The sequence below is a fragment of the Nakamurella lactea DSM 19367 genome (assembly GCF_000426645.1).
GTDB classification, from domain to species: domain Bacteria; phylum Actinomycetota; class Actinomycetes; order Mycobacteriales; family Nakamurellaceae; genus Nakamurella; species Nakamurella lactea.
The window spans coordinates 471740-526785 of the sequence record NZ_KE384549.1 but is presented as its reverse complement, the minus strand read 5'-3'; the positions used below and the strand labels follow the sequence as shown (position 1 = coordinate 526785).

At 69.3% G+C, this 55046-nt stretch carries 62 protein-coding genes and 1 pseudogene (1 of these 63 cut by a window edge); 23 read left to right on the top strand and 40 right to left on the bottom strand.

The genetic code is table 11. The annotated features are described in order from the left end of the window. The 4 genes from K340_RS32755 to K340_RS32750 all read left to right on the top strand — a co-directional run. Positions 1-443, top strand: partial view of a helix-turn-helix domain-containing protein gene (locus tag K340_RS32755; protein WP_084614810.1) — the 3' portion only. The gene continues 337 nt to the left of window position 1, outside the view; 443 of the gene's 780 nt are visible here — the last part of the coding sequence; the start codon falls outside the window, past its left edge; the stop codon is at positions 441-443. 45 nt (positions 444-488) lie between these two features. Next, entirely contained in the window at positions 489-920 is a 432-nt protein-coding gene (locus K340_RS0123330; protein ID WP_029138463.1) for a PaaI family thioesterase, read from the top strand. Continuing rightward, positions 917-1411: a RidA family protein gene (locus K340_RS0123320; protein WP_211229598.1), complete on the top strand. Its 495-nt coding sequence runs from the start codon at positions 917-919 to the stop codon at positions 1409-1411. Before K340_RS0123330 ends, K340_RS0123320 begins: the two co-directional genes overlap by 4 nt. A 263-nt stretch (positions 1412-1674) precedes the next feature. Beyond that, complete coding sequence (locus K340_RS32750) at positions 1675-2316, top strand: DUF1707 SHOCT-like domain-containing protein (protein WP_051267338.1); 642 nt, start codon at positions 1675-1677, stop codon at positions 2314-2316. A 61-nt stretch (positions 2317-2377) separates the two neighbouring features. Here the strand turns inward: K340_RS32750 and K340_RS0123305 are convergent, their stop codons facing one another. From K340_RS0123305 to K340_RS32745, 5 genes are all read right to left on the bottom strand, one after another. Further along, a complete protein-coding gene (locus K340_RS0123305) occupies positions 2378-2968 on the bottom strand; it encodes a hypothetical protein (protein WP_029138460.1) in 591 nt (196 codons plus the stop codon). 47 nt (positions 2969-3015) lie between these two features. Then, entirely contained in the window at positions 3016-4179 is a 1164-nt protein-coding gene (locus K340_RS0123300; protein WP_029138459.1) for a globin domain-containing protein, read from the bottom strand. Continuing rightward, positions 4179-4559 carry a group I truncated hemoglobin gene (locus K340_RS0123295; RefSeq protein ID WP_029138458.1) on the bottom strand — a complete coding sequence of 127 codons (381 nt, stop codon included), beginning with the start codon at positions 4557-4559 and terminating at the stop codon, positions 4179-4181. The genes K340_RS0123300 and K340_RS0123295 overlap by 1 nt, the downstream gene beginning before the upstream one ends. Positions 4560-4729: 170 nt before the next feature. Continuing rightward, on the bottom strand, positions 4730-5857 hold the full coding sequence (locus K340_RS0123290; protein ID WP_037366537.1) for an MFS transporter: 1128 nt from the start codon (positions 5855-5857) through the stop codon (positions 4730-4732). A gap of 95 nt (positions 5858-5952) precedes the next feature. Then, positions 5953-6390 (bottom strand): VOC family protein, encoded by a 438-nt coding sequence (locus K340_RS32745; RefSeq protein ID WP_211229597.1) that lies wholly within the window; start codon positions 6388-6390, stop codon positions 5953-5955. Between the two features lie 137 nt (positions 6391-6527). Here K340_RS32745 and K340_RS0123280 point away from each other — a divergent pair, with 137 nt between their 5' ends. Continuing rightward, the gene (locus K340_RS0123280) at positions 6528-6953 is read left to right on the top strand and encodes an iron chaperone (RefSeq protein ID WP_407662254.1); all 426 of its coding nucleotides are present in this window, start codon (positions 6528-6530) and stop codon (positions 6951-6953) included. A gap of 99 nt (positions 6954-7052) precedes the next feature. Here K340_RS0123280 and infA read toward each other — a convergent pair whose 3' ends face one another. From infA to K340_RS0123255, 5 genes are all read right to left on the bottom strand, one after another. After that, on the bottom strand, positions 7053-7277 hold the full coding sequence (gene infA, locus K340_RS0123275) for a translation initiation factor IF-1 (protein WP_029138455.1): 225 nt from the start codon (positions 7275-7277) through the stop codon (positions 7053-7055). A gap of 38 nt (positions 7278-7315) precedes the next feature. Continuing rightward, the gene (locus K340_RS0123270) at positions 7316-8065 is read right to left on the bottom strand and encodes a GNAT family N-acetyltransferase (protein WP_029138454.1); all 750 of its coding nucleotides are present in this window, start codon (positions 8063-8065) and stop codon (positions 7316-7318) included. A gap of 393 nt (positions 8066-8458) precedes the next feature. Next, positions 8459-9040, bottom strand: coding sequence for a TetR/AcrR family transcriptional regulator (locus K340_RS32740; protein WP_037366197.1), 582 nt, complete (start codon positions 9038-9040; stop codon positions 8459-8461). 109 nt (positions 9041-9149) lie between these two features. Further along, a complete protein-coding gene (locus K340_RS0123260; protein WP_029138453.1) occupies positions 9150-9770 on the bottom strand; it encodes an FMN-binding negative transcriptional regulator in 621 nt (206 codons plus the stop codon). Between the two features lie 21 nt (positions 9771-9791). Continuing rightward, positions 9792-10694 carry a LysR family transcriptional regulator gene (locus tag K340_RS0123255; protein WP_029138452.1) on the bottom strand — a complete coding sequence of 301 codons (903 nt, stop codon included), beginning with the start codon at positions 10692-10694 and terminating at the stop codon, positions 9792-9794. A gap of 73 nt (positions 10695-10767) precedes the next feature. On the opposite strand from K340_RS0123255, the gene K340_RS0123250 reads away from it, so the two are divergent. Both K340_RS0123250 and K340_RS0123245 read left to right on the top strand, forming a co-directional pair. After that, positions 10768-12135 (top strand): MFS transporter, encoded by a 1368-nt coding sequence (locus K340_RS0123250; RefSeq protein ID WP_037366194.1) that lies wholly within the window; start codon positions 10768-10770, stop codon positions 12133-12135. A gap of 24 nt (positions 12136-12159) precedes the next feature. After that, complete coding sequence (locus K340_RS0123245; protein ID WP_037366192.1) at positions 12160-13911, top strand: DEAD/DEAH box helicase; 1752 nt, start codon at positions 12160-12162, stop codon at positions 13909-13911. Between the two features lie 35 nt (positions 13912-13946). Here the strand turns inward: K340_RS0123245 and K340_RS0123240 are convergent, their stop codons facing one another. After that, positions 13947-15248: an SAM-dependent methyltransferase gene (locus tag K340_RS0123240; protein ID WP_211229596.1), complete on the bottom strand. Its 1302-nt coding sequence runs from the start codon at positions 15246-15248 to the stop codon at positions 13947-13949. Between the two features lie 167 nt (positions 15249-15415). Between K340_RS0123240 and K340_RS0123235 the strand changes: the two genes are divergently transcribed. After that, on the top strand, positions 15416-15823 hold the full coding sequence (locus K340_RS0123235; RefSeq protein WP_029138448.1) for a YciI family protein: 408 nt from the start codon (positions 15416-15418) through the stop codon (positions 15821-15823). Further along, positions 15820-16983 (top strand): RNA polymerase sigma factor, encoded by a 1164-nt coding sequence (locus tag K340_RS0123230; protein WP_029138447.1) that lies wholly within the window; start codon positions 15820-15822, stop codon positions 16981-16983. The genes K340_RS0123235 and K340_RS0123230 overlap by 4 nt, the downstream gene beginning before the upstream one ends. Before the next feature lies 1 nt (position 16984). On the opposite strand, the gene K340_RS0123225 is transcribed toward K340_RS0123230, so the two are convergent. After that, positions 16985-17206, bottom strand: a complete 222-nt coding sequence (locus K340_RS0123225; RefSeq protein ID WP_037366533.1) for a hypothetical protein — start codon at positions 17204-17206, stop codon at positions 16985-16987. A 26-nt stretch (positions 17207-17232) separates the two neighbouring features. Here K340_RS0123225 and K340_RS0123220 point away from each other — a divergent pair, with 26 nt between their 5' ends. Beyond that, entirely contained in the window at positions 17233-17766 is a 534-nt protein-coding gene (locus K340_RS0123220; RefSeq protein ID WP_029138445.1) for a CGNR zinc finger domain-containing protein, read from the top strand. A 129-nt stretch (positions 17767-17895) separates the two neighbouring features. Further along, a complete protein-coding gene (locus K340_RS0123215; protein WP_029138444.1) occupies positions 17896-19767 on the top strand; it encodes an ABC transporter ATP-binding protein in 1872 nt (623 codons plus the stop codon). A gap of 81 nt (positions 19768-19848) precedes the next feature. Here the strand turns inward: K340_RS0123215 and K340_RS0123210 are convergent, their stop codons facing one another. The 4 genes from K340_RS0123210 to K340_RS0123195 all read right to left on the bottom strand — a co-directional run bounded on the left by K340_RS0123210 (position 19849) and on the right by K340_RS0123195 (position 22751). Further along, entirely contained in the window at positions 19849-20754 is a 906-nt protein-coding gene (locus K340_RS0123210; protein WP_029138443.1) for an alpha/beta hydrolase, read from the bottom strand. A gap of 65 nt (positions 20755-20819) precedes the next feature. Beyond that, complete coding sequence (locus K340_RS0123205) at positions 20820-21419, bottom strand: hypothetical protein (RefSeq protein ID WP_211229595.1); 600 nt, start codon at positions 21417-21419, stop codon at positions 20820-20822. Between the two features lie 141 nt (positions 21420-21560). Beyond that, positions 21561-22148: a dihydrofolate reductase family protein gene (locus K340_RS0123200; RefSeq protein WP_029138441.1), complete on the bottom strand. Its 588-nt coding sequence runs from the start codon at positions 22146-22148 to the stop codon at positions 21561-21563. A 3-nt stretch (positions 22149-22151) separates the two neighbouring features. Further along, the gene (locus tag K340_RS0123195) at positions 22152-22751 is read right to left on the bottom strand and encodes a dihydrofolate reductase family protein (RefSeq protein ID WP_029138440.1); all 600 of its coding nucleotides are present in this window, start codon (positions 22749-22751) and stop codon (positions 22152-22154) included. Positions 22752-23299: 548 nt separating this feature from the next. Between K340_RS0123195 and K340_RS0123190 the strand changes: the two genes are divergently transcribed. Then, on the top strand, positions 23300-24325 hold the full coding sequence (locus K340_RS0123190; protein ID WP_407662252.1) for a YncE family protein: 1026 nt from the start codon (positions 23300-23302) through the stop codon (positions 24323-24325). A 30-nt stretch (positions 24326-24355) separates the two neighbouring features. Here the strand turns inward: K340_RS0123190 and K340_RS37165 are convergent, their stop codons facing one another. Continuing rightward, positions 24356-24877 carry a polysaccharide deacetylase family protein gene (locus K340_RS37165; protein ID WP_245599703.1) on the bottom strand — a complete coding sequence of 174 codons (522 nt, stop codon included), beginning with the start codon at positions 24875-24877 and terminating at the stop codon, positions 24356-24358. Between K340_RS37165 and K340_RS37160 the strand changes: the two genes are divergently transcribed. Then, a complete protein-coding gene (locus tag K340_RS37160) occupies positions 24831-25334 on the top strand; it encodes a hypothetical protein (RefSeq protein WP_051267323.1) in 504 nt (167 codons plus the stop codon). The genes K340_RS37165 and K340_RS37160 overlap by 47 nt on opposite strands. A gap of 1 nt (position 25335) precedes the next feature. On the opposite strand, the gene K340_RS0123180 is transcribed toward K340_RS37160, so the two are convergent. Genes K340_RS0123180 through K340_RS0123170 form a run of 3 tightly spaced genes read right to left on the bottom strand, consistent with a single transcriptional unit; the run spans position 25336 to position 27653 of the window. Then, positions 25336-26187, bottom strand: coding sequence for a DMT family transporter (locus K340_RS0123180; protein ID WP_029138437.1), 852 nt, complete (start codon positions 26185-26187; stop codon positions 25336-25338). A gap of 56 nt (positions 26188-26243) precedes the next feature. Then, positions 26244-27236: a M56 family metallopeptidase gene (locus K340_RS32735; RefSeq protein WP_051267321.1), complete on the bottom strand. Its 993-nt coding sequence runs from the start codon at positions 27234-27236 to the stop codon at positions 26244-26246. 3 nt (positions 27237-27239) lie between these two features. Next, on the bottom strand, positions 27240-27653 hold the full coding sequence (locus K340_RS0123170; protein ID WP_029138436.1) for a BlaI/MecI/CopY family transcriptional regulator: 414 nt from the start codon (positions 27651-27653) through the stop codon (positions 27240-27242). Between the two features lie 114 nt (positions 27654-27767). Here K340_RS0123170 and K340_RS32730 point away from each other — a divergent pair, with 114 nt between their 5' ends. Further along, on the top strand, positions 27768-28949 hold the full coding sequence (locus K340_RS32730; protein WP_051267319.1) for a glycosyltransferase: 1182 nt from the start codon (positions 27768-27770) through the stop codon (positions 28947-28949). A gap of 8 nt (positions 28950-28957) precedes the next feature. Next, complete coding sequence (locus tag K340_RS0123160) at positions 28958-29650, top strand: polysaccharide deacetylase family protein (protein WP_051267317.1); 693 nt, start codon at positions 28958-28960, stop codon at positions 29648-29650. A gap of 28 nt (positions 29651-29678) precedes the next feature. Here the strand turns inward: K340_RS0123160 and K340_RS0123155 are convergent, their stop codons facing one another. Continuing rightward, positions 29679-30659 (bottom strand): TrmB family transcriptional regulator, encoded by a 981-nt coding sequence (locus K340_RS0123155; protein WP_051267315.1) that lies wholly within the window; start codon positions 30657-30659, stop codon positions 29679-29681. Between the two features lie 143 nt (positions 30660-30802). On the opposite strand from K340_RS0123155, the gene K340_RS0123145 reads away from it, so the two are divergent. Then, a complete protein-coding gene (locus K340_RS0123145) occupies positions 30803-34594 on the top strand; it encodes a S8 family serine peptidase (protein ID WP_084614804.1) in 3792 nt (1263 codons plus the stop codon). Positions 34595-34743: 149 nt separating this feature from the next. Beyond that, on the top strand, positions 34744-35337 hold the full coding sequence (locus K340_RS0123140; protein WP_029138432.1) for a carboxymuconolactone decarboxylase family protein: 594 nt from the start codon (positions 34744-34746) through the stop codon (positions 35335-35337). Here the strand turns inward: K340_RS0123140 and K340_RS0123135 are convergent. Then, the gene (locus tag K340_RS0123135) at positions 35329-36378 is read right to left on the bottom strand and encodes a tellurite resistance/C4-dicarboxylate transporter family protein (RefSeq protein ID WP_211229593.1); all 1050 of its coding nucleotides are present in this window, start codon (positions 36376-36378) and stop codon (positions 35329-35331) included. The genes K340_RS0123140 and K340_RS0123135 overlap by 9 nt on opposite strands. Then, on the bottom strand, positions 36375-36677 hold the full coding sequence (locus tag K340_RS0123130) for an MDR/zinc-dependent alcohol dehydrogenase-like family protein (protein WP_029138430.1): 303 nt from the start codon (positions 36675-36677) through the stop codon (positions 36375-36377). Before K340_RS0123130 ends, K340_RS0123135 begins: the two co-directional genes overlap by 4 nt. A 43-nt stretch (positions 36678-36720) precedes the next feature. On the opposite strand from K340_RS0123130, the gene K340_RS0123125 reads away from it, so the two are divergent. Both K340_RS0123125 and tnpB read left to right on the top strand, forming a co-directional pair. Continuing rightward, entirely contained in the window at positions 36721-37308 is a 588-nt protein-coding gene (locus K340_RS0123125) for an IS607 family transposase (RefSeq protein WP_029138429.1), read from the top strand. A gap of 2 nt (positions 37309-37310) precedes the next feature. Next, positions 37311-38996 carry an IS607 family element RNA-guided endonuclease TnpB gene (gene tnpB / locus K340_RS32725; protein ID WP_211229592.1) on the top strand — a complete coding sequence of 562 codons (1686 nt, stop codon included), beginning with the start codon at positions 37311-37313 and terminating at the stop codon, positions 38994-38996. A gap of 244 nt (positions 38997-39240) precedes the next feature. Here the strand turns inward: tnpB and K340_RS0123110 are convergent, their stop codons facing one another. The 12 genes and pseudogenes from K340_RS0123110 to K340_RS34735 all read right to left on the bottom strand — a co-directional run bounded on the left by K340_RS0123110 (position 39241) and on the right by K340_RS34735 (position 47402). Then, complete coding sequence (locus tag K340_RS0123110; protein ID WP_051267309.1) at positions 39241-39810, bottom strand: anthrone oxygenase family protein; 570 nt, start codon at positions 39808-39810, stop codon at positions 39241-39243. Continuing rightward, positions 39810-40673 (bottom strand): SDR family oxidoreductase, encoded by an 864-nt coding sequence (locus tag K340_RS0123105; RefSeq protein WP_029138427.1) that lies wholly within the window; start codon positions 40671-40673, stop codon positions 39810-39812. The genes K340_RS0123110 and K340_RS0123105 overlap by 1 nt, the downstream gene beginning before the upstream one ends. Positions 40674-40731: 58 nt before the next feature. Beyond that, positions 40732-41154: a hypothetical protein gene (locus tag K340_RS34740; protein WP_154674436.1), complete on the bottom strand. Its 423-nt coding sequence runs from the start codon at positions 41152-41154 to the stop codon at positions 40732-40734. Positions 41155-41226: 72 nt separating this feature from the next. Continuing rightward, positions 41227-42279 carry an alpha/beta fold hydrolase gene (locus K340_RS0123095; protein ID WP_029138426.1) on the bottom strand — a complete coding sequence of 351 codons (1053 nt, stop codon included), beginning with the start codon at positions 42277-42279 and terminating at the stop codon, positions 41227-41229. Positions 42280-42344: 65 nt separating this feature from the next. Further along, positions 42345-43169, bottom strand: a complete 825-nt coding sequence (locus tag K340_RS0123090) for a DUF427 domain-containing protein (protein ID WP_029138425.1) — start codon at positions 43167-43169, stop codon at positions 42345-42347. 58 nt (positions 43170-43227) lie between these two features. Then, positions 43228-43383: pseudogene (locus K340_RS37690) on the bottom strand (GyrI-like domain-containing protein); the annotation flags it as partial. Between the two features lie 125 nt (positions 43384-43508). Then, entirely contained in the window at positions 43509-43952 is a 444-nt protein-coding gene (locus K340_RS0123080; protein ID WP_029138424.1) for a VOC family protein, read from the bottom strand. Positions 43953-43998: 46 nt separating this feature from the next. Continuing rightward, complete coding sequence (locus K340_RS0123075) at positions 43999-44490, bottom strand: pyridoxamine 5'-phosphate oxidase family protein (RefSeq protein WP_029138423.1); 492 nt, start codon at positions 44488-44490, stop codon at positions 43999-44001. 138 nt (positions 44491-44628) lie between these two features. Then, on the bottom strand, positions 44629-44925 hold the full coding sequence (locus tag K340_RS0123070) for a ribbon-helix-helix protein, CopG family (RefSeq protein ID WP_154674435.1): 297 nt from the start codon (positions 44923-44925) through the stop codon (positions 44629-44631). Positions 44926-45060: 135 nt separating this feature from the next. After that, entirely contained in the window at positions 45061-45780 is a 720-nt protein-coding gene (gene pyrH / locus K340_RS0123065) for a UMP kinase (protein ID WP_029138421.1), read from the bottom strand. A 198-nt stretch (positions 45781-45978) separates the two neighbouring features. Beyond that, a complete protein-coding gene (locus K340_RS0123060; protein ID WP_037366188.1) occupies positions 45979-46491 on the bottom strand; it encodes a DUF1707 SHOCT-like domain-containing protein in 513 nt (170 codons plus the stop codon). Continuing rightward, on the bottom strand, positions 46488-47402 hold the full coding sequence (locus K340_RS34735) for a PadR family transcriptional regulator (RefSeq protein WP_051267305.1): 915 nt from the start codon (positions 47400-47402) through the stop codon (positions 46488-46490). The genes K340_RS0123060 and K340_RS34735 overlap by 4 nt, the downstream gene beginning before the upstream one ends. Before the next feature lie 181 nt (positions 47403-47583). On the opposite strand from K340_RS34735, the gene K340_RS32710 reads away from it, so the two are divergent. Beyond that, positions 47584-48786 (top strand): hypothetical protein, encoded by a 1203-nt coding sequence (locus tag K340_RS32710; protein WP_037366186.1) that lies wholly within the window; start codon positions 47584-47586, stop codon positions 48784-48786. Positions 48787-48837: 51 nt separating this feature from the next. Here the strand turns inward: K340_RS32710 and K340_RS0123045 are convergent, their stop codons facing one another. After that, positions 48838-49281 (bottom strand): VOC family protein, encoded by a 444-nt coding sequence (locus tag K340_RS0123045; RefSeq protein WP_029138419.1) that lies wholly within the window; start codon positions 49279-49281, stop codon positions 48838-48840. A gap of 70 nt (positions 49282-49351) precedes the next feature. Further along, complete coding sequence (locus K340_RS0123040; protein ID WP_029138418.1) at positions 49352-49807, bottom strand: carboxymuconolactone decarboxylase family protein; 456 nt, start codon at positions 49805-49807, stop codon at positions 49352-49354. 146 nt (positions 49808-49953) lie between these two features. Between K340_RS0123040 and K340_RS0123035 the strand changes: the two genes are divergently transcribed. Continuing rightward, positions 49954-50862: a sigma-70 family RNA polymerase sigma factor gene (locus tag K340_RS0123035; RefSeq protein WP_029138417.1), complete on the top strand. Its 909-nt coding sequence runs from the start codon at positions 49954-49956 to the stop codon at positions 50860-50862. A 110-nt stretch (positions 50863-50972) separates the two neighbouring features. Here the strand turns inward: K340_RS0123035 and K340_RS0123030 are convergent, their stop codons facing one another. The 3 genes from K340_RS0123030 to K340_RS0123020 form a co-directional block, all read right to left on the bottom strand. After that, positions 50973-51488: a hypothetical protein gene (locus K340_RS0123030; protein WP_029138416.1), complete on the bottom strand. Its 516-nt coding sequence runs from the start codon at positions 51486-51488 to the stop codon at positions 50973-50975. Positions 51489-51655: 167 nt separating this feature from the next. Continuing rightward, positions 51656-53095 carry a MocR-like pyridoxine biosynthesis transcription factor PdxR gene (gene pdxR, locus K340_RS0123025; protein ID WP_029138415.1) on the bottom strand — a complete coding sequence of 480 codons (1440 nt, stop codon included), beginning with the start codon at positions 53093-53095 and terminating at the stop codon, positions 51656-51658. A 68-nt stretch (positions 53096-53163) separates the two neighbouring features. After that, complete coding sequence (locus tag K340_RS0123020; RefSeq protein WP_037366185.1) at positions 53164-53355, bottom strand: S1 RNA-binding domain-containing protein; 192 nt, start codon at positions 53353-53355, stop codon at positions 53164-53166. 266 nt (positions 53356-53621) lie between these two features. Here K340_RS0123020 and K340_RS32705 point away from each other — a divergent pair, with 266 nt between their 5' ends. Together K340_RS32705 and K340_RS37355 are read left to right on the top strand one after the other, a co-directional pair. Continuing rightward, entirely contained in the window at positions 53622-54203 is a 582-nt protein-coding gene (locus K340_RS32705) for a nitroreductase family deazaflavin-dependent oxidoreductase (protein ID WP_051267303.1), read from the top strand. A 96-nt stretch (positions 54204-54299) separates the two neighbouring features. After that, the coding region (locus tag K340_RS37355) for a DUF3662 domain-containing protein (RefSeq protein WP_037366516.1) at positions 54300-55046 on the top strand (747 nt) is incomplete at its 3' end.

Here is a 55046-nt window from a genome sequence, read left to right as displayed (position 1 = left end):
AGGTGCTCGGCCCGGCGGGCCGCCGGCTGGGTGACGCGGTACGGGACGCGGCGACCTGGCGCGGCCGGTTCGGCGCGGTCGACCGATTCCTGCTGGGCCGGGTGGAGTCGGCTCCGGCCATCACCGGTGACGTTGCGTTCGCCTGGCGGGAACTCGAGCGCAGCGGCGGCGCTGTGCCGATCCAGGTCATCTGCCGGCAGGTCGGCTGGAGCCACAAGCACCTCATCACCCGGTTCCGCGAGCAGATCGGGCTCACCCCGAAACGCGCGGCCCGGGTGATCCGCTTCGAGCGGGTGCTCCGCCGGTTGGACGAGGCACCGCGACCGGACTGGGCGCGGCTGGCGGCCGAGTGCGGCTACGCGGACCAGGCGCATCTGATCCGTGACTTCGCCGAGTTCGCCGGCACCACGCCGGCTGCGGCCACCGGCCGTGCGTGGAGGTGAATTCTGTTCAATCGGGCGGGATCTCCCTCCCGTTACCGTCGGCCGATGCGTATCCAGCGGAGAACGGGCCCGTTCTGGGACGGCGTGACGGGACGCGCGCCGATGCCGCCCGCCGCTGCCACGCTGGGCTTCGAATTCCTTGACGCCGATCCGGACGCCGGCTGGATCGAGGTCGCGTTCGCGGCGACCGACGCCTTCACCAATCCGATGGGTGAGGTGCTCGGCGGATTCCTCGCCGCGATGCTGTTCGACACCGTCGGGCCGGCCCTGCTCGCCACCCTGGACCCGGACGAGTTCCAGACCACTCTGGAGTTCAAGAGCAGTTTCCTGCGTCCGGCCCGGCCGGGCCGCCTGATCGGGCACGGCCGCGTCGTCCACCGCGACGGTCAACTCGCGTTCCTGGACGCGACTTTGGCAGACGTCGCGGGCATCCTGGCCACCGCCACCGCGACGGCCAGGGTCACGAGGAACCCTTGACGGACCCGTCGGCCGCCGGCGGTGCCGCGCTGACGGCGTCCGTGCTGCCGAGAGCCGACGGGACACCCTTCGCCTTCGACACCAACACTCAAGGAGTAGCCATGGAACGGATCGCGATCAATCCCACGTCATTCTCGGTCGGCCTGGGGTTCGACCAGGCGCTCTTGATCACCGGGCGCCGACGTGAACTGATCTGCAGCGCACAGGATTCCGTCGACGAAACCGGAACCCCGGTGCATCCGGGAGACCTGGCCGCGCAGCTCGCGAAGTCGTTGGACAACCTCGAGGCGGTGCTGGCCGAAGCGCAGATGGCACTGTCGGATGTCGTGCGGCTCAACATCTTCACCACCGAACTCAGCACCTTGTTCCGGCATTTCTCGGCGATCACGGACCGGTTCAACGGGTCACGCTTTGCCACAACGGTGCTCGGGGTCCCTTCGCTGGCCGGACCCGATCTCATGGTCGCTCTGGAAGCAACGGCGATGGACTGACGGGTGCCAACTGCTCCGGCCCACCGCCCCGACGGTGCGGGTGCAGAAAGGGTTGACAGCCAAGGGATACAGCACCACTGTCGACGGTTGGTACGGCACCGGCACTACCAACACCTGTGCCAGGAGGCGGCGCCATCCCGGCTACTCGGGCATCGACGCGAGCCGGATGCCGGTACCGGGACTTCGCGGCGGATCGGCGGCCGCACCACCGGAAACCCGGAAATTGACCTGACCGCACGGCCGGCGCTGGCTACCGTGGGTCGATGAACTTGGCAAAACTCCCGGATGACGACAGCGACGACAACAGGCCGGCTCACCCACACAACGAGCCGGCCCTGCCGGACGGCGAACGCCAGCTGGTCGCCGACCGGTTGCAGCAGGCCGTCGGGCTCGGCGCGCTGACGCTGCAGGAGTACATCGAGCGGATCGACGTGGTGTACGCCTCCCGGAGCAGGACCGAACTGGCGACCGCGATCGACGGGCTGCCGACGGCTCCGGCGGTCGGCACCGGCAACCGCACGAAGTGGGTGGTCAACGTCGTCGGTGACGAAACCCGTTCCGGCGCTTGGCGGGCGGACTCGGTGGTGACGGCGGTGAACGTGTTCGGCGACACCGTGCTGGACCTGCGCGGCGCCTACACCGACACCGACGAGGTGGTGATCAAGTACTGGGGCGTCTTCGGCGACATCGACGTGCTGGTGCCGGAGGGCGTCGAGGTGGAACTGACCGGAGTGTGCCTGTTCGGCGACCGCAAGATCGAGGTGGCGCCGGTACCGCGGGTGCCGGGCACACCGCGGATCCGCCTGGTGGCCGTCTCGTTGTTCGGCGACGCCTCGATGCGCTCCGAGCCGAAGCGCCCGCGCAGGCGGTCTCGGCTCCTGCACGGTGGCCTTCGCGACCGCTGAGCCCGGAAGCTGTCGCGCCGCAACAGCAACCGACCGGATCCGGCGCCGGCTGCGCCCGGCCCTACCAGGCCGGGTCGAGCACGGTCGGACCGTCGAACTCCGATCCGCGTGGGGCGGGCAGTCCGGCCATCCCGGCACCGAGCTCGGGAAGCCGCCCGAGCTTGTCCACCTCGGCGGTCAGCGCCTCGAGGACCGCCCGCAACTGCGCCTCGGCGACCTTGGCATACGTCCGCACGTACTCGACCTGCGGCACCGAAGTGCTGCTCCCGACCGGGTACCGATCCGCGGACACCGCTGTCCTGGGTGCGCCACCGCCGTCGGCCGGCTTCCCGGCCACCATCTGCTCGGCTCGCTTGAGTATCTCGTGGTACTGGTCGCGCGCGGTTTCGACCAGGTCCCGGGAATACTGCTCCGCCTCCGCGATGGTCTGATCGGCGACCAATTGTGCCTGGCTGAGCAGGTTCACCGAGTCCGGGACGATGCTGACCGGCCCGCTCCCTGCCCCACCGGCATTCGCCAGCTGGCCGCGGAGCCGGGCAATTTCGGCCTCGTCGGCCTCGATGTCGTCGGCGAGAACGGCCAGGATCTCGCGGACCTCGTTCTCGTTGACGCCGCCGCCCGGTTGCTGGGTGAAGCTCACCCTGCGGATCATCGCGGCGCTGATCCTTGGCGGTGTCACGCGGTCAGGCGGGTCTGGATTCACTGGTGCTCCTGGATCTGCGGGTGTGGTGAATGGCTGGTCTCATCGACGGCGCCGAACTGCTCGTACCGGATGTCTGATTCGTCGAACCCCGCCGATCGCAGTGCCGCGGCGGTGGAACCGACCATCGGTGGGGATCCACAGACCATCGCCAGGCGACCGACCCATCGAGGATCCGCTGCCACCTCGCCCACCATTCCCCGATGCCCGTGGTACGTCGGGTCGTCGGACACCACGGGGGTGTAGTCGAACCACGGGTGCTCGGCCAGCGCCGTCAGCCGGTTGTGCTCGTAAAGGTTCCACGGGTAGCGGGCACCGTGGAACAACTGCACCGACGGGCCGCCACCTTGCTCCCGCCGGCGTTGCCACAGACCGTCCACCAGCGACAGCATCGGCGCCAGGCCGGTGCCACCGGCGATCATTACCAAGTCCCTCGGTTCGGTGTCCGGTAGCACGAGTTGCTCGCCGATCGGGGCGCCGACCTTGACCGTGTCGCCGGGCTTGACCGCGCGCACCAGCGCCCCGCTGACCTGGCCACCGGGGACGATCTGGGCATGCAGCTCGATGGTGTTGTCCGGTCGCGGCGCATTGGCCGGGCTCAGGTATCGCCATTGACGTTGGCGCTGAGGGATTTCCACCGCGAGCGACTGGCCGGGTAGGTAGTCGAGCGGCGGGTCCGGCAGGACCTGCAGGACCGCGAGATCCAACGTCCGCCGCTCCTTGGAGATCACCTCGGCATCCCACCAGGCCGGTGACGTCTCTTCGGATTCCTCTGCAGCGATCACCATCGTTCTGGCGATGATGCCGTACGCCTGGGCCCAGTCGGCGGCCAGTTGCGGGGTCCACTCCGGGCCGAGGAATCGTTCCAGCGTGGCCAGCAACGAGGCACCGACGGCATCGTAGTGCTGGGCGACAACGGCGAAGCGTCGATGGTCACGACCCAGCTGCTCGATGAATCCGATCTCGTGGTCGAGCTCGTCAACGCTGGAGACGATCCGCCCCAGCGCTCCGACCAGGCGGTCCCGTTGCGCGGCCATCGAAATCGGGAACAACTCCCGTAGCTCGGGATGGGACAGGAACAGGTGCGAGTAGAAGTACAGCGGCACCTGATCTCCGAGCGCGCCGGCGGCCGCCCAGGTGCGCTTCAGCGCGGCGACATCCATCAGGCGCAGGCCGTGACGATCTCGCTCCGGCTGGCCGACAACGCCTCACCGACCCGACCGATGATGTCGTCCGGCACGTCGGCCTCCTGCAGGGCGGTGACCAGATGCCCGACCACCCGGTCGAAATCCGCCTGGCCGATGCCCAGGTCACGGTGAGCGGCAGCCAGCTCCCGGCCCTCGTAGCCCGCCGGTCCGCCGAGGACCTGGATCACCAGCGCGGCCTGGTGCCGCTTCAACCTGACCATGTCGACATCCGCGAAGAACGGGGCGAGCCGTCGGTCCGCCTGCACCAACTCGTAGAACCGGGCGACCACCGTCGTCACTGCCCTGCCACCGCCGACCCGTTCGTAGTCGCTGGTGACCTCGGAAACCTCGCTCATTGCTCTCCAATGCGTCAAGGCGGGCCGAACGGACCGCGCGGCATTCGTACCACCACCTCGGCCTCTGAGCCAAGCAAACTCCCTGCCACAGCACCCGTTTGGATCAATGTCGGTCTCACAACTCGGTGTGCTATGGAGCGCGACCCGGTGCTCTGACCGGTAAGGTGACCTCATCGGTCGCGGCCGGCGACCAGCGTGACGATGGCGGCGATCGCGACGAGAATTGCCGCGGTGACGACGGCCGTCGACCAGCCGAGCCCGTCGGCTGCGGTTGCGCCAAAAGCGGCTCCGAGGCTCCCGCCGACGAAGTAGACCAGCATGTAAGCACTGTTGTATCGGGCCGGGCCGGCCGGGTCGATTGCCAGGACGGTGCTCTGATTGGCCACCTGCGCGGCGAACAGACCGGCGTCGAACAGCGCCAGGCAGATCAGGGTGACGACGGTGTGCCCAACCGTGAACCCAGCGACTGCCGCGGCGGCGCCGGCCACGACGAGACCGACCAGGATCACCGTGCGCGCCCCGACCCGGTCCGTCCAACTACCGGCGACGCGGGTCGCCGCAATGCCCGACAGCCCCGCCACCGCGAACAGGCCGATCTGGTCGGCAGAATACGAGTAGGGAGGCTCGGACAGGGTCACCGCCAGGGCCGCCCACACCGCGCAGAAGGCGAAGAACCACAGCCCACCGCGGATGGCCGCCACGCGCATCGCCGGGTGCCGGACGAGCAGCACTGGCAGCGAGCGGAGGGTGGCGAGATAACCCCGCTCGGCCGTCCCGCGCGTGGACGGCAGTAGCAACAGCGAACCTGAGGCGATCAGCCCGCAAGCCCCGGCGAACACCAGAATCATCGCGCGCCAGCCGATCTGGTCGGCCAACCAGCCCCCGACGACCCGGCCGGCAAGGATTCCGGCGGCTATCCCGGAGGTGACGATGCCCAACGCCGTTGCCCGCCGCCGGGCGGCGGCGAGCCGTCCGGCCACCGAGCTGAGCGCTGCACCGACCGCCGAGCAGGCCCCGATCACGACCATCACCGCTGCCAGCACCGCGACGCCGCTCACCACAGCGTTGAGCGCCAACGCTGCCGCCATGACCCCGAACAGAGCACCGACAACAGCCCTCGGGGACAGTCGGTCGACCAGCGGAACCAGCAGGGCGAGCCCGACCAGGTAGCCCACCGGGCCGCACGCCAGCGCCACCCCGACCGCGGTGACGCTCGATCCCAACGACGCCGCAACGTCGGCGATCGCGGGTTGTAGCGGATAGATCGTCGATGTCCCCCATGCCGCCGCCAACGACATGAACCAGACGACGGACGGGCGCAGCGGCACCGGCGAGCCGGACCGGACTTCCAGGGCGGTATTCACACTGCAGGACAGTAGGTGTCGTCACGCCCTCACGCTGGCGGCGATCGGACATCGCCGTTACTGGCAGAATTGGGCCGGTCGACGTCCTCCAGGTAAACCAGCCCGTTGCCGTCCGGGTCGGTGAAGGAGAACATCGCCGGTACCCCCTCCATCCGGATCAGGTCCTCGTTGTGCAGGGTCACGCCGGCGCCCCTGATCGTGTCGAGGGCTTGTTGCGCGTCGCTGGTTCCCAGTCGGATCGCCACCGGGATCTGGCTGTCGGGCGGCAGCAGCATCAGGCCGACACTCGAGCCAGGTGGCACCACCTCGATCAGCCGAGCACCCGGCCAGACCTCGACATCGGCGCGGAGTTCGCATCCCAATACCTCGGTGTAGAACGTCAACGCCGCATCCTGGTCGGACACCGGAACCGATACGCTCAGCACCCTCGTCGTCATCGTCATACCCATGAGGACTTCGCCCGTCACCGAAACTCATCGGATCGCGATCCGGTCAGGAATCGAGAAGTGCGGATGGCGAGATGCCGCCTAGTCTTTCAACTATGGCCGGCGCCCCGCCGGCAGATGAGGAGGATTCCCCAGTGTCCACGAAATCCGCGAACCCAGTGTCCGACGGCTTCAGCGCGGACGAGCGTGCGGCGATGAAGGAGCGAGCGGCCGAGCTGCGCGCAGAAGGCAAGAGGGGCGCCAAACGGGCCGACGGCCTGCAGGCGGTCCTCGACCGGATCGCGGAAATGGCCCCGGACGATCGTGCACTCGCCGAGCGCGTGCACGTGACGGTCACCGAGGTCGCTCCCGAGCTGTCGCCGAAGACCTGGTACGGCATGCCCGCCTACGCGAACGCCGACGGCCAGGTGGTCGTCTTCTTCCAGGACTCCGGAAAGTTCAGGTACCGCTACTCGACCTTGGGATTCCAAGAAGCGGCGAACCTCGATGACGGGGACATGTGGCCGGTCTCGTACGCGCTGACGAAATGGAACCCGGCCCTGGGCAAGAAGATCGCCGAGCTGGTCAAGGCCGCGGCCTCCTGATCGCATCGGCCGGAGATGCTCCCGCTCCAGGATGCGGAAACCCGACCCATGGCGCCGACCCTTCGGTCCGGAGTGCAGGTGGGGCCGGAACAACTCGCATCACGTGCGATAGCGGAACAGGATCCGGCCCCGGGTCAGGTCGTACGGGCTGAGCTCCACCAGCACCCGGTCCTGCAGCACGATCTTGATGTAGTTCCGACGGATCTTCCCGCTGATGTGCGCCAAAACCAGGTGCCCGTTCGGCAGCTCCACCCGGAAGGTGGCGTTGCGCAGGCACTCGACCACCCTTCCCTCGACCTCGATACCATTTGTTGTGTGTGCCATGGTCTTTCCTTTCTCGTGCTGATCGCCGCGCTCGGGCATCAGCGGAGTACCAACTCGAGATTGCTGCTCTGGGGAACGGCCCCGATGCCGTCGAAAAGCGCTACTGCGGCCGTGTTCGACTCGTTCACGTCCGCCGATGCGATCGGGATCCCGGAGCGGTGCAGCGAGCCGAGCACGGAGGCCAACAGCGCCCGGGCAATGCCCCGCCGGCGCAGGTCGGCCGTCACCGCGATGAGTCCGATCCGTGGCTGTCGCACCGGCGTAAGTCGGAGTAGCGCAACGTAATCGCCGCGGTGCACTGCGACGGCAAACCTGGACGGGTCCAAGGCGGTTCCGTCCGGGCGGTGCATCACCTCGGCCGGCATCTGCTGCCATCCGACACCGGCCTCGATCTCAGCGCGGATCACACGATCAAGGGCGCCCAGCGGCTCGGGCGCCGCCGCGCCGAAGCCGAGAGTCGTCAGCCCCGGCGGTAGCGGCGCGGCGCTCAGACCCGTCAGCCGTGGATCGGTCGGAACCCGGTACTCGTATTCGCGCCCCCGGATCTGGAATCCCGCTCGCCGCCAGTGCGAGGTGAGTTCGTGGTCTGCCTCATCGACCACGGTGAACAGCGGCCGGGGCAGGTCGGGCAGCATCACGGTGGCGAGTTGGTCGAAGACCGCCCCGTGCCAGGCATCGATGCTGAGGAAGATCCGGCGGTCGGGCCTGCGGAAGGCTTCGCCGCGGCCGACGACCCGATCGTCGTCCAGGGCATGCCAGTGTCGCTGCGCGACACGGTTGATGGTCACGGGTCGCTCGGGCTCGCTCGGCGGGGAGGAACGGGGCGCAGCAGAGCGGGACGTGGCGGGATGCGGTGTAGCTGGATGCGGTGTAGATGGATGCAGAGAGTTCATCGGTTGTCGCCTTTCGGGAGTGCCTGGTCGAGGCGCTCCCGGCGACAGCTACGTCAGTCGCCGACCGCGACGACGAGGGGGAGCACCCATGCAGATGCAGCGTTCATGGGTCTCACCTCCTCGGGGTATGTCGCGGTCCGGCACGACGATACTCACGGAACACCCGTCGGCTCAACACTTTTTCCGGGCGGGGCCTTGCCGGCACCGGACCGCGCGAGCCGTCACCGCCGGCCGGCCCGCCGCTGTGGCCGCGCCGACGTGTTGACCAGCGTGCCGCGGGCCGCTTCGTCAGCCTGCGAAGGTCGATCGCAGGTGCGCGTCCACCGCGGCGGTGGCCACCGCTGCAGTCATCCCGGTGGGATCGCTGATCATGTGCATCACCAACCCGTCGACCAGTGCGAGGGTGGCCGCGGCCCACTTCTTCGCATCGACGTCCTGGTCCGCCTCCCCTCGCTGCTGCGCGAGCCGCAGCGCGTCCGCCAGTATCGACCGCATCCGGGCGGCGGCCCTGTGCAGCACCGCCGCCAGGTCGGGTGAAACGGCGGCCCGGGCGGTGAACGCCAGGTAGACGCGAGCCTCGGCGCGCCGGACCCGGTCCCGCGGCAGCGAGTCCAGCAGCGCGGCCCGCAACACCGATCCGACGGCGCCGACCTTCGGCATGCCCTTGGCCCGGTTGACCAGATCGTCGACAACCCGCTCGAAGGCCATCACCAGCATCTCGTCCTTGCTGCGGCAGTAGTACTGCACGGTGCCGATCGACACGCCCGCGGCGCCGGCGACCTCGCGGATGCTCACCTGGTCGAGGCCACGCTCGGAGATGATCTCGAGGAGCGCAGCGAGCAGTCGTTCCCGCGTATCGGTGCCGGCCATGTCCGCACTCTAGCCGGCCATTCATACAAACGAACCAGACGCGCGTATCATACGGGCGTATAGCCAGCGGTAATGAAGACGGCAACCACGAGTAGCCAGCTGGGACGGGTCAGTCGAGTCCGCCGCTGCTGATCCGCTGGGCGGCATCGTCATCACCGTCGGCGAGGTAGCCGGCGTGCACGCCGGCCCGGTCCGCCTCGGACCGGTTCTGACTCCACTTCGCCTTGGCCTCAACTCTTGTCACCGTCAGCTCGACGCCAACGATCGCCCGGAGCTGACCGTCGACGTACCGCGGCGGCGCGTCCGCGACCTGCCACGGATGCTCCCGGCCGGCCTCGTGGAAGTCGGTGAGATCGGTGACGACCTGCCGGAGCCAGTCCGGGTCGTCGTGCACGGTGACGGCGCCCCGCAGGTGCACCGCCGAGTAGTTCCAGGTGGGTACCACCCGGCCGTGTTCGGCCTTGCTGGCATACCAGGCCGGCGAGACGTAGGCGTCCGGACCCTGAACGACGACCAGGCCCTGCCCGCCGTCGCCGATCCGCCGCCACTGCTCGTTGGCCCGCGCCAGGTGTGCCACCAGCCGCTGCTCGCCGTCCCACAGGATCGGCAGCAGCGTCGCATCGACGAGTCCGTCGGGGCCGGGGGTGATCAGTGTCCCGGCGGCGACTCGCCGGACGAACTCGGCGGTCGCTGCTGGGTCGCTGATGGCGTTGAAGTGCGGTAGATACATCCGCCCCAGCCTATCCGCGGCTCAGGCCGCCGCGGTCGCCGCGGCCCCGGCCGCGTAGAGCACGTCACGCAGGTCGGCCGTCATGGCGGCTCCGGGCCGCCAGGCGACCCGTAGCCACGCGTCCAGTGGGCGGGTGTCGACCGGCACCGGAACCAGGGTGCCCGCCGCGAACTCGCTGGCCACCGCGAACTTCGGCAGCATCACCGCCGCCAGGCCGTGGACCGCCCAGCTGCGGGCGATCACCAGGCTCGGCAGCCGTTCCAGGCTCAGCTGCGGGAAGACCCGCTCGATTCCCACATGCACCGCGCACACCTTGGGACCGATCGCCACCCGATGCCCAGCCAACTCTGCCAGGCTCAGCCCGGACGTCGCGGCCAGCGGATGGCTGGGTGCCACCGCGAGCACCATCGCCGCGCCGGCCAGCTCCGCGAACTCGAGTTGCTGGTCGTCGACCCCGGCCAGCACCCAGTCGCCGCCCGTTTGCCGGACATCCAGGATCATCCCGGCATCGGCGCACCCGGTGCGCACCTGGTCGAGCACATCGCCCCGGGTGGGCAGGCTGCCGACATCGACCTCGAGATCGGGGCGGCGCCGCCGCAACTCCTCCAGCAGCTGCGGGAACTGGGAGGCCACAACGTGTTCGGTACCGACGATCCGCATCCGTCGGCGCTCTTCGACCACCTCACGGCGGGCCGTTTCCCAGTCGGCGAGCAGACCCGGCGCGCGCGCCGCCAGCCGGCTGCCGGCACCGGTCAACGTCATCCCGGCCGGCCCCCTGATGAACAGCGACACCCCCAGGCCCGCCTCCAACGCTCGGATGTGCGCGGACAGCGACGACGGGGCCAGGCGTACGGCGATGGCCGCGTCGGTCACCGTCCGGTGCTGCACCACTGCCAGGAAAGAGCGCAGATGACGAGGTTCCATGTGCGGTGAAACCGCACGCGGCGTTCGGACATTCCGGTGGAGACCGCACAACCGCTAGCGACATGGTGGTCGGGTGCCAGAAACGACAGCAGTCCCGACCATTGCGACCTCGACCGACCGCCCGGCGATCGCCGGGCGGTCGGCCCGCCGGCTGATGGTCGGCATCTCGCTCGGCTACTTCATGGTGTTGCTGGACAGCACCATTCTCAACGTCGCCCTGCCGGCGATCGCCGTCGATCTCGGCGGCTCCGTCACCGGGCAGCAGTGGACCGTCAGCGGATATCTGGTGACGTTCGGCGCTCTGCTGCTGTCCGCCGGTGCGGTGGCCGACCGGTTCGGCGCCCGGCGGGTCTTCCTGCTCGGCACGGCACTTTTCGGTGTGACCTCGCTGCTGTGCGCGGTGGCGCCGAATCTGTTGCTGCTCATCCTGTTCCGCGCCCTGCAAGGGGCGGCCGCGGCGATGATCCCGTCATCGACGCTGTCGCTGATCGGGGGGCTGTTCCCGGATCCGGGAGCCCGGCATCGCGCGATCGGCAGCTGGGCGCTGATCACCGGGATGGGCTTCGCCGCCGGCCCACTGATCGGTGGCCTGTTGCTGTCGATCGGGCCCTGGCACCTGGTGTTCGCGGTGAACGTGCCGGCCGCGCTGGTCGCCGTGCTCTGGTGCCGCTCGCTGCCGGCCACACCCCGCGGGAGCGGACGGCTGGATCCGGGCACCCAATGCGCGGCGGTGCTCGCCGGCGGATTGGTGATCAACGCGGTGATCCAGCTCGGGTCCGATGCCCGGCACTGGTGGTGGACGCTGCCCGCCCTGGCGGGGTTGGCCCTGGTCGTGCTCACCGAGCGACGGTCGAGCGCGCCAGCGCTGCCCCGGCCGGTGCTGCGGGTACCGGAGGTGCGCCAGGCGGTGCTGTCCGGTTTCGGGATCCAGTTGGTGATGTCCGGCGCGCTGTTCGTCCTCGGGCTGCAGCTGATCGATCACCGCGGGATGACGCCGGCCGTCGCCGGTGTCGCGTTGCTGCCGTACCTGGTCGGACCGCTGTTCGGTCCGCTGGTGAGCCGACTGGTCGCCACCCGCGGCTCCCGACTGCCGCTGCTGGCCGGCCTGGTCGCCACCGCGGGGGGAATGACGATTGCCGGCCTGGCGGTGCTGCTCAACGTACCTCTCTGGCTGCTGTTGGTCGGGCTGCTGATCGCCGGGCCGGGCCTGCCGTTGACCCTGGTGCCACTGACCTCCCAGGTGGTCGGCGGTGCACCGAACGGTGCCGGCGGCGTGGCCGGCGGGCTGTTCAACGCCTCCCGGCAACTCGGCGGTGCGCTGGGCGTGGCAGCGCTGGGATCGTTCGTCCGGGCCTGGGGACCCGCCGACGGGACCGGCTGGGCGCTACTTGCTGCCGCCGCGGTCGCGGCCGTCATCCTCGGTTGCCGGATCGCTCGATGATCGACGACCTCTACCCTGCCAACTATGCCCAGCACCAGTGGCCGTCGCGCCCGGAAGAGACCGACCCGCCGCACTCGTAGGGCCGCTCCGGCGCCGGTCGCTGCCGGCGACGGCCACCGCCTGTGGATGTTGGACATCCCGTACGGGGTAAGGCCTTCCGGCGCTGTTTACGACCGCGCCCGGAAGGCATGGGTGCATGCCGGGCCGACCCTGCCGGACTGGCTGCGGCCATTCGCCTCGACCCCCTACAGCCGGCTGCGCTGGCTGGAGGACGACGCGAACGGTGCTGCCGGCCCCGGTCTGCCGGACATCGCCGCCAAGTCACCCCGAGGGGTGCAGCTGGAGGGCGCCAAGCTGATCACCGACGCCGCCCGGGCGGGTGCGCGTGGATTCCTGCTCACCGACGATGCCGGCAACGGCAAGACGATTACCGCTTGGCTGGCTGCCCGGGAGATCGCCGACGATCGGGCATTCGGCGACGGATCCGTCCTGATCCTGGTCGACCGGCCCAGCGCTATCACCATCCCGCACTGGCGCTCCACCATCGCCGCGGTCGGAGACGGCGGCCACCGGATCCTGATCTCCTCACCCGACCAACTGCCGAACCTGTTGTCCGGCAACGGCCGTCCCGGCTTCGGGCGCTGGTCGGTGATCATCGCCGATGAGGCGCACCTGTACCGGCACGTCGACACCCGCCGGGTGCAGGTCTTCCAGCGGATCGCCCGGTTCACCGCCGAACACGACCAGGCGCCGTTCGTCATCTACGCCAGCGCCACTCCGGGTCAGTTCCCCGCCGAGCTGACCTACCTGGCGCCGCTGCTGGCCCAACTCCACCACGAACCGACGGCTGCCTGGCTGCCGCTCGGCCCACGACTGGCTGCGGCCGGACTGCCGATCGAGCCCAGGTTCGGCAGATGGACCTGGAACGACCGGGCCGAAGCCGACCCGAAGGCTCAGGCCGCTGCCACCGGGCAGCTGCGGCGCTGGTTGACCGATGCCGCGCCACCGCTGACGGCGCACCGGGCCGCGGCCTGGGGGCCGGCCCCGCTCGACGTCGCCGAGGTCGAGCTGACCTACCAGCAGCACATCGCCTACGACACCGAGTGGGCACAGTTCTCGGCCGATCTGCAGGCCGCCGGCAGCCGCCCGGCGGCCCGGGGCCGGGTGGCCGCCGGCCGGGCTGCCGTCCTGCGGTTCCGGCAGAAGGCCTCGCTGCTGCGGATCGATGCCACGGTCGACTGGGCCGCCGCCCAGATCGACACCGGGCACCAGGTCGCGATCTCCTGCGAATTCGTCGGTGCCGCCGCCGAACCGATCGCCGCGTCGCTCGATCGAAAGGGAATCCCGGTCGCCCGAATCTACGGCGGCCGCAGCAACGACCGGCCGGCCGAGACCGAGAGGATGCGCTTCCAGACCGGTCAGGCTGCGGCGGTGGTGTTCACCCCGACCACGTCGTTGTCGTTGCACGCCAACGAACATCTCGCCGACGGAACCTTCGCGACCGCGGCCCCGCGGGTTGGCATCATGCACAACGTCCGCTACTCCGGCATCGCCGGCCGGCAGGTCATCGGCCGCATCCACCGGGACCATCAGGTCGCGCGCTGGCTGCTCGCCTATGCGTCCGGCACCGTTGAGGCCGGCATCGCCCAGGTGATGATGGAGCGGTTCGCCGCCACCGCGGACCTGGCCGGCGCCGACAGCGCGGCGCTGCGTCAGGTGGCCGCCCTGCTCGGCACCGACTGGCTCCCCGACGAGTCGCTACTGACCGCCGAGTGACACCCTTCGCGGGGACGGCCGGCGCTCGGTCGGCGCTACCAATCCGCCCGAACCGGCGGGACGCCGCTGGCGCCATCGCCATGCGGTCGCACCACCAATGTCTGGTTGACCCGCAGCCAGCCGCGGGCGAAGCCGAGGGCTGACGCGGTCATGTAGAGCCGCCACACCCTGGCCCGGCCCGGCGACGTCAGCGCCACGCATTCGTCCCAGTTGGCGTCCAGGTTGGCGACCCAGCCGCGCAGCGTGCGGACGTAGTGCTCACGCAGGTTCTGCACGTCGCGGACCTCGAGGCCGCTGTCCTCCAACCGGGTGACCACGGTCGACAGCGGCAACAGCGCCCCGTCGGGAAACACGTAGGCGTCGATGAACGTCCTGCTGGTCACCAGGTCGCCCGGCGCCCGGTTGATCTGATGGTTGAGCAACCTCCCGCCCGGCCGCAGCAGATCCCGCAGCGCGGCCGTGTACTCGCCGAAGCGCTGCTCGCCGACGTGCTCGGCCATCCCGATCGAGGAGATCGCGTCGAACGGGCCATCGTCCAGCTCGCGCCAGTCCTGCAGTCGGAACTCGACCCGATCGGACAATCCCTGCTCGGCGCCGCGTTGGCTCGCCAGCCGCACCTGCTGCTCCGACAGCGTGATGCCGACCACCTCGACCCCGTACTCCCGGGCGGCGTGCAGCGCGAACGATCCCCAACCGCATCCGACGTCCAGGACGCGCATCCCCGCACGCAGACCCAGTTTGCGGCAGACCAGATCGAGCTTGGCCGCCTGCGCCGCGGCCAGCGAGTCTTCGTCATCAACGAAGTACGCGCAGGAGTACACCATCGACGGTCCGAGAACGAGCTGGTAGAAGTCGTTGCCGACGTCGTAGTGGTGGGTGATCGCGGCCCGGTCCCGGAGGCGGGAGTGCCGGACGCCGGACAGCAGGACCTCTTCGGCGGGCGGTGCCGGGGCCGGTCCCAGCGCGCCCAGCGCCACCGCATCGCGCAGTACCTGTGCGGCTCGGGACGGCGTCAGCCTCGGGTTGCGGCCGATGGCCCTGCCCGTGTCGGCGAGCCGGGCCAGCGCGTCGTACAAGTCCCCCTCGACATCCAGTTCGCCGGCCACGTAGGCCCGGGCCAGACCAAGTTCGCCGCGCTGGTGCAGCAGCCGCCGGACGGCGCTGCGGGAGTGGACGATCAGCAACGGGGCACCGGGCGAGCCCGCCTCCGAGCCGTCCCAGGCGCGCACCCGCACCGGAGGTTCGGTGCCCGTCAGCAACGCCACCAGGCTCAGCAGGCGTTCCGCGCTGCTCCTTCTGCGGACCATCCGCCGCTTGGCCGTTCGCCCCGACGTCATCGACCACCGCCTCCATCCGTGCTTTGCTGCCCGGTCGCACCTGCCATCCTGCACCGCGAGGCGATGCGGCCATACTTTCTTCGGCCGATCATGTCGAGAACCGGTCGACCGCTCCGTCTCTGCTGCGAGTCGCGGCCACCAGGCCGCATCGATACCCGGAGGACCCGATGGCCAAGTACCTGTTGCTCAAGCACTACCGCGGTGGCCCGACCCCGATCAGGGACGTCCCGATGGATCAGTGGACGCCGGACGAGGTGCACAACCACATTCAATACATGGACGACTTCGCGACGCGACTGGAGGCCAGCGGCGAGTACGTCGAGGGTCAGGCACTGTCGCCCGACGGCACCTTCGTCCGGTACGACGGCGAGGGACGCCCGCCGGTCACCGACGGGCCGTTCGCCGAGACGAAGGACCTGATCGCCGGCTGGATGGTGATCGACGTCGACTCCTACGACCGGGCCGTCGAGCTGGCCGGCGAGCTCTCCGCCGCGCCCGGTGTGGGGGGCGAGCCGCTGCACGAGTGGCTCGAGCTGCGCCCCTTCCTGGGCGAGGCGCCTACCGTCACCGAATGACCGATCGGACCCAGACCGGCGCCGAGGTCCTGCGTGCGCTGACTCCCGGGGTGATCGGCGTCCTGCTCCGCCGCGGCGCGGATTTCGCGTCGGCCGAGGATGCCGTGCAGGAGGCCATGGTGGAAGCGTTGACCGGCTGGCCATCCGGGGAACCCCGGGATCCCCGGGGCTGGCTGGTGACGGTGGCCTGGCGCAAGTTCGTCGACGCCGCCCGGTCGGAGTCGGCCCGGCGGGGCCGGGAACTGCGCAGCTACGTGGAACGCGAGCTCGGTCCGGTGGCCGACGAGGACGACACCCTGTCGCTGTACTTCCTGTGTGCACATCCGTCGCTGACCCCGACGTCGGCGGTCGCCCTCACCCTGCGGGCGGTCGGCGGCCTCACCACCCGGCAGATCGCCGCGGCCTACCTGGTGCCGGAAACGACGATGGCGCAACGGATCAGCCGGGCCAAGCGCACCATCGCCGAACATCGGCTGGACCGGCCGGGTGACCTGTCGGTGGTGCTGCGGGTGCTGTATCTGGTCTTCAACGAGGGCTACTCCGGGGACGTCGACCTGGTCGCCGAGGCGATCCGGTTGACCCGTCGGCTGGCCGCCGGCACCGACGAACCCGAGGTGCACGGGCTGCTCGCGCTGATGCTGCTGCACCACGCGCGCCGGACCGCCCGAACCCGGCCGGACGGCAGCCTGGTCACCCTCGCCGACCAGGATCGTCGGCTGTGGAACGTCGCCCTGATCGCCGAGGGCGTCGACATCCTGCAGGCGGCCCTGGCCCGGGACCGGATCGGCGAATACCAGGCCCAGGCGGCGATTGCCGCCCTGCACGCGGACGCGCCGGACACCGCGCAGACGGACTGGCCGCAGATCGTCGACTGGTATGACGAACTGCTGCGGCTCACCGACAGCCCCGTCGTCCGACTCAATCGCGCGGTAGCAGTGGGCGAGGCTGACGGCGCCCAGGCCGGACTCGCGGCCCTGTCGGCCGTCGATCCGGGGACTCCCCGGTTCGCCGCCGCGTCGGCGCACCTACAGGAGAAGGCCGGCGACCTGTCGAGCGCGACCCGGCTGTACGCCGAAGCGGCAGCGGCCGCCACCAACCTGGCCGAGCGTGACCACCTGACCCTGCAGGCCGCCCGGCTGCGCCAGCAACTCATCGGCTGAGCTATCCCGGCACCGGCGGCCGGCCAACCGCGACACTCAGCGCCGCCGGCGGAGTATCGAGTTGGTCCCGCAGGTCGACCCGGCGGGTGCCGCAGCCCGGGCAGCGCACGTAGCAGACCAGGCCCAGCGTGCTGGGGTGGCTGGACTCGACCTGCCAACCGTGTTCGTGGGTCGGCGCCGGATCGGTGGGCCGGCGGTTGCTGCTCACCTCAGTCGTCGTCATGCCCACCACCATGCTGTAATGGCCTTATGCATCTCAACCCTTACGGTGAATACGCGGTGCTGCTGGCCGCTTCGCTGGCCAACGACTGGCCGGACGCCCGGGCCGGGATCATTGCCCGGGTGCGGGACGCCGGGATGACGATGGACTTCCCCACGGCGCCGGACGATTACGCCGGTACCAGGGCCGTCATCGACGAGTGGCTGACGGTCGTCGATGCCGACGAACCCCGCGGCCGGGCAGCAGTTCTGAATCGGCAGATGGCCACCGTCGCCGCCTATCCCCGGCTGACCGATCATCACGACGAGGGCTGGCATCTTCACTATCGCGACGAGAACCAGCTGCTGCCGCAGGTGCTCGCCGCGGTGATCAGCGTCGGAACCGCGTTGCACCTCACCACCCGTGGCATGCACCGGCTGCACCGATGCGCCGCGGGACAGTCCCCGAACGACAGCTGCCGGGCCGTGGTCGTCGACGTCACCCGCAACGGCCGTCAGCAATACTGCTCCGTCCGCTGCGCCAACCGATCCGCCGTCCGGCGCCATCGATCCAGACAGCTGTAAGCGGGATGCACCACCGGTGCACGCGGGCAGGGCTTTCGATGCATTTCGAGCGCTGCCAGGGGCTGACCGCCCGTAGCCGGCCGGCTCCGAGATTGCCTTCAAGTTGACTTGAAGTTCTACCGTGCTTCGATGAGCATGGAGATGACCGCCTGGGACTCATTGCGCCGAAGCATGTCCGACACCGGTGGGCGCCGGTCGTTCGCGCCGGGAACCATCCGGCGGATCTTTGCCTTCGCCCGGCCGCACACCCGTCGATGGGCCGGCTTCGTGGCGCTGAGCGTCGCCGGGGCCGCCCTGGCGGTCGCCACTCCGGTGCTGGCCGGCCGGGTGGTGGACGCGATCGTCGGCGGCGAACCTGCCTCGACGGTGGTCCGATTGGCGCTGTTGATCGCCGCGATCGCAGTAGCCGACGCCGGGCTCGGCATCGCCACCCGCTGGCTGTCGGCCGCGCTGGGTGAGGGATTGATCTTCGATCTGCGGACCGCGGTGTTCACCCACGTGCAGTCCATGCCGATCGCGTTCTTCACCCGGACCCGCACCGGCGCGCTGGTCAGCCGGCTGAACAACGACGTGATCGGCGCGCAGCGCGCCTTCAGTTCCACCCTGTCCGGGGTGGTCGGCAACCTGGTGATGCTGATCCTCACCCTCGGCGTGATGCTGTCGATCTCTTGGCAGATCACCGTGTTGTCGCTGGTTCTGCTGCCGGTCTTCGTGATCCCGGCCGGCCGGATCGGCCGCCGGCTGGCCACCATGAGCCGGGAGGCCGCGGACCACAATGCCACCATGGGAAACCAGATGACGGAACGGTTCTCGGCACCGGGCGCGACCCTGGTCAAGCTGTTCGGCCGACCGGACGCCGAGTCCGCCGAGTTCGCCGTCAGGGCGGGCCGGGTCCGCGATATCGGCGTACGGACCGCGATGCTCCAGACCACGTTCGTGACCGCACTGACCCTGGTGTCGGCCCTCGCGCTGGCGCTGGTCTACGGCCTTGGCGGCGTGCTGTCGCTGGACGGCACCCTGCAGGCCGGGTCGGTGGTGGCGTTGGCGATGCTGCTCACCCGGTTGTACGCCCCGCTCACCTCGCTGGCCGGCGCCCGGGTGGCGGTGATGAGTGCTCTGGTGAGCTTCGAACGGGTCTTCGAGGTCCTGGACCTGCCGCCGCTGATCGTCGAGAAGCCCGGAGCCACCGCGGTTCCGGCCGGCGGCGTCGCCGTCGAGTTCCGGGACGTCAGGTTCGGCTACCCGTCGGCCGACAAGGTGTCGCTCGCCTCGCTCGAGGAAGTGACCCAGCTCGACGACCGCGGCGGCGTCGAGGTGCTGCACGGGATCTCGTTCCGCGCGGAACCGGGCGAACTGGTGGCGCTGGTCGGCTCGTCCGGGGCCGGTAAGTCGACCATCGCCCAGTTGCTTCCCCGGCTGTACGACGTCGACTCCGGCCAGGTGCTGTTGTCCGGAGTAGACGTGAAGGATCTGACGGCCGAGTCGGTCCGCCGCACTGTCGGGATGGTGACCCAGGACGGGCACCTGTTCCACGACACCATTCGGGCGAACCTGCAGCTGGCCCGGCCAGGCGCCACCGATGCGCAGATGGCGGATGCCCTGCGACAGGCCAGGTTGACGGCCTTGCTGGCCGAGCTGCCGGACGGCTTGGACACGGTGGTCGGCGAGCGCGGCTACCGACTGTCCGGCGGCGAGCGGCAGCGGCTGACGATCGCCAGACTGTTGCTCGCCTCGCCGCGAGTGGTGATCCTGGACGAGGCCACGGCGCATCTCGATTCGTCGTCGGAGGCGGCGGTGCAGCAGGCGTTGGCCGGGGCGCTGGCCGGCCGTACCTCGCTGGTGATCGCCCACCGACTGTCGACGGTGCGAACAGCCGACAAGATCCTGGTGATCGAGAACGGCCGGATCGCCGAGCAGGGCACCCACCACGAGCTGCTCGCGGCCGGCGGTCGGTACGCCGAGTTGTTCACCACGCAGTTCGCCGGCCAGGACGCCGCGTAGGGCAGGCGCGGTCGAGGCCGGCCTGTTCGTCGCCGGCCCGGGCCGGGATGCCTTCCAGGCCACGAACAATCGAGCCCCGCGTCAGTCCGTTCGGCCGGACAGGACCCGCTCCAGGAAGGCGAGTTCGGCGTCAATGGCCCGGTCGTGTTCGTCCAGGAACGGTGCGTAGTGACCGCCGACCAGCTCGACGAGCTCGCCGGCCGGTGCCCGACGGGCGGCACGGACCGCGGGGGCCGGCGGTGCGGAGGTGTCGCTGTCGCACACCACGACCAGCAGCGGACAGCGGACGTCCGCCGCCGCCCGCCCAGGTCGGTACCACGCCGTCGGAATGACGGACCGCGCGGCGATGGCCTGTTGCCAACCCGGGTAGCTGTTGCCAGGATTCAGGGCCCGGTTGCCGTCCTGGGCATCCGGGGTGCTGAGCATGGCGACGGTGCCCCGCGGCCCGGCCAGCGGCACCAGCAGCGGATCGCGCCCGGCCAGCCCCCGCACCAGGTCCCCCATCGCCAGCAGCGGGAAGCGCAGCATCACCCCGATCGTCTCGTACCGCAACGCGTTTCGCATCGCCACCGCACCGTCGGCGAGCGGGGTCTGGGCGATCGCCGCCGCCACCGGATGACGGGCCGCCACCCGGAACACGTGTCCACCGGACAGCGAAAAACCCCAGACAACGATGCGCCCGGCATCCACCTCCGGCAAGGTCGCGGCAAAGGCGAGCGCGGCATCCCAGTCGGCCAGCTGATCGCGGGCCCGCACCACCTGGCGCGGCCGGCCGCCACTCTCGCCGAGGTAGCGGTAGTCGAAGGCCAGCACGCTGTAGCCGGCGGCATGGAACCTGGCCGCGAACGGGTCGGTCCCTGGCTCCTTGGTGACCGCGCTGCCGGCGGCCATGATCACGCAGGCACCGTTGCTGCCGGGGTAGTGCCAGGCGACGCACTCGACACCGCCGCTGACGAAGGACACCCTGGACCGTTGCGCCGTCTTCATGATTGAAGTGAACCACGTGGTTCACATGGAGTCCAGAGAATTGTGTCCAGAGAATTCGCCGCGGATCAGTCGGCGTCCTCCTCGCGTTGCACCGCGCGGACCAGCGCCGCCAGGCCGTCCTGGATCCGGGCGTTGTCGCCGGCGGTGCGCCACTCCATCAGGAACCCGCGCATGGTGGCCAGGATCATCTCGGCCACCTCGCGTTTGCGACCGTCGGTCCAGCGGCCCGGACACATCGCCAACAGCGGCCCGCGGTACTGGTCGGAGGCGTCCTTCGCCAGGTGCGCGTAGCGCTGCGGATCGTGCATCGCCAGACCGATCGCCTGGTCGATCACCCGCAGGCCGGACGCGTCGTCCTTCAGCACCGGCCACATCGAGCGGACCTTGGCCGCCAGGGTGTCGCCGGGAACGGCAACCGCGAGAACGTTGGCCAACCGCCGGGCCCGCAACAGTCGCATCGCCTGGCCGAGCAGATCTTCCGGGCCGGCGAAGTGGTACAGCAGCACCTTGTGGGTGGTGCCGGCCGCCCTGGCGGCCCGCCGCAGGGAGAAATCGGCCAGCCCGTTGCGCGCGAGATCCTCGGTCACCGATTCCAGCAGCTGCTCACGGCGGGCCTCGCCTCGGGCCGAACCGGTGGATCTGCGATACGGCGGGGTTGCGGTCACGCTCACAGATGGTGCCACCCTGGCCCCCTTCCCAGCACCAACTGCCGTCGGCCCGGGTTCGGGATGAGCAACTGAGCGCGGGCACCGGCCGACGGCGGGACCCGCGGGACCCGCGGGACAACCACGCTACGGGCAGGGGAATCAGCTGCGGTGCACCAGGTATCGCAGGTGCATCACCTGCTGCTCGGGCGGGTCCGTGGGCGGACCCGTCAGCTGTCGGACCAGATCGAGTTCGATCTGCGCTGCGGGCAACCCGTCGAACAATCGGCGCCCCTTGCCCAGCAGCACCGGAACCACGTGCAGTTCCAGCTGGTCGAGCTGTCCGATCCGTAGCAGCGCCTGTCCGGCGGCGGCGCCGTGCACCATCACGTCCAGGTCGCCGGCGACGACCCTGGCCTGATCGGCGGCGGCCTGCGGATCGGTGGCGAACCGGACACTGCCCGGCTGTGGACCCTCCGGCACGTCGTGGGTCAGCACGACGATCGGCACCCCGTTGTGATGATCGCCCTGCCAATGGTCGGCCAGCTCGTAGGTCCGCCGACCGGAGAGCAGCGCACCGGTGGCCATCGCCTCGGCGTACATCTGCCCGTTCGGGCCAGGGTCGTTGCGACGGTCGAGCCAGTTGAACAGCCGGAAGCCTCCGTCGCCCAGCGGCGCCTGTCGGTTGTCGTCGGGTCCGGCGATGAAGCCGTCAAGGGACATCGTCATGTCGAGCCTGATCGATCCCATTCGTCAGCCCTGCTTTCGAATCCGGTAACGCAGGTGCAGGACACCTGGGGCGGGGTCGGCGCGGAGCAGTTCCAGTTCCTGTTGGTCTGCCGGCGGGCCGCCGAACAGGCGACGCCCGGCGCCGAGCAGCACCGGGATCAGGTGCACCTGGATCTCGTCGAGTACCCCAGCTGCCATGGCCAGCTGAGCGGTGCGGGCTCCGTGTACCAGCACGTCCCGTCCACCGGCGGCGTTCTTCGCCGTTTGCATTGCCTGCCCCACGTCGGACAGATAGCTGACGCCCGGCCATTGCAGGGCGGGATCGGGTGCGCGGCGGCTCAGCACGAACACCGGCACCCCGTCGTGGTGATCGCCGCCCCAGCCGCCCGCCGCCTCGAAGGTCCTGCGTCCGACCACCACGGCGCCGGCCGACATCACCTGATCCATCACCTCCCGGTTCGGACCCGAAAGCCGTTCGACAGCACGGGGATCGCCATCCTGGTCGATCAAGAACCATTCGTGCAGCCGATGGCCGTCGTCACCGAGTCCGTTGTCCGGCGAGTCATTCGGGCCGGTGATGAAGCCGTCGAGCGACATCGACATGTACAACACCGTTTTCGACATTTCCTGCCTCCTCGGACCTGTTGACTGCGGCCGGGCAGCCTTCTCATCGGCCTGAGTCGCTCGGGTTACCAGGGCCGCCCGAGCGCGGATCAGTCGAGGCACCCACCGTGGACCAGCAGGCAGCGGAACGCCAAGAAGAACAAAGACCTCATCAACTACAAATTCGATAGTAGACTGTGGTCGTACTCGTACCGAAGGCCGGCCAGTCCGCCTACCGGTCCCGCTACCGACCGATGGGGGTAGCAGTGCCTCGCTCCGTCCGACTACTCGCGACACTCACTCTGGTGCTCATCGCCGTTCTCGCCGGCTGTACCGTCGCCCGGCCGACGACACCCGATCACCATCCGTCAACACCACCGTCCGCTGTCGCTACCAGGGCGGAGCACCCATCAACACCGGGCTCGTTGCCGCCGGGCTCGATGCCCGCAAGTGAAATGCCAGACGGTGCGATGCCGTCGGGTGCGATGCCGTCGGGTACGACTCCGACGAGTCCATCAGATGCGGACGGATCCGACCCGATCGCCGGCCACCACCACCCCTTGGCCGGGATGCCCGCGGTGCCCGACCCGAAGGACATCTATGCGGACGCCGGCGCGAACATGTTGTCTCCCAACGTCAAGCGGGATCCCACCTACGCCTACGTGCCGCACAACAAGTCCGGCGACGTGTGGGTGATCGACCAGCGCAGCCACCGGGTGGTCCGCAAGTGTCCTGTCGGCAGCGAGCTTCAGCACGTGGTGCCCTCGTACAACCTGCGCATGCTGTACGCGACCAGCGACCGGGGCAACAAGATCCTGGAGATCAACCCGGCCACCGGCACCTGCGGGCGGACGATTCCGGTCATCGATCCCTACAACATGTACTTCACCCCGGACGGGAAGTACGCCATCTCCGTCGCCGAGGAGAACAAGCAACTGGTCTGGTACGACCCGAAGACCTGGCGCCGGCACGACACCACCCGGGTCCCCGGCTGCGCCGGGGTCGATCACGCCGATTTCAGCGTCGACGGCCGCACCGCCGTCTTCACCTGCGAGTTCGCCGGTCGGGTGGCCGTGGTCGATGTGCTGAGCCACAAGGTGTTACGGCTGGTCGACATGCCGGTGCGACACACCATGATGGGTCCGCAGGACATCAAGTTGGCACCCGACGGTCATGCCTATTACATCGCCGACTCGGACGCCAACGGGCTCTGGGTGCTTAACGGTGCGGCCACCAAGGTGCTGAAGTTCATCCCCACCGGACACGGCGCACACGGCCTGTACCTGAGTCGCGATTCCCGACGACTGTTCGTCACCAACCGTCTGGAGGGCAGCATCAGCGTGCTCAACTCGATCACCGGTGCGGTCGAGACAAAGTGGCGCATTCCCGGCGGCGGCAGCCCCGACATGGGCAATGTGAGCGCGGACGGCAGCCAGCTATGGGTGTCCGGTCGCTACGACAACGTCGTGTACGTCCTGTCCACCAGAGACGGCAGACTACTGGCGAAGATCCCCGTCGGAAACGGTCCGCACGGCATGGCCCTGATGCCGATCCCTGGCCGATACAGCCTGGGGCACACCGGAATCACCCGTTGAACACCGACCTGCGGTGGGACCAAGGACTGCTCAGGAACCCAGCAGGGTGCCTGCGGTGACGGCCCGCAGTCCGCGAGCAGCAAGGTCGTCCAGGATGCCCGGAAGCGCCTCGACGGTGCTGCGATAGCCCAGATGCATGCTGACGATCGAGCCGGCTTTCGCCGGCCGAACATTCGCCCGCACTGCGGGCCCGCCGGGTTCGGTGAAGTCCAGCGAGTCGACGTCGTACGACAGCACGGTCCGATAGCCGGCCCGGCCGGCGACCCGCAGGGTCTGGTCCGTGGCGTACTGGGTCTTCGACGGGCGGAAGTAGTCGCCGGGAGTCCCGGCGTGCCGCAGCAACGCGTCCCGGCACTTGACGACCTCTTGCAGCATCTGGTCCTCCGGCAGCGCCTGGAAGTTCGTGTGCGACCAGGTGTGATTGCCCAACTCATGACCGCCGGCCAGGATCTCTCTGGCGACCCCCGGGTACTGGTTGAGCCATGTCCCGACCACCATCACGGTGATGCGCGCCTTCTTCGCGGCGACGATCTTGAGGACCTGCCGGGCGATCGCGATGTCGCCCTGGCCATGGAACGTGAGTGCAACCGCTGAGCTTCCGGTCGGTCCGGTGGCGACCTGGGTGGCCGAACCGAGCGGCCTGACCGCCGTGGTGGTCGCGGCAGACGAGCGTGCTCCCGCAGACGCCCGAGAAGGATCCGAGGCCGACCGGGACCCCGACGAAGACGCAGTACTGGAGGACGAATCGGCTCCCGAAGGGCTCGGGGTGGCCACACTCGCCGGTCTGGTTCCGGCCGCGCCCGACGACGTCGGCGTCGAGCTCTTCGCCGTCATCCCCACTGGTCCGGCTGACGGCGGCACCGGCGGCGGCGATCCCGACCGGAGTCCGGTGGTGCAACCGACGACGCCGGACGCGGCGGCGGCGAGACCGGACACGATCAGCGCCCGCCGCGAAAAGCTCTGCATGGCTCCACGCTACCTGAACTACTACTTGACAAGTAGTAGATAGGTCAGCCCGTGACGCCGGACGGGGACATCCGCACCCGCTGCTCGTCCTCCCTGGCCGCCGTCAGTCGGGCCAGCCGGATCACCCCGACGACCATCAACGCCAGGCCGCACAGACTCACCGCGGTCGCCCAGCTGTGCCGGTTGAGCTTGTCGCCGACCAGCGCCATCGCCAGGGCCATCGAGACGATCGGCTCGGAAACCGTCATCGCCGGGAACGACGCCTGCAGGTTCCCCGCGATGAACGATCGCTGCTGGCAGAGCACAGCGGCGCCGGCCACCAGCAGGAACAGGTACAGCGGCGGACGTTGCAGGGCCAGCAGCGGCTGATCCAGTTGGTGGCCGACCGTATTGACCAGCACCGCGGCGATGCCGAACAGCGCGCCGGAAACGACGCCGTAGAGCAACGCCTTCGGCGCCCGGGCCGACCGTTCCGCGTAGACCACCATGGCCAGCAACGCGGCGAGCACCACGCAGACGACCAGCACCAGCACCCACAACTGGCGGCCCATTCTGGCCGGCTCGGTATCGGTGAAACTGACGAATACGCCGACGCCCAGCGCCAACAATATTCCCCAGAGCCATTGCCGCGCAGTAGGAATCTGATGGTTGATCCACTGGTCGAACGGCAGTGCGAACAGCACCGACAACACGATCAGCGGTTGCACCACCAGCAGCGAACCGGTGCTCAGTGCCGCCACCTGCAACGCAAATCCGGCGAACGCAACCAGCGCTCCCAACCACCACAATCCGCCCGCGGTGTGCCCATCGGTCGAGGCCCGATGCCGCAGCACGGTGCCGAGCGCAATCAGGGTCGCGGCGCCGATGGCCAGCAGTGCCGGCAGCCAGGTGTGCACGAGGTCAGGCTAGGCGACGGTGGCGCCGTCGGCAGACTGGCGATCCCGCGGACCGATCAGCGGTGGATCACGTGGTGGACGTACGGCGTCGCGGTTTCGATCGCTTCGTGGATGTGATCCAGACTGGCCATGCCGACGATCAACACCCCGAACGCGACAGCGCCGGCAGCCAACAGCCGGACGGTACGGCGACGCGGAGCCGGATTCAGCAGGGCCTGCACCCGCGGCATCACCTGCTGGGTGGCGACACCGAGTGCCGGAATGCCGGCGGACCGCGATGAACCGTTCGGCATCGAACTGGACGGTAGCGTCGGTCGCGCGGCGGCCAGCGACGAGCGCAGCAGTGCCACCCTGGCCAGCGCCCGGCCGGTCCGCCGCCGATCACCGATCCCGACAGCAGCATCCTCGTCGGCCCACCGCTCGACCCCGAACCGAACCGCGCCGGAAACGGTCGTCAGCAACGGATTTGCCGCCGATGCGATGTCCGCCAGGTGCACGAACAGGTGGTGTCGACGGGTCAGGTGGGACAGCTCGTGGGCGGTCAGTACGCGTCGCTCGTCGGCGCGCAACCCGGCGAACAGCCGTCGGCTGATCACCACGCAGCCGCGCAGCCCCGCGACGGTGAACGCATCGGCAGAGTCATCGTCCACCATCACGATCGGACCGCCGCCGGCCCTCATGATGCGGCACAACCGATCTGCTCGTACCAGAGCGACGACGATCCGCGCTGTCCGGACGGCGGCCCTGGCCAGCAACGCCAGCACGACAGCCGCTGCCAGCGCACCGAGCCACCACGGGATGGGCACCTCGGTCCGAAGCTCGGCCGCGGACCAACGCCCGTCAGCCGCCACCGACGACAGCCCGGCGATCACCGCGATCGCGATGGCCGTGAGCGCAACGCCGGCGGCCAGTGAGACAGCCAGCGCGGCAACGGTCACCAGTGGAACGGCCTGGGCCGGAGGCACTTTCCGCATCAGTGGGTTGGCCGACCGGCCGACGACGAAGCAGGCCAACAGGGCCAGCAGCAGGGCGATCAGCGGGAAGCTCATGGCTCAGGCCGTCGCCGTTCCCGAGGTTCCGTCCGCGCCACCACTGTCGACCTCCGAGCGCTCCAACAGCTCCGAGAGCAGCCGCTCCTCATCCGGATCCAGCTCGGCGACGAATCTGGCCAGCACGCCTGCCCGGTCGGAACCGTCGGACAGCAACCGTCGCATCCGCCGCGCCGTCACCGCGTCGTCCACGTCCTCCGGCGGTGCGGCCAGCGCGTAGCGGAAGGCCCGACCCTCGCGAATCTGGGTGAGTGCGCCCTTGGCGGCCAGCCGGGACAAGGTCGTCATCACCGTTGTGTAGGCAGGACTGCCAGGTAGCCGGGCCTGCACGTCCGCCACTGCCACCGGCTCGTCGGCCGCCGTGACCGCCGCCAACACCGCGGTTTCCAGCGGTCCGGGTGCGCGCCGCTCGCTCATCGAACTCCTTGCTACTATCGCGAATGTAGTACTAATACCATCGTAGTACTAGGGGTGACGTAGTACTACGTGTCGAGTCGTTATCCAGTGTGACACGTCCGCAGCGGGAGACTCATGATCACCCAGACACCGCAGTCCGCTCCCGCACTTCGAGTGGTGATCCTCACCGCCAGCATCGGTGCGGGCCATCTCGGCCCGGCCAATGAGTTGGCCCGCCGGCTGACCGATGCCGGCCACGCCGCAGAGATCCTTGACCTTGTCGAGGTTGCCCCGCTGCGGATCGGGCGGGCCTTCCGATCGCTGTTCCACGCCCAGCTGAACTGGGTTCCGGGCAGTTGGGGTGCGCTGTTCACGAACCTGCAGCAGGCCGACGCCCTGCCTTGGATCGCCCGCCAACTTGTGGCCACCGTGTGGCGCCGGGTGAACCGGATCCTGTCCGGCGACGCGGTGATTCGGCCGGCCGACGTGGTGGTCGGCACCTTCCCGCTCGCCGGCCATGTGCTGGCCGCCGGTCGTCGCGAAGGGCCGACTGTGCCCGCGGTCGTCTACGTGACAGATCCGGCCGTTCATCGGCTGTGGATCGCCGAGGGCACCGACCTGTACTTGACCACCTGGGACGGTGGCGCCGATCAGGTGGGCTGCCACACCTCCGCGCGCGCAACAGACGTGGCACCCGCGATCCGACCCGAGTTCCGGGTGTCGGCCGGACCGGGCGATCGACCGCGGAGCCGGTTGGCCCTCGGCCTTCCGGCCGGACCGTTGGCGCTGTTGTGCTCGGGTTCCTGGGGTGTCGGCGACGTCGAGCGGGCAGCCATCGATCTACTGGCCACCTGCGGAATGACGCCGGTAGTGGTCTGCGGTCGGAACGATCGGCTACTCAAGCGGCTGGCCGGTACTCCCGGCATCGTCACCCTCGGTTGGGTGGAAGACATGGCCGCCTTGATGCGGTGCTGTGATGTCGCGGTGCTGAATTCGGGCGGCCTGACGCTGGCCGAATGCGTCGCCTCGGGTCTGCCGGTCGTGCACTATCTGCCCCTTCCGGGTCAGGGCGCGGCCAACGCCTCGTTCTGTGAGCGCACCGGGCAGGCCGGCTGGCCGCGCACTGCCGGCGAACTGGCTGCGGCGATCACGTTGGCCCGTACCGACTCCCACTCCCGCCTACCGGTCGCCGATCCGATCGACGAGATCCTGGCGATGGCCCGTCATTCGCCGCCGCGGCCTTGGCCTTCCCAGCGTTGGCCATCCCGGCGTCGGCCTTCCCAGTGTTCACCTTCCCAGCGGGACGGCGTCGCATGATCCGGGCAATGACGACGGTCGCCACGGGAGCCGCGATCGCCCACTTCGGACCGGCGGTGACCGGGATACCCGGGATCTCCGCCCGGCTCCCGCCGGCCGGCCAGAGGTCGGGATCCGGGATCGGGCTGACTTTCGATGACGGACCGCACCCGCAGGGAACCGCAGCAGTTCTGGACGTTCTTGCCGAATACCGGGTGACCGCAACGTTCTTCCTGATCGCCGAGCAACTACGTCGCTTCCCCGACATCGGCCGACGGATCGTCGACGACGGACACGAGGTAGCAGTGCACGGCTGGAACCACGCTGTCCTCTGCCGGCAGGGTCCGGTTTCCACCCGTCGCCGGCTGAGCCAGGCGGTCGAGTTGATCAGCGACATCTGCCAGGTGACGCCGCGCTGGTTCCGTCCTCCCTACGGCGTGGCAACAGGGTCGGCTTTGCTGGCCGCGAGATCGCTTGACCTGCAGCCGATCTGGTGGAACAGGTGGGCTCGCGACTGGTCGACGGCGGCCACCCCGGAGAGCATCATCCACCGGTCGACCAACGGCCTGCGCGACGGCGAAGTGGTCCTGCTGCACGATTCCGACAGCTACGGCACACCCGGGTCCTGGCGTACCACGGCGGCCGCGCTACCCGGAATCCTGGACATCTGCGGCCGCTCCGGGTTGACTGTCGGATCACTGCGGATGCTCAATCCCGGCTGATCCCTCCGAGCGGCCAGGACCGGCGGACTCAGGCCCAACCCTGGGCTTTCGCCTGCCACCCCAGTTGCATCCGGGTCTGCACCCCGGCCACCTCCATCAGCCGGTGCACCCGGCGCTGCACCGAACGCAGCGAGGTGCCCACCGACTTGGACACGGCCACGTCGGTGAATCCGGCCAGCAGCAGTCGGACGATCTTGGCGTCGAGCTCGTCGATCGTCCCGCCCGCCGATTCGCCGACGGCGCCGGCCTTGACCGTCACCGGAATCGACCGGTCCCAGATCGTTTCGAACAGCGCCAGCAGCGCGTCCAGCAGGCCGCTCTCCCGTACCACCAGGGCGCCGATGCCGGTCGGGCCGGCCGCTGACGCCATCGGCAGGAACGCCGCCGCCCGATCGATGATCACCAGCTTCTGCGGCAGGTTCTCGGTGATCCGCACCTGCTCGCCGTCCTCGATGGCCCGCTCGGTCGCCGCCAGATAGGCCGGATCGTCGAGCGTCCGCCGTTCGGTCACCACCCGGTAGGCCACGCCCCGGGCGACCGCCTGGTCCTCGGCCGTGTTCTCGTCGGCGGGCACCGCGATGGTCGGGGGCTTGACGAACGCCATCACCTCGCGTCTGGCGCCCAGCTGCAGCATTTCGAAGCGTCGGCCGACCGCCTCGGCGCCGTACACCACGTCGACCACATCGGCGGCGCCGCGACCCGCCGCCGACATCCGATAGGTGTCCTCGAGCGCGCCGAGTTCCAGCTCGGCCAGCCTCATCTCGTTCTGCCGCTTGACCAACAGCGCACCCATCGCGATGGCCGGCGGGGCGGCCACGAACCGGCCCCGGTCGCCGCTGCTCCTGGCCGCAAGCCCGGCCTTCTCCAGCACGGTCAGCACGCCCGCGGTCTCGACCGCCGTGCGCTGCAGCCGGGCCGCCAGTTCCTCGGCCGACGCGGACGGCACGGCCACCAGCTCGCGGTAGGCCGCAGCCTGGTCCGACGTCAGTCCCAACACGTCGTGCAGCATGGCATTCCTCCGTCAGCAGGGTGGACCGAGTCTATGGCGAGGATGTGCCAGGTCGTAAACCCGCCAACGGAGGATTCTTGTTGCTGGCTGGTTTGCGCTGCCATCATCTGCTGGTCAACCACCCCAGCAGGAGGTACTTCACGATGACCTCGAGATCGCTCCGCGGACTGACGATCGGGACGGTGGTGGCGCTGGCCGCGACCATCGCCCCGACGATGGCCAACGCCGTTCCGGCGCTCACGGATCGGACCGGCGCAGCCCGGGCCACCTCGGCCGGCAGCCCGGCCGGCGCCGCGAAAGCCGCACCCGACACCCCGACGACCGTCACGCCGGCCGCGGCCACCGCCGCCGACACCGGGACCACGCACTCGGTCACCCTGATCACCGGCGACGTCGTCTCGGTCAGCACGACGCCGGACGGCCGAACCGCCGCGACCGTGCAATCGGCCGGGTCCGGCGGCGTGCAGACCCAGAACATCGGTAAGAGCCTGTACGTCATCCCCGATTCCGCGCGGCCGCTGCTGGCCGCGAACAAGCTGGATCGCGAGCTGTTCAACGTCACCAAATTGGTGAGCAACGGGTACACCGACGACCAGACCGGCGCACTTCCGGTGATCGCGAGTTACCGCGGCTCAGCGGCGGCGCGCAGCGTGAAGCGGGTGCCGGCCGGCGCCACCAAGAAGCGAGACCTCCCCAGCATCAACGCCTCCGCGCTGCAGGCGAAGAACGCCGACATGGCGGCATTCTGGTCGTCTGTCGCTCCCAGCCCCGACCCGAAGGCGGCGCCGACCGCTCTCGCCGACAACATCGGCAAGATCTGGCTCGACGGCAAGGCGAAGTCGACCCTGGACGTCAGCGTTCCGCAGGTGGGAGGGCCGCAGGCCTGGGCGGCGGGCTACACCGGCACCGGAACGACGGTCGCCGTGCTCGACACCGGGATCGACACCTCGCATCCCGACCTGGCGGGCCAGATTGCCGACACCCAGTCGTTCGTCCCCGGCGAGTCGATGACCGACGTCGTCGGCCACGGCACCCACGTCGCCTCCACCATCGCCGGCACCGGCGCCGCCTCCGACGGGCTGTACAAGGGAGTCGCCCCCGGCGCGAAGCTGTTGGTCGGCAAGGTGCTCGGCGATGACGGCTACGGCCAGGACTCCTGGATCATCGCCGGCATGGAGTGGGCCGCGTCCAAGGCCAAGGTGGTCTCGATGAGCCTCGGCGATCCGACGATGACCACCAAGGACGACCCGATGGCCCAGGCGGTCGACCGGATCAGCGAACAGACCGGCGCGCTGTTCGTGATCGCGGCCGGAAACGCCTACGGCGAGGGCACCGTCAGCAGCCCGGGGACCGCCGACGAGGCGCTGACCATCGGCGCCGTCGACGACAACGACGTCCGGGCCGACTTCTCCAGCATGGGACCGCGCGGCGGCGACAGCGGGATGAAGCCCGACCTGTCGGCGCCCGGCGTCGACATCACCGCAGCGCGGTCGAAGGACTCCTACGGCGAGGGCATGTACACCACCATGAGCGGCACCTCGATGGCCACCCCGCACGTCGCCGGCGCCGCCGCGATTGTGCTGCAGGCCCACCCGGACTGGACCGCCTCGCAGGTCAAGGACGCGCTGATGTCCGGCAGCACCGAACTAGCCGGCACCACTCCCTACCAGGTGGGCAGCGGCCGGCTGTGGATCCCTGATGCCATCGACAACCTGCGGGCCACCGGCTCGGACTTCTTCGGGTACTACACCTGGCCGCACGACGGCGACGATCCGGTGACGAAGACCGTCACCTACACCAACACCGGCGACGCCCCGGTCACGCTGTCGCTGTCAGCGGACGCCGCCGGCCCGGACGGCGCGGCCCTCACCGGTCTGTTCACGCTGTCGGCCGACACGGTCACGGTCCCGGCCAACGGCACCGCAGAAGTCAGCGTCACGGCCGATGCCGACGACGCCAGCGGAACCGGTCAGTTCACCGGCGAGATCAACGCGACCGACGCCACCGGCAAGGTCGCGGCGCACACCGCGGTCGCGCTGGCCAAGGAGGACGAGCGGTACGACCTCGACCTGTCCGCAGTCGGACGGAACGGCAAGCCCGCCGGCGGTTTCGTCGAGCTCTATCGGTTCGGCGACTGGAGCGCCACCCTGGTTCCGGTCGACCCGGCCACCGGCAAGGCTCAGGTTCAACGGGTCCAGCCGGGCATCTACAACGTCACCAGCTGGTTGCCCGTCGCCGGCACCGACGGACCTGATTCCGCCGGAATCGCCCTGCTCGGCAACCCGCACCTGGTGATCGGCGCCGACACCGATCTGGTGCTCGATGCCCGCAAGGCCACGAAGATCTCGGTGGCGACCCCGAAGGCCGGAACGGTGGCAACGGGTCGGCGGCTGCAGTTCTTCCACGACTCCGGGCTGGACTCCGAGTACCGGACGTACGCCTCGACCTACCAGCCCGGGCCGGAGGTCGATGATCTGTTCGCCGCCCCGACCGGGGCGGTGGCCGGCGGCCAGTACGACTTCGCCGTCCGCTACCGCCTCACCGCTCCGCCGCTGCAGGTCTCGGCGACCGGCGGCGTCGGGAAGTTGGATCCGTTGTACTACACCGGTTCCCGCCACCTGGACGGCAAGTTGAACCTGCCGGTGGCGGTGGCCGGCAGCGGGACTCCCGACGACTATGTCGGCGTCTGGGCCAAGGGCGCCGCGGCGGTGATCACCCGCAGCGACGCGGTCAGTACCAGCGATGCCGTCGCCGCGGCGGAGCACGCCGGGGCCGCCCTACTGGTCGTGGTCAATGATCGGCCCGGCAAGTTCGTGGACTACACCTTCACCGACCTGCCGGTGGTCTCGCTGACCGCTGCCCAGGGAGCCAGGCTGGTCAAGGCGGCGCAGCGGAAGCGGATCACCTTGCGGGGCACCGCCATCGAGTTCAGTCCGTACCTGTACGACCTGAGCAAGAGCTACCCGAACGGGATCCCGGCGAACCTGTCCTGGAAGCCGGCGGCCCGCGAGCTGGCCACCGTCTCCGAACGATTCATCGGCAAGACCGACGGCCTGGCCTTCGAGAACCGCTACGACTGCCGCAGCTACCAGTGGCCGCCGTGCCTGGGCTTCTTCACCCCACAGGGACTGGGTCGCAACCGTGTCGACTACGTGTCCACCGAACCCGGGAACGCCTGGTACCAGGACGTTGTGGACCTGAACGGCTGGGAGCAGCGCTTCGATCAGGTCGACTACCGGCCGCGTGAGCGCACCTCGCTCGACTGGTTCGCACCGATCACCCGGCCGGTGCTCGGGCCGGGTTACTGGGGACCGTTCCGGGGCGGCGACGTCATGCAGGTCAACGTCCCGACGGCCGGCGGCCCGGGAGTGACGGGTGCCGGCGGAGACACGGTGGTCTCCCGGCTGTTCCAGAACGGGGAGCTGATCAAGGAATCCCCGTTCCAGGCCATCCAGGACGAAGTACCGCACGTCGACGGGCCCGCCACCTACCGGTTCGAGCAGGACACCACCCGTCCGGCCGAGCTGTCTGCGTGGTCGTCAAGCACCCACAGCGAGTGGACGTTCGATTCGCAGACCCCGAGCGACCCGACCGTCAAGGTTCTGTTGCCCCTGCTGCAGCTGAATTATGACGTCGCTGTGGACCTGGGCGGCTACGCCAAGGCCGGCAGCCGGGCCACCATCGGGCTCTCGACCTGGCAACAGCCGGACGCGGTCGGGATCGGTAGCAAGGTCCGGTCCGCGACGCTGGAGCTGTCCTACGACGGCGGCGCCAGCTGGCAGCGGGCATCGCTGCACCGCTCCGGCAACCACTGGTCGGCGACGGTCAGGTACCCGAAGTCCGGGGCCACCTCCGTGTCGATCCGGGCGTCCGCCGCCGACAACGCCGGCAACACCGTGCACCAGGAAATCATCAAGGCCTTCGGCCTGCGCTGATCCCCCGGCGCTGATTCTCGGCGCCGGAGATCCGGACCTGACGGGCGGCGTCACCCCACGCGGGTGGCGCCGCCCGTTCGTCGGTCCCGGGGTATCCGTCGCCGGCCCGGCGGACTCTGTTCTGCGGGGATCCGGACCGAAGGAGCACCGTGACATACCTGCAGACCGTCGACGAGAACGCCGCCGACACCGACGTCGCCCGGATGTACGACGCCGACCGGCAGCATTTCGGTTACGTCGCGAACTTCACCCGGACCTTCTCGCCGCGGCCGGCCGTGTATGCCGGCTGGCAACAGCTGAACGGCGCGATCAAGGCGACGATGGATCCGCGGCGCTACGAGCTGGCCACCGTGGCCGCCGCCCGGCGGTTGCGATCGAGCTACTGCGCGCTAGCGCACGGCGCCATCCTGGCCGAGCAGCACGTCGGCGAACCGGCGGTGCGCGACCTGATGGCCGACCCGGTCGCGGCCGGGCTGACCCCGCTCGATCGGGCCGTCGTGGCCCTGGCCGAGAAGGTGACCGATGACGCAACCGGTATCACCGAAACGGATTTCGACGATCTGCGCGGGCTCGGGCTCGCCGATCCGGAGATCCTCGACGTGGTGCTGGCGGCCGCCGCACGGTGCTTCTTCAGCACCGTGCTCGATGCCACCGGAACGCTGGCCGACGCCGCGTTCGCCGGCCGGCTCAGCGAATCGACAACCGCAGCGCTGACGGTCGGCCGGCCGATCGACTCACCCTGACCGCGCCCGGAACACGGTTCGGACCAGGTGCCGGCACATCGCGACGAACACCACCAGACAGACCGCGAACGCCAGCCACAGTTCGACCCGGCCGATCCACCTGACCAGCGGCAGCGAATCGGCCCTGCCGAGGTAGATGCCGGCCACCGCGTACATGCCCAGCGGGAACACCATGCTCCACAGCGTCGCCTCGTACCGCAGCGGCACCCGGTGGGTGCGGTGTCGCCACCAGCCGACCATGAACAGCACCGGGATCAGCCAGCTGGCGAACGCCCAGAACATCACCGACGCACCGGCCACCAGGCCGCGGGTCACGTCGACCATCGGCGCGGCCGCCATCTCGACGATCCGGGCGCCGGCCAAGACGGTGATCGCGCAGGCGCCCATCGCCACCCAGTAGGGCGGGTTCAGGTCCACCGGCCGCAGCTCGTACAGCAGCATCCTGGCCGCGACGAACACCCCGGCCGCCGCGTACAGGAACACTCCGACCGACCAGCAGATCACCGCGAGCACCGCCAGCCCGTCGCGGGCCGGCCCGGCCACCGGTTCCAGGGTCGCCGCGACCACCGCCACCGACTGGCTGGCCACCACCCAGATGAACCAGGTGCCGTTGGCGTTGGCCAATACAGGTCGGGCGGACTTACCGAGTACGGCCGTCCACGGGACCACGTAGCCCAGGACCAGCCAGGCCAGACTGGTCAGCACCAGCAGCACCGCCGTCACCGTGTGGTAGCCGGCCATGAACATCCGCACCCCCAGCACGTTGGTGCCGGCGACGTAGGTGAAGAAGCCGAAGGCCCGAGCCGGATCCAGGAAGTCCTCGGCCATCGCGTGCCGATACCGGACGAGCCGCAACAGGCTCAGTGAGCCCAGCACCACGAACCCGGCGGCACAGCCGACGAACAGCACCATCGACAGGACGGTGAAGCCCTCCAGCTCCATCCCGACCGACAGGATGCCGACGGCCATCACCAACGCGAAGTAGCCCGGCGTCAGCCCTTGGACAGCGGTATCGAACCGGGTGCGCAGATCGTCCGTCACCCCTGGGAGATTAGGCCCGTCGGGCGCCGCCCGCGGCCCGGCACCGCATGCCCGCCGGTGCCGGGGCCGACCGTCACGGCCGCAGCACGTACGCCGACGTACCGGCCGCCGTCGCGGACGGCGGCCAGGGCCAGTCCAACCAACGTCGCGGCATCCAGCACCCCGTCGAAGTCGTGCCCGATCGGCGGGGCGGCGATCGGCGTTGCGCCGGCTCCGCTGACGAACTCCGCGTCCGACGCCCTGGCAAGCCCGGTGACCCGGAGTCCGCGCCGAACCGCCAGGGTCGCAAACTGCTGCACGGCAGACGTGCTTTAGACAGCTATGACGTACTATGCTGGTCGTATGAACCTGGCTGAGTGGGCAGAGTCGCAGGGCATTGCCCGTGTGACCGCCTACCGGTGGTTCCGTGATGGGAAGCTGCCGGTGCCTGCCCGCAAGGTCGGTGGGCTGATCTTGGTCGACACCCCGGATGAGCCGGAGGCCGCCGAGCGGCGGTTGACGGTGGTGTACGCGCGGGTGTCGTCGTCGGATCAGCGGCCGGACCTGGGTCGTCAGGTGGCCCGGGTGACCGAGTGGGCCACGGGGCAGGAGATCGCCGTCGACCGGGTGGTCACCGAGGTCGGGTCCGCTTTGAATGGTCACCGTCGCAGGTTTCTTTCCCTGCTGCGTGATCCGCAGGTGTCCCGGATTGTGGTGGAGCACCGCGACCGGTTCTGCCGGTTCGGCGCCGAGTATGTGGAAGCCGCGCTGGCAGCTCAGGGGCGTGAGTTGGTGGTGATGGACCCGGCCGAGGTTGATGACGATCTGGTGCGGGACATGACCGAGATCCTGACCTCGATGTGTGCCCGGTTGTATGGCAAGCCGGCGGCGGCGGACCGGGCGGCGAAGCTGGCTGCCGCGGTCGCAGATCCCGGCGGCGACCAGTCGTGATCGTGAAACTTCGTACCGGCAAACAGGCGCGGGCTGTCGTGGCCGCGACCGGCGGTGTGCCGATCCCGGCGATGCCGCGCAAGGACGGCACCGCTGGCACGTCGGTGCTGGTGGACATCGGCCCCGACTTCGGGGCCGTGCGCTCGGCGATCGACACCGTCACGGTGTTGTACCTGCTCTTCGACGGCGACGCCGACTCCTACCTGGCCACCGGGAATCCTGGGTTGCGGGTGCCGACCGGGTGGGCGGTGACCGGGGCACAGTTCGAGGTGTGCTGGCCGGAGGACCCCGAACGGGCATCACTGATCCGGTCGCATTTCGGTGCCCGGCGTAAGGCATACAACTGGGCGTTGGGCACGGTCAAGGACGACATGGACGCCCGCACGCAAGACCAGACACATACCTCGACCCGGTGGACTTTGGCCGATCTGCGCAGACGGTGGAACACCGAGAAGGACACCGTCGCACCGTGGTGGGCAGCCAACTCGAAAGAGTGCTACTCCTCTGGCATCACCGATCTGGTGCAGGCGCTGGACAACTGGGGTTCGTCAAAGGCCGGGCGCCGCAAGGGAAAGAAGGTCGGGTTCCCCGAGTTCAAGTCCCGCCGCAAGGACCGGTCCAGGGTCAGGTTCACCACCGGCGCGATGCGCCTGGAGGCCGACCGGCGCACCATCGTGCTGCCCGTCATCGGTGGTCTGCGGTCGAAGGAGAACACCCGCCGGGTCCAACGGCACCTGACATCGGGCCGTGCCCGGGTGTTGAACATGACCCTGACCCAGCGGTGGGGCCGGTTGTTCGTGTCCGTCGGATACGCACTGCACACCCCGACTGAGCACCACCGCACCCCCGTCATGCCAGGCGTCCGCGCCGGTGTGGACCTCGGGCTGCGAACCCTTGCCACCGTGGCCTACCTGGATCCCGCCACCGGCGAGACCGTGCACGAGGAACACGCGAACCCGGCCCCGTTGCGGGCCACCCTCACCGCCCGCCGCAAGGCGGGCCGACAGATGTCCCGGCGCATCCCCGGATCCCACGGCCATCGGGCAGCAACAGCCACGCTGCACCGCTTGGACCGCAGGGCCGTGTACCTGCGCCGGGAGACCGCCCACCAACTCGCCACGAGTCTGGCGCGGCGGTTCGGTGAAGTCGTGATCGAGGATCTCGACATCGCCGCCATGAAACGCAGCATGGGACGGCGGGCATTCCGACGCTCGGTATCCGATGCCGCACTCGGGATGATCAGGCCGATGCTGACCTACAAGACATCCCGGTTCGGAAGCACCCTGACCGTGGCCGACCGCTGGTTCCCCAGCAGTCAACTCCACCACGGGCACACCCTCCCCGACGGCACCGGATGCCGGCTGGAAAGTGTGAAAGGGCCGATCGACAAGCACCTGGTGTGCCTGGAGACCGGGCTGGTCGTGGACCGCGACCTGAACGCTTCCGACAACCTCCGCGACTGGCCGGACATGCCAGTCGGGGCACAGTTGGTGCCTCGACCCCGTACGTCAGCAGTTCCCCCGGTGGCGGGGAAGACGGCGGGCCAGACCCAAGGCGGGCCTCACGGCTCGACCGAGGACCTGGCGAGTGCGCGTAAGACCCGACGGAAACGGACGGCCGCGCGCAGTGAGGTCAGAACCCACACCGCACCAGGCGGTAGAAGGAACCCCGAAAAGGGTGCAACCTGATGTTGATCACCAAAGATCACTCAGATGCAACGGTCAACGCGAACCCGCCGACCACCACCCACCCACCACCACCGCCCCCCAGCGCCGGTCACCAACAACCGGGCGCCGGTCGGCAGGTCCAGCAGATCCAGCGCCTGGTCGGCGGTCAACGCATTCAGTGGGACCGTGGCCGCCGGTTGACGAGAAGACCCGCCGTCTCGATGCGGCTGAACCAACCCGACTACCGATGGCCGCCGCTGCCGGATCAGGTGGACAGGTTCCTCACCAAACTCGTCGGTGCTCGACTCTCCGATTGAATCTGAAGGTTCGCGCTCCCAGTCCGGGGGCCGCGGGCCAGGCGGAGGAAGGTGGCGGCGGTCAGCGAGCAGAACGCCAGCACCGCGCAGAGCGTGCGGACCAAGTGGGCCAGCTGCCAGCGGTCCCGCACGCTCGCCCAATCCGACGGCGGAGTCTGCACCGACCAGCCGACCTGATCGCCGTTGATCGGCACGTTGATCGCCAGCGAGGTGACGAACACCACCAGCAGCAGCGCGAACGCCGCTGCCAACAGCCACCGATCGCGGCTCTTGGCCCGGACGGCCAGGACTCCGGCGATCGCAGTGCAGACCAGTGCTGGGATCAAGGTGACGGTGGCCAGCGTGTCGAGCGAATCGAGCTCTACCAGCCGTACCTGCGTATAGATCGCGGCGTCGTAGCCGCGCAGCGAGTTCTCCAGGACCAGCACACCGAGCAGGAACCCGGCGAACACACCGGTGAACAGCAGGCTCACCACCCGCACGATCGTGCGGATCGACCGGCCCCGGTCGCCCGTCATCATCCTGCGGTAGCCCGGAAGGCGCCGGCGTGATCGGCCACCCACCGGTCGAAGCCGAGGGCCGGGCGGCCGAGAATCAGGGCCACCTGGTCAGAAACCGCGGCGGGCCGGCCGGCACCCCGTTCGTACCTGTCCATCAGCGCCCGGACGAACGCCGCCGTCAGACCGTTCGCGACCATGCCGCGGACGGCCAGCTCCGGCGGGACCTGCTCGAACCTCAGGGGCCGTCCGATCACCCGGCCGATGATGGCGACCATCTCCTGGTGGGTCACCGACTGGGGACCGGTCACCGGGATCCGGCGTCCGTCGAGGCTCTCGTCCAGCAGCGCCCGGGTGATCACGGCGGCCAGGTCCGCCTCGTGGATCGGGGCCTCGGCGAAGTCGGCGTACGGGGCGCGAACCACATCACCGGCGCGCACCTGGGCACCAAACATGCCGATGGCATTGGTGGCGAACGACCCGGCTCGCACCGCCACCCATGGCAGTCCTCCGCCGACGACGGCGTCCTCGACCTCCTTGTTGCGATCACCGTTCAGTCGCGAGGGCTGCAGCTCCAGGTCGTCGTCGACGTTGATAGCCGACAGCACCACGACGCGCCGTACCCCCTTCTCGGCGGCCAGCGCGACCAGTTTGGCGGTGCTCTCGCCGACGGCTCGTGGATGCACGAAGAGTGCGTCGGCTCCCTCCAGCGCGGGTGCGAGCTGCTCCGGCCTGGTCAGATCTGCTGCGACGACGTCAACGCCGACGGGCATCGTCGCCGCGTCGGCGGATCGGCTGACGGCGCACACCGCGACGCCCTGGTCTTTCAGTGCTGCAACGAGCGGACGGCCGAGGATGCCGGTCGCTCCGGTAACGACGATCATGCCGAACTCCCATTCTCTCGATGCTGCTTTCGAGATGACTGACGGCCCTCGATGGGCGTCAGATCGGCTGCAGGGACAGGTAATTCGTGATGCCGAAGCGTTCGGCCGCCTTGCGCTGGAATCCGCTGAACGCCTCGCCCGCCGCGTCGGTGCCGACCACCTTCGGCCGGCCCATTCGCCGAGGGCTGCCCTTCCAGACCACCACGCACTCGCCGGCGGCCAGCACGTTGCGCACCCAGTTGGTCGTCGGTCCCCAGGGCAGTGGGATCAGCACGCCGCCGTCGACGCCGCGCACCACTACCGGGACGCTCAGCTCCCGACCAGATTTGCGGCCGCGGTGCTCGACGATGCCCCAGAGCGGAAAGAACTTCCGTCCGGCCAGCGGCTTGGACATCGCGATGGTCCGGCTGGCCATCCCCCAGGCGAAACTCGATGGCTGGGCAGTGGCAAGAGCAAGTGATTCGGTCGGACGTGTCCTCATGACCCCATGGTGCTCGGCCGCCGCCCGTCGCGGCATCCCGGAAACCACCCAGATCTCGGTGCCGGAACTCCGTCAGACCAGGCCGCGACGCACCGCGTAGGCGGTCGCGTCGGCCCGGCCCCTGGCGCCGATCTTGCGATACAGGTTGCCGGCGTGCCGTTCGACGGTGTGCACGGAAATGCCCAGCCCGGAACCGATCTGCTGATTCGAGCCGCCGCCGGCCAGCAGCCGAAGTACCTCGATCTCGCGCGCCGTCAGCCCGTCGGGGTTCGGTGGCCCGCCCGCCGCCGGCGGTGCGCCGAGCAGGAACCGGCTGACGGTGTCCAGGTCCTCGTCCGGGTTCTCGAAGAACAGCGTCGGGGTCGATCCGGGCAGCACCAGCAGGGTCCCGTTCGGTAGCGCGTCGGCCAGCTGCCGGGACATCTCCACCGGTATCTGCTTCTCGCTCTGCCGGTGCAGTACGAGCACCGGCGCCTGCACCGCCGGCGCCCGGGCCGACACGTCGACGTCGGCGGCCGCGGCGAACAGTGCGGCGGCGGTCGTCGGCGTGGCAGCGGTGCGGAACGCGTCGGCCACCAGCCGGCTGGATTCGCCTGCGCCCCAGCCCAGCCAGGTGTGCGCGGCGGTCTGGGCGAACAGGTCCCAGTCCTGGTCGATCAGCGACAGCAGCGCCTGGGTCTGTTGCGGGCTCATCGAGTCGCGGAGCCGCAGCGAGCCGCCGAACAGCGCCAGCCGGCTGACCCGACGGGGATGGGCGGCGGCGAACGCGACGGCCGCCGGCACCGAATGGTAGTAACCGATCAGCGCCACCGGGGCGGGGCCGACCGCGTCCACCACGGCACTCAGGTCACGGAGCTGTCCGTCCAGGCCGAGCCCCGCCGGATCGATCCGTCGGTCCGAGGATCCGGTGCCCCGGCCGTCGTAGAGCACCAGGCGGAATCGCTCGGCCAGCCGCTGATACGCATTCCGCAACAGCGGGACCCGCCACTGCGCAACCAGATTGCCCAGCGACGGCAGCCAGATCAGCGTCGGGCCGTCCCCGAGCGCGGCGTATGCCAGGGTGACGCCGTCGTCGGTGCGCACGTACTCGAGCGGCGGGCTCGAGGGCGAGGCGGCGGTAACCATCGGGTTCAGTATCCGCCGCGATGGGACCCGGCCCCTCGACCGGCCGTGGACACCGGCCGGCGCGGTCAGGACCAGGGCGTGACGGGGCGGGACTGAATGGCGCCGTCGACGCTCAACTCGACCCGTTCGCCGAAGAAGCAGTACATCCCGGCGACCGGGAGGGCGTCGTGCAACGGCTCCGGATAGGACCAGCAGACGTCAGCCACCGGATGCTCCCCGGTGCTCGACCAGTACGACGCGACGCCCTTGTACGCGCAGGCCGTATGGGTGGTGGTCGGTGCCAGCAGGTCGAGTCGGACATCGTCGGCGGGCAGGTAGTAGCGAACCGGCAGGTTGGTCTCCAGCAGCAACGTAGGCCGGCTGCTGTCGGCGAGAATCTGGCCGTCGACGCGGACCTCGACGTGTCGACTGCTGCGGAGACAGTCGATGCGCTGGAAGGGATCTCGGGGGTGAGCGAGCCGCGGCTCGTCCTCGTCGAACCAGCTGTCGAAGGCGGTCCAGTCCAGCAGCACGTAGCCCTCAAGGTCCGGATCGGCGGTGGTGAAGGCTGCGCCGAGGAGTTCGCGCCCGGCCGTTCGGATGGTCCACCCGGTTCCGTCGGCAGTGTGCACGGAGAAGGCCGAGCTGGGGTCGAGCATCGGCGGGCCGTCGCCGATCCGCACCGGTCGTTCGTCCGCCCGGTCCCCCGCCCAGGCGACGAGTTCGCCGGCGATGTCGGAGCGCGGAACGGCGTAGCTGCCGACCACCCGACGCGGCTCCCAGATCAGCCGCGCGGCGCTCGAATCGACAATCACCTCGCCACCGCTGATTGCCCGGACGCGTTGCGCGACGGGCTGAACCCGGAGCTGCCCGACTGCCCCAAACATCAGCGACTGCATCATCGTGGCCATCGATCAGTGTGACACTCCGCCGGACTTCTGGACAGAGCCGTTCGCGGACCTGGCGCCGTTATCGGGACCTGGGGCCGACCGGCTGACGCAGGATGGTCCGCAGCCGGGCCGGTTCGGTCTTGCGGGCGTCCGAAAGATAGATCTCGTGATGGCGGCCGATCATCGTCAGTCCGTGAGCGGGCAGGAATTCGGTGTGCAGTCGCTCGAGGATCGGTCGTCGGCGGACCACAGTCCTTCCAGCGGGCCGACCGTGTGCACCCGTACAGATCTTTTCGGTCCTTCTTGATGTCGTTCGTCGCGGACCGCGTCATCGTTGCCTGCCGCCCTCTGCCCGCGCCGTCAGTCCAGGCAGAACTCGTTGCCCTCGGGATCCTGCATCACGATGAACCCCGCTTCCATCCCGCCGTCGGGCTCGACCCGGCGGACCTTGGTGGCACCCAGGGCGACCAGCCGGGCGGCCTCCGCCTCCAGTGCGGCCATCCGCTCGTCGCCGGCCGTTCCCGGAGCCGAGCGGACGTCCAGGTGTACCCGGTTCTTCGCCGTCTTGCCCTCGGGCACCTGTTGGAAGAACAGCCGAGGACCGGTGTCGCCCTCGGGCGGCAGCGCCGCAGAGCGGCTGTTGCGCTCCTCCGGCGGCACTCCCCAGGCGTCGAGGGCCGCATCCCAACTGTCGAAGCCGGGCGGCGGAGGCTGCTCCCGGTAGCCGAGGACCTCGCACCAGAACCCGGCCAGTGCGTCGGGATCGGCACAATCGAACGTGACCTGGACCTCTCGAATCGTCATGACGCCGAAGCTAGCAAGAGGCACCGACACCGTCGGCCCGACCCGCTCACCGAGGGTCACCGTGTGCGGCCACCAGCTCGGCGACCGCCTTCGGGATGGTGGTCTCGAAGTCGAGCAGCTTGACCCAGTCGGGTGTCACCGTGATGACGACCATCTGCCGATAGAGCGCCCGCACGCCGGCCTCCCAGTCGGCCATCTGCCCGGCCGGGACGAGCTTGCTCGTCGCCCGGACGTAGCCGTCCGGGACGCCGTCGACCTGCTCCAGCGCGGCGACGCCGCGGATGAGCAGCACCCGGGGCGGGTACCCCTGCGTGTCGATAGTGATCGCGACGCGCGGATTCGCTTGCAGTGCCGCGACTTTTGCTGCCCTGGGCACCGTGAACATCTCGATCGTCCGGCCGGTTCGAAGGAACGCGATCGGGATCACCCGCGGCTCCTCGTCCAGTCCCTGGTAGGCCAGCCGGGCCGGGATGTCCGACCCGAGAAGCTCCTGACTGATTGCCCTGTCGAGGGCCTCGGCGACCTGGTTGGTGTTCATCTGACGACTCCTTCAACTGCGCTCGGAACCGGATCTTGGTACCAGGACGGAACCGCAGCGCAGTTCTCGACATCGCGGCGCGATGTCGGGGTCCGATCCCTGCCCGAATCGCTCGGCGCCGAGGCCTAACGGTGACGACTAGCGGGCGGCCAGGAACTCATCCAGCGCATGACGGGCGAGCTGGGACACCGTCACGCCTTCGCGTTCGGCCTCTGCCTGGACCCTGGCCAGGGTGTCCGGGTCGACCCGGAACGACACTGCTGGCGAGGGCTTGCGGTGGCCGGACAGCGACGGGCGGCCGAGCGGGCGGCCGGTGATTTCGGCCGCGATCTCGTTGGCCCGCTGGCGGGTCAGCCGCTCGCCCGACGGCAGCCTGACAACCTCACGGTCCAGGTCAACATCGGGACCCACCTTGCCGTAACGCTTGCTACGCATGACGTTCACCTCTCTCGTAACGCAGTCGGAAATACGTGGGTGACCAGGAGCTGCACGCTCTGGGTGGACCTGACCACGCCCTCATTCTGTTAGACACAAGTACTTCTGTCAAACAGTAAGGGCCAGCAGGGACACTCAACGCTGCACCAGGGTTCCGATGTCCTCGCCCTGGCAGATCCTGCGCATCGCTCCGGCCGCGAAGACGTCGAAGACGTGCATGGTGACGCCTTGCTCGTCGGCGAGCACGAACGCGCTGGCGTCCATCACCTTGACGCCCTGGGCAATCGCGTCCTGGTAGGTGAGCCGGTGGTAGCGGCTGGCATCCGGATCGAGATTGGGATCGCTGCTGTAGATGCCGTCGATACCCCGCTTGGCCACCAGCAGTGCATCGGCGTCGACCTCGAGAGCGCGCTGCACCGACGGGTAATCGGTGGTGACATAGGGCTGCCCGATCCCGCCGGCGAAGAAGACGATCGCGCCGGCCTCGAGGTGCTTGATCGCCCGCAGGCGGATGAACGGCTCCGCCATCGACTGAAGCGGCATCGCCGTCATCACCCGCACGTCGGCCGTCGTCATCCCGGTGAGCGCGCCCCGCAGCATCAATGCATTCATGACGGTGCCCAGCATCCCGATGTTGTCGGCCTCAGCCCGGCTGATTCCCCACTCGTCAGCCATCCGCCCCCGGAAGTAGTTGCCCCCGCCGACGACGACGGCGACCTGAACGCCGAGATCGTGAACGGCCAACACCTCCCGCGCCAGGTATTGGAGCCGCTCCGGGTCGACGCTCTGTCCACTGTCCGCCGCCAGCGCCTCCCCGCTCAGTTTGAGAAGTACTCGCCGATATCGAGGATTCATGCCGACATCCTCTCCCAGCGGACTGGCCGGCGCGCGTGCCCGGCTCCGGCCATCGGGCCCCGGGCTGTCAGGACCGGGCCGTCAGGTCAGGCTGCGAGTGCCCGGGCCAAGAGACACCCCGGACGCGGAACGGCCACCCACACGTGGTGGGTGGCCGTTCCGGCGAAACATGCTGCCCCGCAGGGCGAACCGACAGGGTCAGCGCCCTGCCCAGTCACGATCGTCGGGCCGCGACCACTGCGCGTTGCGCCGCTCGCGTCGACCACGACCGACGAAGAAGATCACCGCGGCCAGCACCAGCAGCGGCCAGAACAGGTGCACCAGCACGCCGATCAGCATGAAGGTGGCGATCACGCCCAGCACGACGACCGCCGGATGCGGCCGGCCCGCGGAGCGCAGCCCGCCGCGGAACGGGCGTCCGACGCTGCTGCCGCCGAACGGGATCCGGTCGAACGGAATCTTGTCGAACGGGGTGCCGGCGAACGGGTTCCGCTCCCGCTGGTCGGCCTCCGGCCCGGCGTAGCCGCCGCGGCCGGACGGCAGGTCGGCGAACAGCACGTTGAAATCGTCGCGGTAGACCGCGCCGTAGGCCTTGGACACCCGCTCGTCGTACTCGCTCATGGTGAGCCGGCCCTCGGCGAAGTGCTGGGCGAGTCGATCCACCACCATCTGCCGATCGGTGTCGCTGGCCCGCATCCCTGGGGTCGTCATCGGTCTTGCTCCTTCACGTCGTCGAAACTGCTCGGGTTGTCGTCAGCCCCGTTGTCGGAGTTGTCGTCGTTCGCGGTGTCGCTGTCCGCGGTCTTGTTGTCTGTTCCATCTTCGGCGTCGGACGCGGTGCTGCCATCGGGGTTCTCCCCGAGAATCCGGTACAGGTCGGCCCTGGTTCGGGCCAGTACTTCCCTGGCCTGCGCCATCTGCTCGGCGTTGCCGGCCTTGGCCACATGCACGAACGCCGCGCCTACGCCGAACACCAGCTCGGCCAGCTGCGAGTCGTCCCGCTTCGGCGCGACCCCCTGCCACAGGTCGGCGAACTCCGCCGCCCGTTCGGTGGCCTCCTGCCGACCGGCGTCGGTCAGCCGGTACACCCGCCGCCCTTCCTGCTCGTCGGCGCGGACCAGGCCCTCGTCCTCCAGCTGCTGCAGCGTCGGATAGACCGAGCCGGGGCTGGCCTTCCAGCTGCCGCCGCTGCGCCGGCCGATCTCCTGGATCATCTGGTAGCCGTGCATTGGCTCCTCGGCCAGCAGGGCGAGCACCGCGGACCGCACGTCGCCGCGAGCCCGCCTCTTCTCCCGCACCCACGGCGGCCCGCCCCAGCTGCCGAAACCGCTGAACATCCGGCCGAACTCCTTACCGAAGTCCCGACCCCAGTCGCCGCGCCGGCCCCACGGCTGGTCGAACGGAGCCCCGCGGAAGGGAATGTCCGCCTGCTCGTCGCCGAACGAGGCGTCGCCCCACGGACCGCCGTGCTTGCTCTCCGAACGGTGACTACCCGCGCCGCACGGGCCGCCGCGCTCGCCCGGGCGGCGTCCGCCGCGCTCGCTGTCCTGCTCGCCGAACAACCCGCGCAGGAGACCCGAAAGGTCCCAGTCGCCGCCGGCGCTCGATGCCCATGCAGTCATGTCGAAACTCCCATATCTGTCGTCGATCACTTGTCGTCCATCCGCTACCCGACGAGTCGACGACTGTCGTTCGTCCGGTAGCGATACATCAACGATATGTCGTTCAGCGCGGATTTCAAGGGCGAGAGGGAGGAATCAGGGGAGAGTCAGGGTCACCCCGAGCTCGTCGTACGGTTGACGGATGGCTCCACACCGGGCCGGCCGGCGACTTCTCGCCCTGGCGCTGACCAGCGCGCTCGGTCTGACCGGCTGTACTACCTCAACGCCGACGACCGGATGCACGTTCCCGGACTGGCAGACCCGCACCCTTCCGGCCGGGATGACGACACTGAGCCTGGCCGCCGCCGGCCCACTGGTGCTGGTCGGCGGCGGCGTGCCGGCGCCCGGCGGGGGCCCGGACGAGCGGAAGCCGATGCTGCTGCAACTCACGGACGATGCCGCCGAGCCGGTACGGCTGACGCCGCAGAGCCCCTACGGACGGCTGGCCCAGTTCGAGTTCCTCGGCACCGACGGCAGCCGGATCGCCGGTGTCGGCACCGCCACCGGCGGCGCCCATCTGAATCCGCGCTGGAGCATCTGGTCCGGCACGACGGGCGGACTGATCGAGCAGCCACAACCGGTCGAGGTCTTCGGCGGGTGGAATGCAGGGTCACTGAACGCGGTGGCGTTCGACGACTCCGGGCCGCTGCTGGTCGGCAGCTGGACCGCCGACGGCGGCGGCATCGGCGGGGCGATGTGGACGCAACACGACTCGGACTGGCGCCGCACCGCGTCCGCCCTCCCGCTGGCCGGCACGCCGGCCGGACGGTTCCTGCCGACCGGCATCGGTGCCGTCGGCAACCGGATCCTGGTCTCCGGCTTCACCGTGACCCAGACGGAATCCGGCACAGGCCTCGAACCGACCCTGTGGATCGGCGACCGGGCAGGCGGCTGGCAGCGACGCGCGTTACCCGACGGCGGGGCTGACGGGGTTGCCACTGGTCTCGCGTGCGCGGCCGACGGGTGTTGGGTGGTCGGCCGGATCGGCAACCGGCTCGCCCTGTGGCAGGTCGACGGCGCGCCGTCGACGGCCGCCGGCTCGGTCGGCACTCCGGGCAATGACGGGGATGACGGCGAGTCGATCTCGCGGGTGGCCGACCTGCCGTCGGTGCCGTTGGCACCCGGGGACGACACGGCGGTGGTGGCCACCGACGGCGAGTCGCTGGTCGCAGCGGTCGGTTCGGCCGGCCGGATACTGCAGCGCGGCATTGGAACCGATTGGTCGGAGGTCGCCTCGCCGGCACCGGAGGTACGCGCCGTCGCGGTGTCGAACGGACAGCTCACCGCGATCACCGGGACGGACGCGGGCGCCCAGGTGTGGCAGTCCTGCCGGCCACCCCGCTAGCTGCGCACCGCCGGCTCGGCAGCAGCACCGACGACCGGACGACCGGGACGGTCACAGCACGCAGAACTCGTTGCCCTCCGGGTCAGCCATCACCAGGTGATCGGGCCGGCCGTCCGGTCCGATGCCTTCGAAGACCACGCTCGCCCCGGCCGCCGTCAACCGGTCGGCGAAGGCCAGCACCTTCGGCCATCGTTCCTCCCAGGGCACGGTATCCCGGCCGCCGCCGATCGGGATGTCGATGTGCAGGCGGTTCTTCACCACCTTGCCCTCCGGCACCTTCAGCAGCGAGATCCGCGGGCCGACGCCGTCGGGATCCGCCAGGTACGCACCATCGTCCCATTCCTCCTCGGGCACTTCATAGTGGGTGAGCCACTCCGGCCAGCTGGCGAAACCCGTTGGCGGGGAAGGTTCCTGATAGCCCAGCGCGAGCGACCAGAACTTCGCCAGCTCGACCGGCCGCTCGCAGTCGATCGTCAATGCCCAGGTGGTTGCCATCGTTCCTCCATAGATTCAAAGGAACCGTATCGCCGCCTACCGACAAGCCACCTGGGGCGACGTCGGCCCGTCAACCGCTCCAGCCGGCCACCTGGCGGGTCGCGACATTGATCCGGTTGAAGGAATTGATGGCGGAGATCGCGACGACCAGCGCGGTCAGCTGCTTGTCGTCGTAGTGCGCGGCCGCCGCCTGCCACACCGCATCGGGCACCGGGTCCGATTGGTCACCGATCCTGGTCACCGCCTCGGCCAACGCCAGCGCGGCCCGTTCCGCCTCGGTGAAATAGGGCGCATCGCGCCAGGCGGAGACCGCGAACAACCGCTCGGTCGTCTCACCCGCCGCCAGCGACTCTTTGGTGTGCATGTCGACACATACGCTGCAACCGTTGATCTGGCTGGCCCGCAGCACCGCCAACTGCAGCGTCTGTTGCGGTACTCCCTGTCCCTCGGCGCTCCGGGCGAAGCCGATCAGGGCCTTCACCGCGGGCCCGTTGATCGACATCATGTTGTCGATCCGGGCCTGCAACGTGTGGTCTTGGGTCACTGTGCTGGTCATCTCGCTGTCCATCTCCTGCAGTTCTGTCACAGCACCGCGGTTCGGTGCGTCAACTCTCTGACGGGCCAACCGCCAACGATGTGACACCGAAGAACGGGACAGGCAACATGAGCACGATGAGCGATACGACCGCCCTGGCCGAGCGGTTCGAAGGCAACCGCGACCGGCTCCGTGCGGTCGCCTATCGGATGCTCGGCTCCGAGAACGAAGCCGACGACGCCGTCCAGGAGGCCTGGCTGCGGCTCGACCGGACGAACGCCACCGCCATCGACAATCTCGAAGGTTGGCTCACCACAACGACTTCGCGGATCTGTCTGGACATTCTGCGCTCGCGCAAGAGCAGGCGGGAGGACCCGACGGCGTTCGAACTCGACGCGCCACTGGCAGATCCGGATCCGGCCACCGACCCCGAGCGGCAGGCGCTGCTGGCGGACTCCATCGGCCCGGCCCTGCTGCTGGTGCTGGAGACGTTGGCGCCGACCGAGCGGCTGGCCTTCGTGTTGCACGACATGTTCGCCGTCTCGTTCGACGAGATCGCGCCGATCGTCGACAAGTCGCCGGCGGCCACCCGGCAGCTGGCCAGCCGGGCACGGCGGCGCATCCAGGGCGCCGAGCTGTCGCCGGAAGCAGACCTGGTCAGGCAGCGACGAGTGGTCGATGCCTTTCTGGCCGCCTCCCGCAACGGCGATTTCCAGGGCCTGCTCGCGGTTCTCGACCCGGACGTGGTGCTGCGTGCCGACGAGTTCGTGGTACTCGGCGCCCGCGACGCCGGCGGTGCCGGTGCCGGTGCGCCGTTGCTGGCCGCCGAGATCCGCGGCGCCGAGGCAGTTACCGCAGCCTTCGTCGGCCGGGCCAGAGGCAACCAGGCGGCGCTGATCGACGGATCGATCGGATCGACGTTCGCTCCGGGTGGTGTGCCGAAGGCGGCCTTCCGGTTCGTCATCAGCGGCGACCGGATCACCGGTATCGAGGTGATCGGCGATCCGGACCACCTGGGTCGGCTGGACCTGACCGTGTTGAACTGACCGCACCGATGAGTTCCGGCCCGCAATGGCCGCCGGCTTCGCCGGGCCGCTGCGCGGCAGCAGCGGCGTCGACAGCCCTATCAGCATCCGGGTTCTCGGGCAGCGAACGATCAGCCGGTGCGGAGCTCGAGCATCGTCCCCTGGTCCATGATGCTCTTCCAGGCGCCGCGCTCGTAGATGTACGTCACGACGGTGAGAGCCCGTTGGTAGAAACCGATCCGCGGAATCTGATAGATCGCCTCATATTCGATGAACGCGGTCCGACAGCCGTCGACGCGGCGGTTGATCTCGGTCCAGGACCACACCGCTTCCTTGTTCGCGAAGTGCGACTTCTGTGCTGCCATGATCGCGTCGATGCCGGCGAATCGTGCGCCGCTGGGATAGATGCTCACGGCATTCCGGTCGTGTCCCGCCTTCCAGGTCTTGGCGTCGAAGTCACGGAACGATTCCATGTCGGCCCGCTGGGCCTCGTCGAACTTCGCCGCGCAGCCGTGGCCGCCGTGGGCGGCGACCGCAGGCGATGCCGCCGGCGGGACCGCCGAGGTGGTCGCCGCCGCCGCGCCGGGTACCGCGATCAGGGCCGCGGCGATCATCCCGACCACCGTCATTCCCAGTTTGTTGGTCATGTCGTGTTCCTCCGTCCGGTCCGCCGGCGGCGAATGCGCCGCCCGCGCACCCCCACGCTGACCGACGCCGGCCGCAGCCGGTAGGTCCAGTTCGGCGCCATCTGGGCCGGGCCAGTCACAGCGGAGTGACGTTCACCGACCGGTCTCGAGCAGCCGGCTCCTCCCGGTCACTCGGGTCCGTCGAAGCACTCGCGTAACCGATCAAAGGCCTCGGCGATCCTTTCAGTGGCGATGGCCCCGTAGCCGAAGACCAGCCCGGGCCGGCTCGGCCCGGTGATCGCGAAATGGGACAACGGCAGCCCGAGCTCGACACCGCGCCGGCGTGCCCGACGGACCAGCTCGCGGTCGTCGATGGGCAGACCGGGCCGAAGGGTCGCGGCGACGTGCAGGCCGGCCATCGACGGCACCCGTTCCAGGACGTGCGCGAAGTCGGAGTCCAGCGCCGCCGCGATCAGCTGGTGCCGATCCTGATAGATCCGACGCATCCGACGCAGGTGTTTCGCGTACCGGCCGTCGTCGATGAACTCTGCCAGCGCGTCCTGCATCGGTCCGGCCGTCTGCCAATCGGCCACCAGTTTCGCCTTGCGCATCGCGGGCAGCAACGACGGCGGCGCGACCACGAAGCCGAGCCGCAGACTGGGCAGCATCGTCTTGGAGAACGACCCGACGTAGAGCACCCGCCACGACGGGCCCATGCCGCGCAGCGGCTCGAGAGGCCTGCCGGCGTAACGGAACTCGCTGTCGTAGTCGTCCTCGACGATCACCGCATCCGACCGCTCCGCCCACTCGAGCAGCTCTCGACGCCGTCCGGGAGACATGCTCATGCCGGTCGGGAATTGATGGGCAGGGGTGACGTACACCAGTCTCGTGCCGGCCGGGATCGCCGAGACCACCAGACCCTGGTCGTCCAGCGGAACACCGGTCACCCGGGTCCGCAGCGACCGCAGCAGCATGGCCGGCGGCGGGTACCCGGGGTCCTCGACCGCGACCCGATCGCCGGGCGCCAGCAATACCCGCGAGATCAGGTCGATCGATTGCTGAAACCCGTTGGTGACGACAATGTCCGACGCCTCTGCCGATACCCCGCGGGACACCCCGATGTGCCGGGCGATCGCCGCGCGGAGCACCGCGCTGCCAGCCGGCTCCGAATACAGGTCGCTGCGCGGAGCGCTCAGCCGGAGCTGACGGGATACCAGCGCCCGCCAACTATGGTACGGAAAGTGTTGCAGCGACGGCAATCCCGGACGCAGGTCGAAGAGCGCATCGGTCGCCGACATGTCGGTCGGCTCGGCGATCTGGTCCCAGACGGGCTGTGGCCTCGGACGACCCACCACCGCTGGTGTGCCCGCCGGGTGGGTATCGACCGCCGCCGTCTCACAGATGAACATTCCCAGTCCTGGCCGGCCCTCGATCAGTCCGTCCGCTGTCAGCCTGTCGTATGCCGCCGCGACGGTGTTGCGGGCGACCGACAGCCGCGCCGCCAGTTCCCGGGTCGAGGGCAACCTGCTACCCGGCAGGATTCGCCGGTCGCGGATCCGGGCCCGGATCTGCCGGTAGATCTGCTCGGCGAGTCTGCCCCGTCCGACCAGGTTGACATGCAGGTCCACGGACAGACGCTAGCCCGTCGGCGGACAACGGCGGGCGGGTCCTGCAGTACCCGCCCGCCGTCACCGCGTCAGACCCTTGCCAGACTGAACCGCTGATGTTCGAGGTCGACCTCGAGAACCTTGACCGTGACGGTCGAACCGAGCTCGGCCGACTCGCCGTGCAGCAGTCCCGTCATCCCGCCCGGCCGCTCGACGAACGAGCCGAACGGCACCACCTGGGTAACGACACCGTCGAACACCTCGCCAACTTCTGGTTGCATGCGCACTCACCTCCCTTCCGCGCACACGTAGGACAAACATGTTGCTGGACAACATGTTGTGAATTCGGTGTGCAGTGGAGGCGGCGGACCCCTGGCCCGCTCGGCGATCAGGACGCGGCCGGGTACCCGTTCCGCTCACGGCGCGAAGCCGACCCGGCAGTCATGGTGCAACAGTAGCGGTCTCGCCGCGAAACCCACAACCCGCGGAACCCACCCGCGCTGCGGGCACACGTCGGCTGGAAGGGTGCAGGCATGAGGGATCTCGGATGACGCCGCGCGGTCGTCCGCCGGCCACGCGCAATCCATTGACGGCGCCCATCCGGTGGATCGGAACCCGCCGCTGGCTGTTGCGAGTCGCACCGCCGCTGGTCCGGCTGGAGAACTGGCTGCGTCGGCGCAGCGGTAATCGCCTCAACCTGATCGGCGTCGCCGGGCTGGCCTCCTTGCAACTGACCGTCCCCGGCCGTCGCACCGGCACTCCGAGAACCGTCTCACTGCTGACGATTCCTGAGCCGGATGGCTTCCTGCTGGTCGGCTCGAACTGGGGACGGGCCGAGCATCCGTCCTGGTCGGCGAACCTGCTCGCGGTGAGCTCGGCGCTCGTCAGTACCGGTGCCGGCCGAGCCACCATGTCGGTGCGGCTGCTGACCGGGGACGAGCGGGCCGCCGCCTGGGCGGCGGCGTTGGCCTACTGGCCCGGCTATTGGATGGAGTACGAAGAATCCGGGCGCCGCGAGTTCCGGTTGTTCCGGCTGGAGTTCAGCGGGAGCGCCGGTATCGATGAACGCGATCGGCTCGATGTCAGGACCAAGCCCGGCGCCGCGGCACCCGGCTGTGCTGAGGGCTGAATCACCCGTTGGTGCACCGAACCGGAAGGGCCGCCCAGACGTCACCACTACCATCGAGCGTTGGAAACGCAACCAACGCGGACACGGGAGGTGACCATGGGCGTCATCCAGAATTTCGAACGACGGCTGCAGGGTGTGGTCGCCGGAACCTTCGCCCGGCTGTTCGGCGGTTCGGTGCACCCGTCCGAGGTGGCGGGCGCCCTGCAACAGGAAGCTGCGGGGCATCTGCAGCACCAGGGCTCGCGGACCATCGCCCCCAACCACTACACGGTGCGAATGGGCAGAACCGATACCGGCGAAATCGGGGACGAACAGGATCGCGTTTCCACGGCATTGTCCGACATGATCAGGGAGTATCTGGACCAGCAGGGTTGGCAGACCTTCGGCGACATCGAGGTGACACTCGAGGAGTCATCGACGCTGCACACCGGACAGTTCAGAATCAGTTCATTGATCGACCCGGACACCGACCGCAGAGAGCGCCACCGACGTACAGGAGTAGGACAGATGAGCCAGCACGACGACTCCGGCCGGCCGCAGTACGACCCGGACCGGCGCGAGCCAGGCGGCGCGACACCGGCCGATCAACACCGGCCTGAGCAGGGCGAGGGCGGCCAACAGGGTCACGACCAGCAGGGCTACCAGCAGCAGGGGTACGGCCAGCAGGGGTACGGCCAGCAGGGCCAGCCCTACGGCCAGCCGGCCGGTTACGACCAGGGCTATCCGTCCCAGGGCTACGAGCAGCAGGCCGGCTACGGTCAGCAAGGCCCCGGCTACGACCCCAATCAGGGCTACCAACAGCCCGGCTACGACCCGAACCAGGGCTACCAACAACAGGGCCAG

Coding starts and splice junctions, on each gene's coding strand:
- K340_RS0123215 (WP_029138444.1), top strand. CDS start 17,896: ATGAGCATGGAGATGACCGCCTGGGACTCATTGCGCCGAAGCATGTCC.
- K340_RS0123075 (WP_029138423.1), bottom strand. CDS start 44,490: ATGAACACCAACCAGGTCGCCGAGGCCCTCGACAGGGCAATCAGTCAG.
- K340_RS0123300 (WP_029138459.1), bottom strand. CDS start 4,179: ATGGATGTCGCCGCGCTGAAGCGCACCTGGGCGGCCGCCGGCGCGCTC.
- K340_RS0123220 (WP_029138445.1), top strand. CDS start 17,233: ATGCATCTCAACCCTTACGGTGAATACGCGGTGCTGCTGGCCGCTTCG.
- K340_RS0123190 (WP_407662252.1), top strand. CDS start 23,300: ATGCCCGCGGTGCCCGACCCGAAGGACATCTATGCGGACGCCGGCGCG.
- K340_RS0123200 (WP_029138441.1), bottom strand. CDS start 22,148: ATGGGATCGATCAGGCTCGACATGACGATGTCCCTTGACGGCTTCATC.
- K340_RS32740 (WP_037366197.1), bottom strand. CDS start 9,040: ATGGCCGGCACCGATACGCGGGAACGACTGCTCGCTGCGCTCCTCGAG.
- K340_RS0123230 (WP_029138447.1), top strand. CDS start 15,820: ATGACCGATCGGACCCAGACCGGCGCCGAGGTCCTGCGTGCGCTGACT.
- K340_RS0123095 (WP_029138426.1), bottom strand. CDS start 42,279: ATGGTTACCGCCGCCTCGCCCTCGAGCCCGCCGCTCGAGTACGTGCGC.
- K340_RS0123045 (WP_029138419.1), bottom strand. CDS start 49,281: ATGGCAACCACCTGGGCATTGACGATCGACTGCGAGCGGCCGGTCGAG.
- K340_RS0123240 (WP_211229596.1), bottom strand. CDS start 15,248: ATGACGTCGGGGCGAACGGCCAAGCGGCGGATGGTCCGCAGAAGGAGC.
- K340_RS0123290 (WP_037366537.1), bottom strand. CDS start 5,857: ATGTCGTTGGCGGCGGCATGGGGGACATCGACGATCTATCCGCTACAA.
- K340_RS0123105 (WP_029138427.1), bottom strand. CDS start 40,673: ATGATCGTCGTTACCGGAGCGACCGGCATCCTCGGCCGTCCGCTCGTT.
- K340_RS0123155 (WP_051267315.1), bottom strand. CDS start 30,659: ATGCTGCACGACGTGTTGGGACTGACGTCGGACCAGGCTGCGGCCTAC.
- K340_RS0123210 (WP_029138443.1), bottom strand. CDS start 20,754: ATGAAGACGGCGCAACGGTCCAGGGTGTCCTTCGTCAGCGGCGGTGTC.
- K340_RS0123260 (WP_029138453.1), bottom strand. CDS start 9,770: ATGTATCTACCGCACTTCAACGCCATCAGCGACCCAGCAGCGACCGCC.
- K340_RS0123080 (WP_029138424.1), bottom strand. CDS start 43,952: ATGACGATTCGAGAGGTCCAGGTCACGTTCGATTGTGCCGATCCCGAC.
- infA (WP_029138455.1), bottom strand. CDS start 7,277: ATGGCACACACAACAAATGGTATCGAGGTCGAGGGAAGGGTGGTCGAG.
- K340_RS0123305 (WP_029138460.1), bottom strand. CDS start 2,968: ATGATCCGCAGGGTGAGCTTCACCCAGCAACCGGGCGGCGGCGTCAAC.
- K340_RS0123255 (WP_029138452.1), bottom strand. CDS start 10,694: ATGGAACCTCGTCATCTGCGCTCTTTCCTGGCAGTGGTGCAGCACCGG.
- K340_RS32735 (WP_051267321.1), bottom strand. CDS start 27,236: ATGAGCTTCCCGCTGATCGCCCTGCTGCTGGCCCTGTTGGCCTGCTTC.
- K340_RS0123195 (WP_029138440.1), bottom strand. CDS start 22,751: ATGTCGAAAACGGTGTTGTACATGTCGATGTCGCTCGACGGCTTCATC.
- K340_RS0123020 (WP_037366185.1), bottom strand. CDS start 53,355: ATGCAACCAGAAGTTGGCGAGGTGTTCGACGGTGTCGTTACCCAGGTG.
- K340_RS0123070 (WP_154674435.1), bottom strand. CDS start 44,925: ATGCGTAGCAAGCGTTACGGCAAGGTGGGTCCCGATGTTGACCTGGAC.
- K340_RS32730 (WP_051267319.1), top strand. CDS start 27,768: ATGATCACCCAGACACCGCAGTCCGCTCCCGCACTTCGAGTGGTGATC.
- K340_RS0123090 (WP_029138425.1), bottom strand. CDS start 43,169: ATGGCCACGATGATGCAGTCGCTGATGTTTGGGGCAGTCGGGCAGCTC.
- K340_RS32710 (WP_037366186.1), top strand. CDS start 47,584: ATGGCTCCACACCGGGCCGGCCGGCGACTTCTCGCCCTGGCGCTGACC.
- K340_RS0123295 (WP_029138458.1), bottom strand. CDS start 4,559: ATGAGCGAGGTTTCCGAGGTCACCAGCGACTACGAACGGGTCGGCGGT.
- K340_RS0123030 (WP_029138416.1), bottom strand. CDS start 51,488: ATGACCAACAAACTGGGAATGACGGTGGTCGGGATGATCGCCGCGGCC.
- K340_RS0123170 (WP_029138436.1), bottom strand. CDS start 27,653: ATGAGCGAGCGGCGCGCACCCGGACCGCTGGAAACCGCGGTGTTGGCG.
- K340_RS34740 (WP_154674436.1), bottom strand. CDS start 41,154: ATGAGGACACGTCCGACCGAATCACTTGCTCTTGCCACTGCCCAGCCA.
- K340_RS0123160 (WP_051267317.1), top strand. CDS start 28,958: ATGACGACGGTCGCCACGGGAGCCGCGATCGCCCACTTCGGACCGGCG.
- K340_RS0123060 (WP_037366188.1), bottom strand. CDS start 46,491: ATGACGACCCCAGGGATGCGGGCCAGCGACACCGATCGGCAGATGGTG.
- K340_RS0123125 (WP_029138429.1), top strand. CDS start 36,721: ATGAACCTGGCTGAGTGGGCAGAGTCGCAGGGCATTGCCCGTGTGACC.
- K340_RS0123225 (WP_037366533.1), bottom strand. CDS start 17,206: ATGACGACGACTGAGGTGAGCAGCAACCGCCGGCCCACCGATCCGGCG.
- K340_RS34735 (WP_051267305.1), bottom strand. CDS start 47,402: ATGACTGCATGGGCATCGAGCGCCGGCGGCGACTGGGACCTTTCGGGT.
- K340_RS32750 (WP_051267338.1), top strand. CDS start 1,675: ATGAACTTGGCAAAACTCCCGGATGACGACAGCGACGACAACAGGCCG.
- K340_RS37160 (WP_051267323.1), top strand. CDS start 24,831: ATGCGCGCCTTCTTCGCGGCGACGATCTTGAGGACCTGCCGGGCGATC.
- K340_RS0123245 (WP_037366192.1), top strand. CDS start 12,160: ATGCCCAGCACCAGTGGCCGTCGCGCCCGGAAGAGACCGACCCGCCGC.
- K340_RS0123110 (WP_051267309.1), bottom strand. CDS start 39,810: ATGACGGGCGACCGGGGCCGGTCGATCCGCACGATCGTGCGGGTGGTG.
- K340_RS0123145 (WP_084614804.1), top strand. CDS start 30,803: ATGACCTCGAGATCGCTCCGCGGACTGACGATCGGGACGGTGGTGGCG.
- K340_RS0123035 (WP_029138417.1), top strand. CDS start 49,954: ATGAGCGATACGACCGCCCTGGCCGAGCGGTTCGAAGGCAACCGCGAC.
- K340_RS0123235 (WP_029138448.1), top strand. CDS start 15,416: ATGGCCAAGTACCTGTTGCTCAAGCACTACCGCGGTGGCCCGACCCCG.
- K340_RS32705 (WP_051267303.1), top strand. CDS start 53,622: ATGACGCCGCGCGGTCGTCCGCCGGCCACGCGCAATCCATTGACGGCG.
- pyrH (WP_029138421.1), bottom strand. CDS start 45,780: ATGAATCCTCGATATCGGCGAGTACTTCTCAAACTGAGCGGGGAGGCG.
- K340_RS0123330 (WP_029138463.1), top strand. CDS start 489: ATGCGTATCCAGCGGAGAACGGGCCCGTTCTGGGACGGCGTGACGGGA.